The sequence below is a fragment of the Mesorhizobium sp. M0522 genome (assembly GCF_040321085.1).
Lineage (GTDB): Bacteria > Pseudomonadota > Alphaproteobacteria > Rhizobiales > Rhizobiaceae > Mesorhizobium.
This window is the reverse complement of the sequence record NZ_JAMYQW010000003.1, coordinates 57,672-115,342: the sequence shown is the minus strand read 5'-3', so window position 1 is coordinate 115,342 and position 57,671 is coordinate 57,672. Positions and strand designations below refer to the sequence as shown.

The window sequence follows — 57,671 nt, the reverse complement described above, 5'->3', positions numbered from 1 at the left end:
AAAATCGGGCCGCAGGTCGCGACCGCGCTTGCGGTAAGCGGCGTCATCGGCCGGGCCATGCCGCAGGGCGACATTCTCGGTTTCGCGCCGCCGCTCTGCCTGACGCGGCAAGAGGCCGATATCGTCGTGTCGAAGACGGCCGACGCGGTGAAGAGCGTGTTTGCCAACATCTGAAGAGCCGACATGAATGCCATGACCAAAACCCTCCCCGCCACCATGGCCGCCGTGCAGTTGATCGGGCACGGCGGGCCGGAAAAGCTCGTCTACCGCACCGACGTGAAAGTACCCTCGCCCGCCCGAGGCGAAGTGCTGATCAAGGTCACCGCGTGCGGCATGAACAACACCGACGTCTGGGTGCGCCAGGGCGCCTATGGAACGGAGGAGGATGCCGCCGCTGTGTCGACCTGGCGTCGTCAGGGCAATACGCTGAGCTTCCCGCGCATCCAGGGCACCGACACGGTCGGCAACATCGTTGCCGTCGGCGACGGCGTGTCGCCGGCCCGCATCGGCGAGCGGGTGATGGTCGATTTCTCCATCTACAATCGCGACGACGATTCACTCGCCGACATCGACTATATGGGCCACGGTCGAGACGGCGGCTATGCCGAATACCAGGCAGTACCGTCCGAAAACGCCCATGTCGTCGACACCGATCTGAGCGACGTCGAGCTTGCCACTTTCTGCTGCGCCTATCTCACCGGCGAGCAGATGCTGGAACGCGCCGCATTGAAAGCCGGCGAGCGTGTGCTGGTCACCGGCGCCTCGGGCGGCGTCGGCTCGGGCATCGTGCAGCTGGCGCGGGCGCGCGGCGCCATTCCCTATGCGGTTGCCGGCAAGGGCAAGGAACAGGCCGTGCGCGACATCGGCGCCGAGGCGGTGATCACCCGTGGCGTGGCCGACCTGCCGGCAGCCGTGAACGAGGCGACCGGCGGGCGGCCAATCGATGTGGTCGCCGACCTGGTCGGCGGCGCCATCTTCAATGACCTCTTGCGCATCTTGAGGCCCGAAGGCCGCTACACCACGGCCGGCGCGATCGCCGGCCCGGTCGTCCAGCTCGACCTGCGCACCATGTACCTGAAACAGCTCCAACTGCATGGCTCGAGCCAAGGCACGCGGGCGGATTTCCGCCGCATCGTGCGTTACATCGAGGACAAGAAAATCCGGCCGCTGGTCGGCGGCGTCTACCGGCTCTCCGATTTCCACCGTGCCCAGGCGGATTTCATCGGCAAGGATTTCGTCGGCAAGCTGGTGGTCGTTCCGGATGCGGCCGGCGTCGCTAAATAGCGCGATCAGCTCTGCGATCGGACCTGCTTGACGGCAGCCTCGAGCGACCGTTCAAACGCGTCGATCACCTGGTCGACCTGCGGCTCGGTGATGATCAGCGGCGGGCAGAAGGCCAGCGCGTCGCCCATATTGCGCGAGATGACGCCGTTCTGCTGCATGAAGCCGTTGACGAGCCCGCCCAGTTCACCGGTCTTCCCCCACGGCGTCTTGTTTGCCTTGTCGCCGACCAGCTCGACCGCCGCGACCAGGCCGATGCCGCGCACCTCGCCGACAAGCGGGTGCGAAGCGAGCGTGCGCAGCCGCTTCTGCAAATGCGCGCCGACCGCACGCGCATTGCCGACAAGGTCGCGCTCCTCGATCAGCTTCAGGTTCTCGAGCGCGACCGCTGCCGCAACAGGATGGCCGCCGCCGGTGAAACCGTGGCCGAAAGTGCCGATACGGTTGCTTTCGTCGGCGATCGGCTCGAACACTTTTTCGTTGATCAGCAGGGCCGAGATCGGCAGGTAGGACGAAGAGATCTGTTTCGACAACACCATGATGTCGGGCCTGATGCCGAAGGTCTGCGAGCCGAACATCTCACCTGTTCGGCCAAAGCCGCAGATCACCTCGTCGGCGATGAGCAGGATGTCGTATCTCGATAGCACCGCCTGTATCTTCTCCCAGTAGCCGGCCGGCGGAACGATGACGCCGCCGGCGCCCATGATCGGTTCGCCGAAAAAGGCGGCGATGGTTTCCGGTCCTTCGGCGAGGATCAGCTTTTCCAGCTCGTCGGCGAGCCGCGTCGAAAACAGCTCTTCGCTTTCACCCGGCAGCGCCTCGCGCCAATGGTGCGGCGTCGAGGTATGCAGCACATTGGCAATCGGCAGGTCAAAGGAAGTGTGGTTGTTGGGCAGTCCGGTCAGGCTTGCCGAGGCGATGGTGACGCCGTGATAGCCCTTCTTGCGGCTGATGATCTTCTTGCGCGCCGGCTGGCCGAGCGCATTCGACCGGTACCAGATCATCTTCATGGCCGAATCGTTGGCCTCGGAGCCGGAATTGGTGAAATACGCCTTGCTCATCGGCACCGGCGCCATCTGCACCAGTCTCTCGGCGAGATCGATCAGCGGCGAATGCGATTTGGAGCCGAAATCGTGATAGTAAGGCAGCTTCGACATTTGCCGTACTGCCGCATCGACCAGCCGCTTCTCCGAAAAACCGACCGCGACGCTCCAAAGCCCGGCCATCGCCTCGATATAACGGTTGCCGGCGAGGTCCTCGACATAGATGCCGTCGCCCTTCTCGATAATGAGCGGCCCCGATTCCTGATGCTTGCGCGCATTCGTATAGCCATGCATGTGAAAGCTTATGTCGCGGGCTTCGGGAGAATTCGGTCGTGCGTCCATGATGGCTCCTGTGCTGCACGCGGAAACAGTCCTGCCGCCGGTCCGGCTCGGCAGGTCCCCGTGCATTATGCCGTTTGATGCATCTTTCTCGAACGGTATAGTGTCAAGCGCTTTCGACAGGGCCAGCGGATGGATGGACGCATGCAGAACTTCGGCTTGACCTGACCGTGGACCATGTCGACTGCATTGTCGCCGGCGCCGGCGTTGTTGGCCTGGCGATCGCGCGAGAGATGGCGCAGCGCGGCATCGATACGCTGGTCCTGGAAGCCGAGAGCGCTATCGGCACCGGGACAAGTTCGCGCAATTCCGAGGTCATCCATGCCGGCCTCCACTATCCGGTTGGATCGCTGAAAGCCCGGTTCTGCGTGGCCGGCCGGGAAAGACTCTATCGCTATTGCGAGGAGCGGGCGATCCCGCACGCGCGCTGCGGCAAGCTCATCGTTGCCACAAATGCCGAACAGGAGCCGGTGCTCGCCTCAATCCGGGCCAATGCACGCGCTTGCGGCGCCGGCGACCTGTTGCGCTTGAGCGAAGCCGAGGCGCATACGCTGGAGCCCAGCCTTAAGTGCACGGCGGCGCTGCTGTCGCCCGCCACCGGCATCATCGACAGCCATGCCCTGATGCTCGCCCTGTTGGGCGACGCCGAGGAGCACGGGGCGGCACTTAGTCTCAACACGCGCATCGCCTCCGGCCGCATCGAAGCAGGCCGCGTCGTGCTCGAGACGGTGGACGCTGCCGGCGGCGAGCGCTTCGAGATCGCCACTCCGCGTTTCGTCAATGCCGCCGGGCTTGGCGCCGCAGCACTTGCCGGTTCGCTTGAAGGGCTCAATCAGCAATTCGTGCCAAAGCTCCATTATGCCAAGGGCAATTATTTTTCGGTGGCCGGCCGGGCGCCGTTCTCGCGATTGGTCTATCCGGTGCCCGAACCCGGCGGGCTCGGTGTTCATCTGACACTCGACCTTGATGGCGTCGCCCGCTTCGGGCCGGACGTCGAATGGACCGATCAACTCGACTATCGCGTCGACCCGGCTCGTGGCGAGCGCTTCTACAGCGAGATCCGCAAATACTGGCCGGACCTGGCCGATGGCAGCCTGCAACCCGCTTACAGCGGCATCCGGCCAAAACTGTCCGGTCCCGGTGAGGCCAATGCCGACTTCGTCGTCCAGGACGTGGCGGTGCACGGCGTGGATAGCCTGGTCAACCTGTTCGGCATCGAAAGCCCCGGCCTGACCTCCTGCCTGACGATTGCCGACCATGTCGCGCAGTGCCTCGCGCCGAAGTTGTAGCGTGCGGCGCCCCGCGCCGCGATCTGCACTGTATCAAGGCGCATTGCGTGAACTTTCAGACGCAAGTCCCCTATGAGGCACATCGCGCACTTGCAGCCCGCTCCGCGCTCTGATTCCCTGCATTCTGGGGCTGTCCTGATTCGCACTGCCCGGTTCAGAGTTTTCGCAGTGCGCCCGGGACAAGCTTCCAGCGACCACTCGGCGTATCCAGGGAGAACGGCAATGAACACCGCGACGAGGCCGGTAATCTCGGAGATGAGGCCCAAGATCACCGTCGTCGGGGTCGGCGGCGGCGGCGGCAACGCCGTCAACAACATGATCGCCGAAGGCCTGCAGGGCGCGGAATTCATCGTCGCCAACACCGATGCCCAGGCCCTTGCCATGTCGAAGGCAACGAGGCTGATCCAGTTGGGCGCTCATATCACCGAAGGTCTCGGCGCCGGGTCCCTGCCCGAGGTCGGCCGTGCTGCGGCCGTGGAATCCATCGACGAGATCATGGATCACCTTGCTGGAACGCACATGTGCTTCGTGACCGCCGGCATGGGAGGCGGAACCGGCACTGGTGCCGCGCCTGTGATAGCGCAGGCAGCGCGGGCAGCCGGAATACTGACCGTTGCCGTCGTCACCAAGCCATTCGTCTTCGAAGGCAGGCGCCGCATGTACGCTGCCGATGAGGGCATCGAGCGCCTGCGCGAAAGCGCCGATACCGTCATCGTCATTCCCAACCAGAACCTGTTCAGGATCGCCGACGCCAGAACCACGTTCGCCGACGCCTTCGCCATGGCCGACCGGGTCCTCTATGCGGGTGTCGGCTGCATCACCGATCTGATCGTCAAGGAAGGCCTGATCAATCTCGACTTCGCCGATGTGAAGTCGGTGATGCGCGACATGGGCCGCGCCATGATGGGAACCGGCGAAGCCGCCGGAGAAGGCCGCGCCAAGAAGGCAGCGGAAGCGGCAATCGCCAACCCGCTGCTCGACGAAGCTTCGATGATGGGCGCCAAGGGCGTCCTTGTCTCGATATCGGGCGGCATGGACATGACGCTGTTCGAGGTCGACGAAGCCGCTACCCGCATCCGCGAGGAGGTCGACAACGATGCCGACATCATCGTCGGCGCCATCTTCGACAAGGCACTCGCCGGAAAATTCAGGGTGTCGGTCGTGGCGACCGGCTTGCGGCGTGGCCTGGAGATTCCACTGCTTGCCGAACCGGAAGTTCGCATGAACTGAACAGCGTTATCGCGTGCGGTTCGCTCAGCTGATTGCCAGCCTCGCGTCACCACGGCCGCGCGCCGTCGATGACTTCCATAGCGCGTGCAGCAAAACGGCCGGCCAGCGGTGCCACGTCGGCCGCATCGGCCGCAACCGCGCTGCCGGCCAGCACGCGGTCGGCGATGCCGACGAAGATCACGGCAAAGCGGAACATGGCAAACACCAGATGGAACCGCTGGAGCGGCGCCGTCGGCACGGCGTGGGCGAAGTAATAATCGAGGAATTCGCGCTGTGTCGGAATCCCGAGGGCTGCCTGATCAAGGCCGAGGATGCCGCCATATTCGTCCGATGAGGAATGCCAGGGCATCGAGCAGAAGCCGAGATCAGCAAGCGGATGGCCGAGGGTCGATAACTCCCAGTCGAGTATGCCGATCACCTCGGGCCGCTCGGGATGGAAGATGAGATTGCCGAGACGGAAATCGCCATGCGCGATCGAAACGTGGCCGTCATCTGGCGGAAGATGTCGCGGCAGCCATTCGGCGACGGCTTCGAGCGCGGCAATGCGCTCACTCGGCGATTCCCGCAACTGTCTGGTCCAGCGCGCGATCTGTCGCTCAAAATAGTTCCCGGGACGGCCATAGTCGCCGAGCCCAACCTCTTCCGGCCGGACGGCGTGCAGCTTTGCCAGCGCCTCGGCCATGCCGAAATAGATGCCGCGCCGCTCGTCCGGCGTCAGTCCCGGCAACGCGCCATCGTGGAACACCCGGCCGTCGAGCCGCTGCATCAGATAGAACGGCGTGCCGAGCGGCTCGTCGCCGTCGTGATAGAGCACCGGCCGCGGCACCGGCACCTTTGTCGATGCTAGCGCCTCGATCACACGGTACTCGCGATCGACCGCATGAGCGCCGCGCAGGATCGGTCCCGGAGGTTTCTTGCGCAGAACCATGCGGCGGCCGCCATAGTCGACGAAATAGGTCGGGTTGGATTGGCCGCCGACGATCCGCTCAAGCGACATCTGGCCATCGCCAAAATGCGCTCTCAGAAAATCCTCCAGGCGTACTGGATCGAAATCCATCCTCATTGCCGGCTCAGCGGTTCCCGCCGCGACCTGTTTCGTCTTGTCTGCCGGCTTCGACATGCCAGCGCCAGAAGCCCGCACCTTCCTCGTTGAGAAAGCGGTTGAGCACCATCTTGTGGACCTCGTCGGCGCCGTCCACCAGGCGAGCCTGGCGGGCGTAGCGGTAGATCCATTCGAGTACAGTGTCTTTCGAATAGCCGCGGGCGCCGTTGATCTGGATCGCCACGTCGGCGGCGTCATGCAGCATGTTGGCGACCTGGATCTTGGCCATGGAGATCTCCTTGCGGGCAAAGCCGCCGCGATCGAGCTCCCAAGCCGCCTTCATCACCAGCAGCCGCCCGATCTCGATGCGCATGGCAAGATCGCCGAGCATCAGCTGGATACTCTCACGGTCGGCCAAAAGCTGCCCGAAACCGCTACGCTCGGCGGCATAGGCGCGCGCGATCTCGATGCAGCGCTTGGCAAGCCCGAGCCAACGCATGCAATGGGTGAGCCGCGCCGGACCGAGCCGGACCTGGGTAACCCGGAGGCCGCTGCCTTCGCCGGCAAGCACGTCCTCGACCGGGACTTCCAGGCCGTCGAATTCCAACTCGCAATGGCCGCCATGTTCTTCCGGTCCCATGATCTCGATGCGCCGCACGATCCGCCAGCCCGGCTGGTCCTTGTGGAACAGCAAGGCCGAAAGGCCGTGACGCGGATCGTCCGAAGTGCGCGCAATGAGAATGAAGTGGCTCGCCTCTTGCGCGCCGGTGATGAACCATTTGCGGCCTTTGACGACATATCTGTCGCCACGCCGTTCGGCTCTGGTCATGATCATCGACGGGTCGGAGCCGCCGCCCGGATGCGGTTCCGTCATTGCGAAAGCCGAACGCACCTTGCCCTCGACGATCGGCTTCAGCCATCTTTGCTTCTGCTCCGGCGTTCCCAGTCGCTCCAGCACCATCATGTTGCCATCCTCGGGGGCCGCGGAATTGAACACGACCGGACCGAAGATCGAGCGGTTCATCTCTTCATAGCAGACGGCCATATCCACCTTGGAAAGGCCGGCCCCGCCGGTCTCGGGTTTGAGCTGCAGGCACCACAGGCCGGCTGCTTTCGCCTTGCCCCGCAGCGTTTCGAGCAGCGGCAGCGCGACATTGCCATGGCCGTCGTAGGAAGCCTTATCTGCCTCGAGCGGCAGGATTTCGCGCTCGACGAAATCGGCGATCCGGCTGCGGAAGGCCTCGGTTCGGACGGAAATGTCGAAATTCATGGCGCTCACAAGGATGAAACGAGATGCCGCCATCGGCTCCGATGGTCGCGCCGCTAGTGTAACTGCCGTCGTTGAATGCGAGCAACAGCAGTTCGCCGGCCGTTCCTTGCGCACGTTCAAAGCGCCGGTTCGATATGGATCGATGCCGGCGTGCTGCCGATGGCGGTCGAATTCCAGGAGTACTCAGGTTTCGTATGGCTAACGTCCGCGACAATGCTCAGATCAATTCGAGGACAGCGCAGCCATAGCCGTCCAGCGTCAACACTCCGGAGACAGGTCCTTCGCTATCGAGCAGGTTGCTGCCGAAGGGAACGCCGGTTACCGCAACGGGCGTGTCTTTGATGTTTTGCACGAACAACAGCCGGCGTTCGTCATTCTCGCGCATCGTGACCTCGACGCCGTCCGGCAGATCCGGAACCAGAGGCTCCACATTCGCATCCACGAAAGTGCGCGTAGCGAGTTGAGCTGTCAGCTCCGGGGTTAGATAAGTGCCGACATAGAGCACACGGCCCTTGCCGACGGCGCGGGAGGTAATTGCAGGCGTTCCTGCCGCGTAGCGGTTCGACCAAACCCCTACAATTTCGACTTCCGGTTCGACTGCGAGGTTCTCATAGAAATAACCGGCATCGAACTCGTGGTTTCCGACGGTGAAACGACGGATACGGCGGCTGGATTCGGCCGGTCTGTCGGGAGGAATGACGAGCCCGCCGGAGCGCGACATCGTATTGAACAGGCCATTGGCCCCAGGTGCCGCCAGCCGCCCGAAATCCTCGACGCGAACGCCGGTCAACTTCGACAGCGACCGGCCCGGCGCTGTCTCGCGGATGACGTGGTTGTTTTCGTCGCGGGTTCCCGTGCGCGCGCCGATGATGACGGTACCGCCATTTTCGGCAAAGACTTGCAGCCGCTCGGTCCAGCTGTCCTTCCAGATCACCCAATGCGGCACGTAGAACACCTTGAGCTTCGACAGATCGTCTTCCGGGTGGATGAAGCCGCAGGCGATGCCGCGGTCATAGCAATACTGATGCAGCAAGATTGCATCATCCTGCGGACTTGGCAGGCCGATGGGGAAGGTCTTGTGGGCTTCCTGATTGTCGAAGTCCGAGCCGGCGATGCCGACATCCATCCGCACATGGGTGCCCAGGATCTTGTCTTTAAGCGCCGTCATCTCGGTGGCGAACTGCCTGGCTTCGTCATAGCGGCGGCGAGCGACATCATCGTGATCGATGATGCCCATCCAGTATATCTCGGCGCCGAAATGTGCGGGACGCCAGCGGAAGAACATGATCCCATCGGCGCCACGCGCAACCGACGACATCGCCATGCGTCGCATTTCGCCCGGCTCCGGCGTCAGCGTGCAGAAGCCCGGCTGGGCGCCAAAACCCGACTGTTGTTCCGGCACTATGTAGTTGCCGGAAAATCCCCTGCAGATGTCGAGATGCAGCGCCTGGATCTTGGCGTGGTTGCCTAGGCGAAAGAACTCGTCATAGAGGAACGGATAGATGTCGTAGCCGACGAAGTCGAGATCGGTAGAGAATTGGCCGCGAAAGTCGATGTCACGCAATCCGCCGAGATTGTGGAAAATGAACCAACTGGCATTCGCTTTTCTCAGGATCTCGACCTGGTCGTGCTGGAACCGTGCTGTCGAAAAGGCGAGAAAACGGTGGTAGTCCTGGAGGTGACCGGGACCGGGAAAGGACGGTGAGAATTCCAGCGGGAAGACAATTTCGCTGAAATCGCCGTAAGCCGTCGCCCAGAAATCGCCACCCCAGGCGAAGTTCAGCCTGTCTATCGTCTTGTAGGTTTCCTGGAGATAAGCCTGGAATTCCTTCAATGCCGACGGCGAATAGGATTCCGGCATGCTGGTGTTGAGTTCGTTGTCGGTCTGCCAGCCAATGACATTTGCGTTGTCGCGGTAGTGGTCCACCATCGCGTTGGTGATCTTGCGGCTATAGTCGCGAAACACCGGGCTGCTGGTGTCGGCATACTGGCGTGAGCCGTGGCTCATCGACCGGCCATTTCCATCACGCCGCAGGATTTCCGGATGTTTTGCCGTCAGCCAGCGCGGCGGAGTGGCGGTCGGCGTGCACAAGATCGTGTTGACGTCGTGACGCGCCAGGCCCTCGATTGCCCGGTCGAACAGGCTGAAATCGAAGATGCCTTCACGCGGTTCGAAAATGTGCCAGGCGAATTCGCCGAGGCGGGCGACGTTGAAGCCGGCCTCGGCCATGCGCCGGGCGTCGTTGTCCCAGTAACTCTCGTCCACATGTTCGGGGTAGTGCGGCGCGCCGACCAGAAAGCGGTCGGTCTGGATCGTGCGCCAGACCGACAGGGCGCGGCCTTTTGAAGTCTTGTTCACGAAGGATACTCCTGCAGATCAGTCGGTGATGGTGGATTTGCGGGCACTGATTGTCCGCTCATCGACAGAGGAAAAGAGATAGACGTCACGCGGCTCGACCTTGAAGCCGACGGTCGCGTCGGCAGCGACGGCACTCGCATGGCCGATCTGGACGGTGACGTTGCCGCTGCCGCTTTCAGAACTGACGCATTGCAGCGGGCCGGCGTCGGCATAGAGGATGGTCTCGCGGCCGAGATGCTCGACCAGCCGCACCCGTCCTGCAAAACTCGCTGTCCCTTCCGCGGCCAAGCTGATGCTCTCCGGCCGAATCCCCATCGTCACCCTATCGCCGACCTGTACGGATGCCGCTTCCGTCAGTTCGACAGTCAAAGGAGAAAGACCGGCGGTCGACAGCGTGGCGGCGCCGCCGGAGACAGCGGCGACGGTCACTTCGAAGAAATTCATCCGGGGTGCGCCGAGGAAGCCCGCGACGAAGAGATTGGCCGGATTGCGGTAGAGTTCGAGCGGAGCGCCCACCTGCTCGACCGAGCCGCGATTGAGCACGACGATACGGCTCGCCATTGTCATCGCCTCGGTCTGGTCGTGCGTGACATAGACCATGGTGGCGCCGAGCCTGGCGTGCAGATCGGAAAGCTCGACGCGCATCTGCGTGCGCAGCGCTGCGTCAAGGTTGGATAGCGGTTCGTCGAACAGGAACACGTCGGGCGAGCGGGTTATGGCACGGCCGATCGCCACACGCTGACGCTGGCCACCGGAAAGCTGTTTCGGCCGCTTGTCGAGCTGGTCAGTAATGCGAAGGATCTTGGCGGCTCGCAGCACGGCGGCATCGATCTCGGCCTTGGGGCGATGCGCCATGCGCAGGCCGAAACCCATGTTCTCGGCGACAGTCATATGCGGGTAAAGCGCATAGGACTGGAAGACCATGGCAATGCCGCGCTCACCCGGCTCGGTGGTGGTGACATCACGGCCGTTGATCAGAATCTTACCGGTCGAGACGATTTCAAGCCCGGCGATGATCTTCAACAGCGTTGACTTGCCACAGCCGGACGGCCCGACGGTGACAATGAACTCGCCCTGTTCGACGCTGAGATCGATGCCGCGCAGCGCGTGGTAGCTGCCATAATTCTTTTGTATCTGCCGGAGTTCAAGACTGGTCATGGAGCCCTGCTTGCGAAATCAGTTTCGGATCGGGTGGGCGACGCCTTGAAGCCATGGTCGCTCATCCCTTGACCGCTCCCATGGTGAGGCCGGTGATGAAGTGCTTCTGCATTAGGAAGAACATGGCAACCGGCGGCAAAGCCACGACGATGGTGCCAGCCGAGATCAGGTTCCAGGCCGAGACCCATTCGCCGCGCAGATTGGCGAGGCCGGCGGTGACCGGTTTGACGGTATCGCTGATGGTGAGCACGACCACCCAAAAATAATCGTTCCAGATAAAGGTGAAGAGCAGGATGGCCAGCGCCGCGAGAGCCGGCCGCACCAATGGGACCACGACATGTACCAATGTCTGAAACGGCGTCGCGCCCTCGGCCCTGGCGGCCTGAAACAGTTCTCCCGGCAAGGCGGCGATGAAGTTGCGCATGAACAGTGTCGCAAACCCGGTCTGGAAGGCGATGTGGAAGATGATCAGGGCCGCCATCGTGTCGTAGAGGTTGAGCCGCACCATGAGATCGCGCACCGGGATCATCATGATCTGGTGCGGCAGGAAGTTTCCGCCGACGAACAGGGCGAAGACGAGCATGTTGCCGCGAAACCGGTAACGGGCGAGCACGAACCCAGCGAGCGTGCTCAAGATGAGAACGCCCATCACCGAGGGGATGGTGATCGTCAGGCTGTTGAGGAAGTAGCGGGCCATCGGCGTCTGGGTGAAGACCGCCGTGTAGTTGTCGACCAGGCCGAATTGGGTCGGCCAGCCCCACAGATTGCCGCCCATGACATCCTGCGTAGAGCGGAACGAGGTAAGAATGATGGCAAAGAGCGGCGCCAGCCAGACAATCAGGATGCCGACCACCAGCACGACATAGAGGCCACGCTGCCAAATAGCAGTCTCGGGAATCGGGCGGGGAAACATCAGCCGCCTCTTTCATCGGCGCGGATCATCCGCGTCAGGTACCAGGCGATGAAGACCGCCATGATCACGAACAGCACCGAGGCAATGGCCGCGCCATAGCCGAAGCGGTAGGAAAATATGGACTGCTCGAACATCTGATAGGCAAGCACCTCGGACGAACCGAAGGGGCCGCCGCTGGTCATCACCGAGACCATGTCGAAGGAACGCAGTGCGCCGACGACAGTGACGGCGATGGCGATAAAGGTGACCTGCGTCAGCTGCGGCAACACGATGTGGCGCAGCATGTTCCAGCCCCTGGCGCCGTCGACCCGCCCGGCGCCGATCAGGTCCTCGCTGAGATTGTTGAGGCCGGCGAGATAGAGCACCATGCAGAAGGCGATCTGCGGCCACAACGCTGCGATCACGACGGCGAAGGTGACGAAATTTTCATCCGACAGCACTGCCGGGGCGGTCGCGCCGAAGGTGCGGAAGATCAGGGCGAGAAGTCCGAATTCCGGCGTATAGACCCAGGTGAAGACCACGCCGACGGCAACCGAAGCCAGCACCAGCGGAATGAAGAACAGCGATTTGAGCAGGCGCATGCCGCGGATTTTCTGGTTGACGAGCAGCGCGATGGCGAGGCCGAGCGGCGGCGCCAGCATGAACATCACCAACCAGATCAGATTGTTCTTCAGCGAAACATAGAACTGCGGGTCGGCGAACAGTTCGCGGTAGTTGCCGAGGCCGATCCAGACCATCGGGCTGAAGCCGTCCCATTCGTGCAGGCTGATCCATAGGCTCTCGACCGCAGATGCCAGAATGACGACGGAAAACAGCACAGCGGCGGGCAGAATCAGAAGTGTCGGTGTCAGCCACCAGCGATGGCGGCGCCAAAGCTTCGTCATTTTGGGAGACCTCATTCACGGAAAGCATCGGGGAGCAGAGCACGAACCCCGCTCCCCTCCGCTGGGAGGCGCTAGATCTTGAAGATCCGGCGACGGGTTCCCTCGAGACGCTGAAGAATGGCGTCCCGGCGCTCCGGCTTGGCCATGAATTCCTGGAAGCCGACCAGGCCGGCCTGGGCCATGTCGGGATCGGTATCGCGGTCGTAATATTGCGATGTGCCGGCCACCGTCTTCAGGCTTTCCACGGCTGCGTTGACCAGCGGATCCTTGCTGGCCGGAAGGTCGTTGCGCGGCGGAACGTTGCCGCCAGGTTCCAGATAAGGGCCGAAATTTTCCGGCTGGTAGAAGAAGGCGAGGAACTCGCGGGCACCCGCCTTGTTCTTGGCGTTGGCCGGGATGTGGACCGAATTGACCGAGAATTCTTCGTAGCGGTCGAGGGCGCCGTCAATCTTCGGGAAAGGAGCGAATGTCAGCTGCTCGAGATCCTGCTCAGGGAAAGTAGCCTTCACGAAGGCACCGAGGTTCATCATGCCGGCCTTCTTCTGGGCGAGGAAGGCGCCGGCCTCCTGCCAGCCGAACGACGTCTGATCCGGTGTGAAGAAACCCTGCTTGATCAGCTCTTCCCAGTGGTCGAAAACAGGCGTCAGCGCCGGGTCGGTGTAAGCCATCTTGCCGTTCATCAAGGCAAAGTGCTTGTCGAGACCGTTGATCCGCAGGTTCATCTGGTCGAACCATCCGGCCGCCGGCCAGAGTTCCTTGGTGCCGATGCTGACGGGAATAAGGCCGGCAGCCTTGGACTTCTGGCCGTAAGCCAGGAATTCGTCCCAGGTCGCCGGCACCGTCAGTCCGTGCTCGGCAAAGACGTCCTTGCGATAGAACATGCCCCACATCGTGCCGCCAGTCGGCAGGCCATACTGCTTGCCGTCGACAGCGACGGCACCGGTCATGGCACCCAGCACGTCCTTGTACTTTTCCTTCTCGAACAGATCCGAAATGTCGTCGAACAGGCCGCGGGTGACGAAGGCGCGCATGCGGTTTCCGGAGAACCAGAAGCAGACATCCGGCGCCCCGGCGACAAGGTAGTTGCGGATCGCGGTCTTGTGGGCCTCGTGATCCATATTGTTGATCACAACCTTGGTGCCGGACTGCTTCTCGAAGTCGGCCGCAATGCGCCGCAAGATCCGCAGGGCATCGGCATTGTTTTCGTCTGAAATGATGGTGACTTCGCTCGGCTGGCTGAGTGCCGGCATCGGGAAGCCCGCGAGGGCTCCAGCGGAAATGCCCCCAGCTCCCTTCAGGAAATTGCGCCGCGTCGACGGCTTTTCAATCCACTTGAACGTCATTGTTACTCCTCCCGTGTTGTCAATTTCTCTACTGGCACACCGGCCGGCGCGGTTGTTCTTCTCACCGGCACCGCTCACCTCCCGGGCAAGGGAATATGCTTGCCCGCTCCTTCAGAGCGCGGTGATATTGCTAACCGGATTAATTTCGCTGACCCCCGGTTCGGGTGTTGAACAGTCGGGCAAACTTATGCATACGTTTTCTCGAGAGGCAATAATTAATTTACAAAATTAAGAAAGCGGATCCGTGAAGCTCAAGGGTGACCCGAGCACGACTCGGGCGATGAACCGCAGACTGATCCTCAATCTCTTGCGGCAGGAAGGAGCGCGCAGCCGGGCCGACATAGCGTCAGTTACCGGCCTTAGTCCGGCAGCGGTCACCTTCGTCGTGGCCGACCTCATCGAGGATGGCCTGCTGATCGAAGGCAAGACAGTCGTGGGCTCGGCTGGGCGCCGCCCTATCCCGGTGGATATCAACTATGCCAACGGCCTTGCCATAGGTTTCAAGCTGATGGTCGGATCGGTCGAATGCGTGGTCACCGATCTTGCGACCAATCCGCTGGGCTCTCTGCGCGTCAAGCTCTCGGACAGCGATCCCGACCATATCATAGCGACCTTGGCCAAGGCGGTGCCGGAGCTGATTTCGATTGTCGATCGGCCCGCTGCCAAGCTTGCCGGGATCGGCATTTCAATGCCTGGCGTCATAGACAACCAGAAGGCTGTGTGTATCCGCAGCAATCGCTACAACTGGGACAACGTTCCCCTTGGCCCGATGCTGGCCGAACTGGTAGACGTCCCCGTGTGGCTTGAGGACGACACCAATGCCTATGCCATTGCCCAGCAACTCTTCGGCCTCGGACGCCAGCACCGCAATATGGCCGTGCTGGCGATCGGCGTCGGAATCGGCTGCGCGCTCGTCTTCGATGGCAAACTCTATCGCGGCGCGAACGGTGCCGCCGGCAAGTTCGGCCACAGCTCTTATGAGGAGAACGGCCGCCTTTGCGAGTGCGGAAAACGCGGCTGCTTGATGGCCTATTACGCCGAGCCGGCGATCCTGCGCACCTGGCGCGAAGCCACCGGGCACAACGAAACGGATAGCAAAGTCAGCCTTATGGCAGCCTTGGCAGACCGCGAACCGCGAGCCGTCGCCATTCTCGAAGAAGCCGGACATGGCATCGGCCGGCATCTCGCCAATCTTGTCAACATCACCGACCCGGAGGTCATTGTCGTCGGCGGTGAAGCCGTGTCGTTTGGCGATGCGCTGTTTGGCCCAATGCGGCTGACGCTTGGGAAAAATACCTTTCGCGCGGCACCACCAATGCTGCTGGACTGGGAGGACAATTCCTGGGCAAGGGGAGCGGCTGCTCTCGTAACGCAGAAACTCTTTGATTTCGAAACATCTGCCGGCAACGCCGCTCCGCTTTCAAAGCCGGCCCTATGGTCGGCATAGGTGAGTGAAACAGACAGCCCTGCGCCTCAGGCCGCCCGAACGCTGCGCGCTCCACGCGCCCAGGCCGGCAGCCAATCGCCATGCGCAACCAGCAAATCATCGACCAGCGACCATATCTGGTCGAGGTCGAGCTCGGCCGCCGTGTGCGGGTCCATCATCGCCGCGTGATAGATGTGCTCGCGGTTCTCGGTCATCAGCGCTTGGACCGTCAGCTCCTGGACGTTGATATTGGTGCGGATCAGCGCGGTGAGCTGCACCGGCAGGTCGCCAATGAACGTGGGTTGAATGCCGGAGGCGTCGACGAGGCATGGCACCTCGGCCGCGCAATTATACGGCAATGTCGTGATGCAGCCATTGTTGCGGACGTTGCCGTAGATCACCGACGGCTCGCCGGTCCAGACCGAGTTCATGATCGAGGACGCATATTCCTTCGACTGCTCCACTTCGATCTTGTCAGCCGAGCGATAGGCTTCCGCTTGCCCCTTCCAGCGTTCGATCTGCTCGATGCAGCGCTTCGGGTATTCGTCGAGCGGGATACCGAATTTCTCGATCAGATCCTCGCGCCCGTCCTTGATGAAATAGGGCGTGTATTCCGCGAAATGTTCGGAGCTCTCGGTGACGAAGTAACCGAGGCGCTTCAGCATCTCGTAGCGCACCTTGTTCGGGCAGCGCGGATTCCATCCAGGCTTCGGCGCCCGCCCTTCGCTGTAGGCGCGCAGCAGATCCGGATAGAGATTGCGGTAGGAGCCGTCCGGCTGGCGATGCTCGAACTTCAGGTAGAAGGCCATGTGATTGATGCCGGCCGAGCGGTAGCGAATCTCCTCGCAGGGAATGTCGAGATCATGCGCCAGCTCCATTGCCGTGCCTTGCACCGAATGGCAGAGGCCGACCTGCTTGATGTCGGGGTATTTCTCCGCGATCGCCCAGGTGTTGATCGCCATCGGGTTGACATATTGCAGCATGATCGCCTGCGGGCAGACCGCGAGCATGTCCTCGCAGATCTTCCAGAGATGCGGCACGGTTCTCAACCCTCGCATGATACCGCCGACACCGAGCGTATCGGCGATGGTCTGGCGCAGCCCGTATTTCTTCGGAATTTCGAAATCGGTCACCGTGCAGGGCTCGTAGCCGCCGATCTGGAAGGCGACGACGACGAAATCGGCGCCCGCCAGCGCCTTGCGCTGGTCCGAATAGGTTTCGGCTTTGGCCTTTACGCCAAGCGTCGAGATCAGCTTGCCGACGACGATTGCGCTTTCCTCGAGCCGTTGCGGATTGATGTCCATCAGCGCGATCGTCGCGCCGGATAAAGCCGGACGCTGCAATATGTCGCCGACGATGTTCCTCATGAACACCGTCGAGCCAGCTCCGATGAAAGCGACCTTGGGATTTCTTGCCACAACAACCTCCGGCATAAGCAATTAGGCTACCTCGAAAGCGGCTTTGACCAGCCGTTCGGTGTAAGCGGTCTTGGGATGGGACAGGACTTCGTCGACCGGCCCCTCTTCGACGATCTTGCCGTGCTGCATGACGATGACGCGGTGGCACAGCGCCCGCACGACCTTGAGGTCGTGCGAGATGAAGATGTAGCTCAGGCCCCGTTCGCGCTGCAGCTTGCGCAGCAATTCGATGATCTGCGCCTGGACCGAGAGATCCAGCGCCGATGTTGGCTCGTCGAGTACGATGAATTCCGGTTCGAGCGCGACGGCGCGGGCAATCGCAATACGCTGGCGCTGGCCGCCGGAAAACTCGTGCGGGAAGCGCGAGAGGATATCGCCGGGCATGCCGGCGCTGATCAGCGCCTCGCGCACCCGCTCGATCCGATCGTTCCTGGTGGCGCCCATGCGGTTGACGACCAGCCCTTCCTCGATGATCTGGCCGATCGTCATGCGCGGGTTGAGCGACGAGAACGGATCCTGGAAGACGACCTGCATGCGCGACCGCAACGGCCGCATCTGCGCGCGCGAACAGCCATGGATCGGCTGGCCATCGAAATAGATCTCGCCGCTGTCCGTGGTGTTGAGCCTGAGCAACGCCTCGCCGAAGGTGGTCTTGCCCGATCCGGATTCGCCAACGAGACCCAGCGTCTCGTGCCGCCGAAGGGTCAGGCTGAGGCTGTCGACGGCGACGAGTTCGCGCAGGTCCGGCCTCATGAACGTGCCATGCCGCAGCATGAAGGAGACGCGCACATTCCTAGCTTCAAGAATAACGTCGGCGCCTTCCGGCAACGGATTTGCCTGGCCGCGCGGCTCGGAGGCAAGCAGGTGACAGGTGTAGGGATGCTGCGGATTGGCGAACAGCTTCTCCGTCACATTGTGCTCGCGCATCTCCCCATGCTGCATGACGTAGACATAGTCGGAGAACTGCCGCACCACGGTCAGGTCGTGCGTGATCAGGATCACCGCCATGCGCAGTTTCTTCTGCAGGTTTCGGATGAGATTGAGGATCTGCGCCTGAACCGTGACGTCGAGCGCCGTCGTCGGCTCATCGGCGATCAGCACATCGGGATCGTTGGCCAGCGCCATGGCGATCATTACACGCTGGCGCTGACCGCCGGAAAGCTGGTGCGGGTATTGTTTCAGCCGCGCTTGGGGTTCAGGGATTTGCACCTGCTGCAGCAGCTCGAGCGCCCTTGCTTCGGCCTGCCTGCGGCTCATCTTGCGATGCACCCGTATCGCCTCGACGATCTGGCTGCCGATCGTGTAGATCGGGTTGAGCGAACTCATCGGCTCCTGAAAGATCATCGAGATGCGGTCGCCGCGCAGTTTGCGCCGCGCACGCTCGGAAAATTTCAGGATGTTCGCCCCGTTGTATTCGACAGTCGATTTCGGCGACACGACTGCGCGCTTCGACAACAGTCCCATGACGGTGCGCGCCGTCACCGACTTGCCCGATCCCGACTCGCCGACAATGGCGATCGTCTCGCCGCGATAGAGCTGGAACGAGATGTCCTTGACGGCTACGATCATGCCGTGTTCGACCTTGAAATCGACGGCGATGTTGCGGGCATCAATGACCGGGTTTTCCGAACGGCCGTCATGGTCGAGCCGGACAGGCGGTGCGAAGGATTTGACGAGCGCGTGTTGCATCATGTCATGCTCAATAAGGATCGACCGCATCGCGCAGTCCATCCCCAAGCGCGTTGAACGCGAAGACGGTGACAAGCACGAAGCCGACCGGCGAAAGGATCCAGGGATAAGTGCCGATGACCGAATAGGTCGCGGTGTCTTGCAGCATCAGGCCCCAGGAGATCAGCGGCGGCTTCACCGCGAAGCCGAGAAAACCGAGGAAGGATTCGAGCAGGACCACGCTGGGGATTGCCAACGTGACCGCAACGATCACGTGGCTCATCACGTTCGGAAAAATGTGTTGCATGATGATGCGGCCATCTGTGGCGCCGACCGCCATCGCCGCACGAACGTAGTCGATCCGCGCCAGTGCCAGGGTCTTGCCGCGCACTTCGCGCGACATCTGCGCCCAGCCGAGTGCCGACATGACAACAATCACGAAGGCCAGGAAAACATTCGTCGGCGCCGTCACCGGAACCAGCGAGGTCAGCGCCAGATAAAGCGGCAATTGCGGAAACGCGAGCACCAGTTCGACGAAGCGCTGGACCCAGACGTCGAATGTGCCGCCGAAATAGCCCGACACCATGCCGACCGTCGTGCCGATCACGGTGACGATGAAGACCACGGTCAATGCGATCATCAACGAGATGCGCGAACCATAGATCGCACGAGCCAGCACATCGCGACCGAATTTGTCGGTGCCAAGGAAGTGCACCGGCTGGCCGTCGGTCGAGCCGAAGAAGTGCCGGTTCGCGGGAAGCAGGCCGAGCAGTTTGTACTCCGCTCCCTTGACGAAGAAGCCGAGCAGCCGCGGATGGTCGTAGTCCGGCCCGACGACGGGTTGGAAGGTGACCGGGTCGAGGTCTTCCGAATCCGCCAGGGCATAGACGCGTGGCTGGAAGACGAAGTTGCCGTCCTTGTCATGGAAGCTCATCATCTGCGGCGGGGCGAAGCCGACATCGGTCACCTTGGGATCCATCGGTGCGAAGAAGTCGGCAAACACCGCCAGCAGCACCAGAAACGCGACCAGGATGAGCCCGGCCATGCCGGTCCAGGACCGTTTCAGGCGGCGCCAGACGAGTGCGATGTAACTCTCATTGCCGCGCGGCTTGATCTTGGCCGGTTCCTCGGCAATTGGCGGCAGCGAGGGCTCGAAAGCAAGCATCTCAGGACCCTGCATATTGGCGCACGCGCGGATCGAGCATGACGAGCAGCATGTCGGCGATGATGTTGCCGACGATCAGCGTCGCCGACAGCACCATCATGAATGTCGCCGTGACATAGACGTCGCCCACCGCCATCGAGCCAACGATCGCCGGGCCGACGGTCGGCAGGGCAAAGATGATCGCGGTCTCGATCTCGCCGGTCAGCATATAGGGCAGCACCACGCCCTGATACATGACCAGCGGATGCAGCGCATTGGGCACCGCATGGCGCATCACGACCGCACCGCCGCTAAGGCCCTTGGCGCGAGCGGTTTCGACATATTGCGCATTCAGCGTGTCGAGCAGATTGCCGCGCATCACCCGCATGTTGTAGGCGAGCCCGCCGAAGGTGGCGATGGCGACAACCGGCCAGACATGCCGGACGAGATCGACGAACTTCGCCCAGGACCACGGCGCCCCGCCAAATTGCGGCGAGAAGAAGCTGCCGATCTCGGAGACGTTGAATTGGAAGACCAGCAAATAAACGATGATCAGCGCCATCAGGAAGCGCGGCACCGTCATGCCGAGGAAGGAAATCGCTGACAGCGTACTGTCGATCCAGCTGTACTGCCTGGTCGCCGCCCAGATGCCGAAGGTGATACCGAGGACCGATGCCAGCAGATGGCACACCAGCGCCAGGAGCAGCGTGCGCGGCAGGCGCTCGCCCACCACATCGGCCACCGGCTTATTGTAATAGAGGCTGTAGCCGAAATCGCCGCGGGTGATGATGCCGCCGATCCAGTTGAGATACTGGACGGGCAGCGGCTTATCGAGACCGTGTTCTATCCGATAGGCCTTGGCCTGCGCGTCGGCCTCGGCGAATGAGGCCCCGCCCTGATTGATCAACTGCGAGCGGATGTAGTCGGCATAGTCGCCCGGCGGCGCCTGGATGATGGCGAAGGTGACCAGGCTCAGAATGGCGAGGACCGGGATCGCCGACGCTATGCGCGTGAGCAGGAATCGCAACATCGGTCGGTCCGCTTCCTTGTCTAGCCGGTCGCTCTCTTTGAGCGTACGGAGGTTTGCTTTGTCCGGCCGCGCCAACTGGCGCGGCCGGAGTTCTCAGTCAGGGGAGGTAAACCTAGTTCATCGGGCCCTTGTCTCCGGGCTTGCCGGGAAGCTCTTCGGGGAACAGCTCGTATTTGGCCTGCTTGTCGGCAGCGACAAAGACCCGCTCGCGGACAATCGAATCCTCGGCCCAGTTGAACATGAAGATCGGCGTGCCCTGCGGGATGTTGGAGAAGCGTTTGTTGATGATCAGCGCGCCGGGATATTCCGTCAGGCCGACATTGTAGACGTGCTCGGTCGAGATCTTCTGGAACTCTCTCATCAGGCTGGCGCGTTCGTCATTGTCCGCGGACGAGACAAATTTGTTGACGATGTCGACGAGGTCCTTCTCGAAAGGCATCATATCGACCTCGCCGTTTTCCGGCGCACGATGGTCCCAACTGGTTCGTGGACCGACCGGGGCCAGTTGATCGGTATTCTGGACGACGGAAGTCAGCTCCTGATCGTTGCGCCGTACCAGCCAGTCGAAGCGGCCGGAGTATTGCGAGGCATCGCGCTGGGTGCCGTTGAGTCCGTTGAGCACGATCCGAAGCCCTAGCTTTTCCATCTGGGCGACTACACCTTCGGCAAGGCTCTTGTCGGTAGTGTAGTCGTTGTTGACGAGCATCACGATCTCGACATTCTTGCCGCCGGCGGTACCTGCAGGAAAATTGACGAAGCCGTCGCCGTCCGTGTCTTTCAGGCCTGCCTTGGCGAGTTCCGCCTTGGCGCCTTCGAGATCGAAGGGGTAGTAGACCGTCGACTTCCGGTCGTAGGAGCTCGTGCCCGAGGATAAGCCGCCCGGATAGATGGCAGTGAACGGACCCTTGACCAGCGAGTCGCCGAGCGCCTTGCGGTTCAGCGCCATGGTGACGCCCTTGCGGAAATCCTCGTTGCGGTTCAGCTCGCGTATCGCCTGTCCGCGCTCGTCGGGGTTGCCCCAGCCATTGGCTGAGAAATTCATGCGCAGATTATAGCCGATCAGCCGCGCGCCGAACGCAAGCCGTGCCGGTGCGTCCTTTTGCGCCGCGCGCTTCAGCGAGGCAACGAAGTTCTCCGGCTGCTCCAGATTGGAGAAGTCGCCGGCTCCCGCGACGGCCTGAACGTCGCGGTCGGCCCAGGTCGACAATTTGTAGTGCAGTTCATTGAGATACGGCAGTTGGTTGCCCTTCTCGTCGACCTTCCAATAGTACGGATTGCGACGCATGACGATGATGTCGTCGGGGCGGTATGCCACCGGCACCCAGGCACCCATCACCGGCATGTTCATATATTCCGGCGGGAACGCGTTCTTGAACTGCTCGTAGGTGTTCTTCGAATATTTCGGATGCTGCGGCTTGAGGATATGCGACGGGCCCGGACAGAAGGTGCCGTAAGCCATGGCGTAAAGGTATTGTTTCGGAAAGGCGTCCTTGAACGTCCACTCGACGGTGTAGTCGTCGATTTTCTTCAACGTCGTGCCGACGCCGAAGGTCTCCTGCGTCGCGCCGTTCAGCGGCGACACATTGGGGTCGATCACCTCGTCGTCCCAATAGAACATCACATCGTCGGCGTTGAATGGAACGCCGTCCGACCATTTCGCGCCCTCGACCAGATGCATCGTCAGCGTGTGGCCGTCCTTGGACCAGTCCCAACTCCTGGCGAGGTTCGGCAGCGGCTCCGTGTCCTTGGCCTCGACCTGGAAAAGCGGCGCGGTGCGCGTCAGGCATTCGGAAAGGCCGATGTCGATGCCGCCCCAGCCTTGCGTCTGGCCGGCGCCATAATTCCAGCCTTCCGGCCGGCCGCCGATGACATGGCGCATCGTATCGCCGTAAACGCCGATGCCATCCGGCATGTTGCCGGTCTTGAAGACCAGCGGCTCCTTAGGCAAACGGTCCTTGACCGGCGGCAGCTTGCCCGCCTTGACGTATTTCTCGGTGACCCAATCCGGTTCGTGATATTCCGGCAGTGCCTTGAATTCCAGGATGGAGTCGCGCGCGACGTATTTGATCTTTCCCTCGGCGGGGAATTGCGCGGGCACCGGCGGCACGGTCGGCTCGGATTCATACGCGTTCAGCGCCGAGGCCGAGACGCTAAGCGCCAGCCCGGCGAGAATGCCAATGTTTCGAAAATTCCTCATCGTCTCTCCTCCCTGTTTGTTCAGGAGCGCGTTGACGCGCTCCATTTCTCCTCGAACGAATGTACAGACGGGTGCGGAAAATTCTCCCGAAAGCTCGCCGCGATCCACCCGGTGAAATTCACACGGCCTGCTTGAGAGCCGTTTTTTCCGCACGCAATTCCTCGATCGAACGGACGTCGCGCCTTGCCGCACCGGCCCATTCGCCGGTCTTGATCCTGGATTTCGAAAGCCGTTCCTTCGCGGCCGGCACCGCATCGGCATATTGCGGCAGCCAGCGAGCCTGGGCGACGACCATTTCGTCCACCATTTGCCAAACCTCTTCCGGCGTCGAAACCGCGCCGACCAGCGGGTCGTGCAGGACCGCGAGCTTCAGCAGGTCGATATCGCCGGAGATCGCCGCATGAACCGACATGCGCTGGACGTTGATGGAGGAAATGCAAGTGGCGGCGCAGGCCTCCGGCAGCGTGATGCCGGAGGCCATGTTGATACCGAAGCGGTCGACGAAGCCGGGCGACTCGACGATCGCGTCCTGCGGCAGGTTGGTGATGATGCCGTTGTTCTTGACGTTGAAATGGCCGCGATAAACGCGGTTCGTCTCCAGCGCCTCGAGAATGTGGCTGGCATGCTCGTTGGAGCGCTTGGCGGGGTCTATCGGCCTGGCGGCGGATTCCAGAAATTGCGGGAACTCCGTTTCGAACCAGTTGCGTGTTTCGGTCGAATAACGAAGGTAGCCGCCGGTCTCGCCGTGGATCCAGTCGGACATGTCGATCCAGCGGGTGATTTCGTCCGGCCGCTTGCGATACCAGGGCAGGTATTCGGAAAGATGGCCGTTGCTTTCGGTCGAATAGACGCCGAAGCGCTTCAGGACATCGATGCGCAGCTTTTCCTGCTGCGAATAGACCGGATGCGCCTCGAAGGCGGCAACCAGCTCGTCCTTACCGATCTTGCGGCCGTTGAGACGCAGGTCGATGAACCAGGTCTGGTGATTGATGCCGGAGCAGACGTAGTCGAGCTCGGTGCGCGACTTGGCGCCGAGCACTTCGGCGATCTGGTCGGCGCCATGCTGGACGCCGTGGCAGAGGCCGACGGTATCGACCCTGCCATATTCGATCGCCGCCCAGGTGTTCATAGCCATCGGATTGGCGTAGTTCAGGAATTTCGCCCCAGGCTCGGCGACTTCGAGGATATCCTTGCAGAAATCGAGGATTACCGGAATGTTGCGCTGGCCATAGAGGATGCCGCCGGCGCAGATCGTGTCGCCGACGCACTGGTCGATGCCATACTTCAAGGGAATGCGGATATCGTCCGCATAGGCTTCGAGACCGCCGACGCGAACGCAGCTGATAATGTAGCGGGCGCCCTCGAGGGCAGCACGGCGGTCTGTCGTTGCCGTAACCTTGGTCGGCAGCCTGTTGAATTCGACGACCCTGTCGAGGATCGACTTGATCATCTGGAGGTTGCGCTCGCTGAGATCGGTCAATGCGAATTCGACATCCCTGAATTCAGGAACGCACAAAATGTCGGTGAAGAGCTTCTTGGTGAACCCGACGCTTCCCGCACCGATGATAGCGATCTTGAAACTCATCAGCCTCACCTCGACCTGATCGAATGCTAGGGCAAAGGCGGAGAAAAGAGGCCTGGCCCGCCTGCCACGCTATGCAGGCTGGAATCCGGCACTTCCTCCCATCCGCTCTTTGACCGCGGTTTCTTTTGCTTTTCTCGAGGGATTATGCGCCTTATTCGGCACGCGACCAGAGAAGGATTATGCTTTTAGGGGTAATTTTGTGCTGCGGAACTTGATCGACATCGGGCCGGCGGGCAGGACGGTATCGCTGCCGCGCGGGCGCCAGCGCCTACACACCATGCCGACAAGCACCGGCTATGAAGTGCGCGAGAACGAGGTCTACGACTGGGATGGGCGCAAGCGCGGCCTGACGCCGTTTACCGTGCTCCAGCATACGATCAGCGGCACCGGCCGATTGCGCTACGAGAACCGGAACTACCGCCTGCAAAAGGGCGACACTTTGCTGGTTCTCGTGCCGCACAACCACCGTTACTGGCTGGCCAAGGGCGAACGCTGGGAGTTCTTCTGGATATCGATGAACGGCGAGGAGGCACTGCGCATCCACAAGTCGATCCTTGCCGCCGTCGGTCCGGTGCTGCGGCTGCAGCCCTCGACGATCGATCATCTGGCTGATTGCAGTGTGCGCCTGATCACGGGCGCGGTCTCGCCGGGAGCCGCCTCGGCCGTCGCCTATGAAGCAGCCATGGCGCTCTACGACGATGTCTTCGGCTCGCATGCCGTCACCGACGACAAGAGCGCCATGCAGCCGGTCATCGATCACATCAGGGCCAATCTCGACAGGCCGCTCCGCGTTGCCGATCTCGCTGAGATCAGCGGCCTGAGCCGCGCGCATTTCTCGCGCTGCTTCGCCGAGAGCGAGGGACTTCCGCCCGCCGAATTTGTGCTGCAGCAGCGACTGCAGCGCGCGGCGAAGTTGCTGACGAAGACCGATTTCCTGCCGGTCAAGGAAGTCGCCATCATGTGCGGCTTTGAGGATGCCAATTACTTTTCGAAGGTCTTCCGCCGCCTCTACGGCATCAACCCGACGCAATTCCGCACCAACGGAATGTATGCCAGCCTGGGAACCGCCCGATAGATTGGCACCGCGCGTGGCGTCGGAAGCGGGAACGCTTTTGCTTCCCCTTGGTTTAGGACAAGAGAGCCTGCTCGCCGCTGCGGCAACCCGCTCTTGGCGGAGATCAGGTCACAGTGTCAGGGGAGTGATCGATGAACAATCCCGATCCGAATAACCCGAATCCACTGCCGGACAATCCCAATCCGGAGCCGGCCCGGCCGCCTGCCCCGCCGGAGACTCCGCCGGGAGAACCTCCAGGCGTACCCCCGCCCTCGCCGGATCCAATTCCGACGCCGGACCAGGAGCCGATCGGAGTTCCTCCCGGCACGCCTTCCGAAATTCCTTCGGAACCGACCTTTCCCGGGCCGACCGCCTGAAGGGCGGTCGGGTGGAGGATGGCAAGGGTGATTTCGGCGAAGCGCTCGAAACGGGTCTTGCCATGGAACGTTTTGCGCTGGCGCTCATTCACCCTTCCATCATGGAAACCCGCGGCGGGCCCTGCAACCAACGGAGGTTAAAATGAAAGTTAGCAACTGCATGACAAAGGACGTCGAGATCGCCAGTCCGCAGCAAACCCTGCGCGATGCGGCAGAAATGATGGGTCGCCTCGACGCCGGCGCAATGCCGGTGGGCGAGAACGATCGGCTTGTCGGCATGGTAACCGATCGCGACATCGCAATCCGCGGCGTCGCCCAAGGCAAGACACCTGACGCCAAGGTACGGGAAGTGATGAGCACCGAGGTCAGGTATTGCTTCGAAGACGAAGACGCGGAGGATGTTCTGCGTAACATGGCTGACCTGAAAGTGCGCCGCTTGCCGGTGCTAAACCGCGACAAGCGCCTGGTCGGCATCGTTTCGCTGGGCGACCTCGCCACCAACAGCGAGACGGCGACAGCAGGTGAAGCGCTGAGCGGCATCTCGCAACCCGGCGGCGAGCATTCGCAAACGATACACTGACGGCGCACCACCGGCCGGCCTTTGCTACGACCGAACCGCCGGCTGGATAGACGCCGGCCTGCCGGCGAAACTGTTCAGAGCGAACTGGACTGCAAACCGACGAGGAGCAAGCCATGATTACGATGAAGGCCGTCCGTATCCACGATTTTGGTGGACCGGAGGTTCTTTCGCTGGACGCGGTTCCGTTGCCTCAGCCGCATGACGACGAGGTCACGCTCAAGGTCTACGCGGCAAGCGTCAATCCCGTCGACTACAAGGTTCGCGAGGGCTCTTCGGGCGCGGATCTGCCCGTCACGCTCGGCCGCGACGTATCCGGCGTGGTGGAACTGTGCGGCACGCGGGCCCATATGCTGAAGAAGGGCGATCCGCTATATGCCATGCTCGGCAACGACCGCGGCGGCAACGCCGAATATGTCGTCGTCAAGGCAACGGAGGCGGCGGCGAAGCCGCAACGCTTAAGCCACGCCGAAGCCGCCGCCGTGCCACTTGCGGGCCTTACCGCGTGGCAAGGCCTTTTCGATCACGGCGGCCTCAAATCCGGGCAGCGGGTCCTTATCCATGGCGGCGCCGGCGGCGTCGGTCATCTGGCGGTGCAGTTCGCAAAGGCCGCGGGCGCGTTTGTCGCGACGACCGTGTCCGCGCAGGATTTCGATTTCGTCCGCGCGCTTGGCGCCGACCAGGCGGTCGATTACAAGAACCAGCGCTTCGAGGAGCTTGTCGAGGACGTCGACCTCGTCTTCGACCTGGTAGCGGGTGAAACACAGGACCGCTCGTGGGACGTGCTCAAGCCCGGCGGGACGCTCGTCTCAACGCTTTCCGAGCCGTCGGCGGTGAAGGCCCGCCTGCATCGGGCTCGCGGCGTTTCCTATTTGACCAAGCCGAACGCGGCGCAGCTTGCCGAGATCAGCCGCCTCATCGACGCCGGGAAGGTCAGGCCATTCGTGCAGGCAATCTATCCTCTTGAGGAAGTCGCCAGGGCCGAGGAACAGCTCGAGAAGCAGCATACGCGCGGCAAGATTGTGCTTCAGGTAGCTGCCTGAGCACTCGCCGAACAACAGGCCGCAGGCCAGTTTGCGGAGTGCTCGGACACAGGCCGTTTTCTGCTGTCCAGAAGCCCGGCGGCCGAGAGTTTGACACAGGACGGCCCGCCGGGCCTGGCCGGCTTAGGCAGGTGCCGTCTGAAGCAGCATGCGCCGGGTTTGCCGGGATGCACAAATCAAACAAATCAAGGAGATGCAACGGATTGTGAGGCACGTCGCGACGACATCGTCGCACGGCCGCCGTCAGTTAACTGCGAAGCGAAGGACACAGCGTTTACCGACAGGCGGGCTAGGTTCCTACCGGCCGCAAGCCGCAAAAACCGCTTCAAACTGTCGGAAACCGGCGATAGGTTCGAACCATGTCTCAACCCGCCAATCCGATCTCCATTGCCCGTCGCGATCAGATGTTTCCAGTGCTGGCTGAGGCAGAACTGGACCGCATGGGCCGTTTCGGCGAAGCCGTGTCCTATGCTGCAGGCGAACAGATCGTCAAAGCCGGCGAGCTGGCGCCCGGTCTGATCGTGGTCCTGTCCGGCAAGGTGGATATCATCCAGGGCGGCAGCTTCGGCCGGCGCGAAACAATCGTCACGCACGGTGCAGGCAATTTCGTCGGCGAGTTGGCGCAGCTTTCAGCCCGACCCTCACTAGTGGATGTGGAGGCGGTCGAGCCGGTCGAGGCGCTCGTCATCCCCTCGCAAAGGCTGAGGGACCTGATGGTGCAGGAAGCAAACCTCGGCGAGCGCATCATGCGGGCGCTGATCCTGCGCCGTGTCGGCCTGCTCGAGAGCGGCACAGCCGGCCCGATCATTGTCGGACCGGTCGACAGCGGCGACGTTTTGAGGCTGCAAGGTTTTCTGGCTCGCAGCGGTCAGCCGCATCGCGTTCTCGATTCGGCTGCCGATCCCTGCGCCAGGACCCTGATCGAACGCTTCCATGTCGATATCCACCATTTGCCGATCGTGCTCTGTCCGAACGGCAAGCTGCTGCTCAATCCCGGAGAGAACGAGCTTGCCCGCTGCATCGGCCTGGTGAGGCCGATCGACGCCGGCAAGCTGTACGACGTGGCCATTGTCGGCGCCGGACCGGCCGGCCTCGCGGCGGCCGTCTACGCGGCTTCCGAAGGGTTGTCGACGATCGTGCTCGATTGCCGTGCCTTCGGCGGACAGGCGGGTGCCTCCTCGCGCATCGAGAACTACCTCGGTTTTCCGACCGGCATTTCGGGAATGGCGCTGATGGCGCGCGCTTACAACCAGGCGCAGAAATTCGGCGTCGAGATGGTGATACCGGACGAGGCGAAGCTGCTGGGCAGCGCAAGCGACACGTCCGGTGCCCACTACACGCTCGCCGTCGGCGGCGGGGAGACCGTGCGGGCACGGTCGGTGGTGATCGCCAGCGGAGCGCGCTATCGCCGCCTCGACATGGCAAACCTGGCGCAATTCGAGGGAACCTCCGTGCATTACTGGGCTTCGCCGATCGAAGCGCGGCTTTGCGCCGGGCAAGAGGTAGCCCTTGTCGGCGCCGGCAATTCGGCTGGTCAGGCTGCCGTCTACCTGGCGGCGCATGTGAAGAAGGTATGGCTGCTGGCGCGCGGCAGCAGCCTCGATGCGAGCATGTCGCGCTATCTGGTGGAGCGCGTCAGGGCACAGCCGAACATCGAAGTGCTGGCTGAGACGCAGATTGCGGCACTGGAAGGCGACGACGGCAATCTTGGCAAAGTGCGCTGGCGCAACCGCGACACCGAGACAGCACGTCCGATCCGCCACCTCTTCCTGTTCATCGGCGCCGATCCGAACACCGACTGGCTGGCGCAATGCGGCGTGGCGTTGGACGCGAAGGGCTTCGTTCGCACCGGGCCTGACATTGGCCAGGAACGTGGTGCACTGGAGACGAACCGCGGCGGGGTGTTCGCCATCGGCGACGTGCGCTCCGGCTCGATCAAGCGCGTCGCCGCTGCCGTCGGCGAAGGCGCCCAGGTGGTTGCAGCGCTGCATGCATATCTCGCGCGAAACGGCAGTCTCGCCGTGGCGCCACAACTGGTCAGGAGCGTATGATGGCAGACGAATGCAGGCACGCCGGGGACATTCGCGACGTGACACCGAGCGCGCTCGGCTGCGAGGAATGCCTGAAGAGCGGTTCGCAGTGGGTGCATCTGCGGCTCTGCCGCACATGCGGCCATGTCGGCTGCTGCGACGACTCGCCCAACCGTCATGCCACCAAGCATTTTCGGGCAACCGGCCATCCTGTCATCGAAGGCTACGATCCGCCGGAAGGTTGGGGATGGTGCTACATCGACGAAATCTTCCTCGACCTCGGCGACCGCACCACGCCGCAAAACGGTCCGATACCGCGCTTCATTTGAGCTTTTTGCGAGCGGGTCGCTACAGCAATTCCAGGAAAAGTGTGAACGGTTTTCATCCGGAATTGCGTCAAAACAAAAGATGGAGCTGTTCGGCGTTTCCGTGAAACGATGAACCATTCTAAAGCATGTCGCGCAAAAGTGCAGCGGTTTTGCGATAACGACATGTATGAAACAAGAATCTAAAGCGCGTCGCATGAGGCCGATCGAACGCGACGCGCTTTAGTCCAAGGCTGCTTCGGCTTGAGCGGGCGTATCGCGTCCCTCTGGTGGTGCCGATGACCGCTCGCGCATATGCCTGACGGTCTGGAGGACACGATCGGCAAGAAATGCAAGCGCGCCCTGTGCCGTGCGCGTCCCGATGACGGATTCCAGCGTAACCGCCTGCGTTGAGAATTTGTGTTTGAACGACTCTGCGCCACAGAGGAAATCGACCATGCTCAAGCCGTGATCGATCGACCACTGCACGTAATCCATCAACAGGATCACACCCGGCGACGCCCGGCCGAAATCCGGATCGAACGTCGTCACGAAGGCCATCATCATGTCGTGCTGCACGAAGTTGATCGACACCGCGACCATCACGCCATTGCATTCGAGGACGAAGATATGCAGCACGCCGGCGCGGGCCAACGCATCGACGAGCGCGGCGAGTACCGGCACGCCCTCTTCGAACAGGTCTGACTCACGCATGCGCTCGGTCAGCCATTTCCGCTTCAAGGCCGCGAGGCGCTCCAGTACCGGTTGCAGCGGCTCGTCGGGGGCAAGCAGGCGAAATCTCACCTCTCCGGTTTCTTCCAGCGCTTTGATGCCGCGCCGATAGTTCTGGCGCGTCTTTTTCGACTGGTCCGCCAACCATGCCGCTCCGCTTTCCCATTGTCCGGCAACGCGATAGCTGACTTCCGTTCGGTGAAACGGACGAAGCCTGATGCCGCCGGAAGCTCCCGGCGTGAAAATTTTGCGGGCCGCCGCATCCGGCGAGAGACGACTGATCAAGGCAAGATCGAAGCCGCCGGCATCGCAGAGTTGGGTCCATAGCTCCTGCAGCGCCGATAACGAGCATTCCGGAGCAACGAGAATATCCCCATAGTCGGTATAGCTGCCGGCCGCCCATTCGAGAAACCGCAGCCCCCTGCGCCTGCCGATCGCCAGCGGAACGACAGCAACGAGTCTCTCGCCCTTCCAGACCAGGCCGATCCGCAACGCGCGCTGGTCACGGCGTTGTACGGTACTCCACCATGCCGAAATCCAGGCATGGCTTTGAAAGATCAGCCCGTCGGTACGATGCCAAAGCTCCATCCAAGCGGCCTCGACCGCAGCCAGGCGATCCGCCGAACGGACGATTTCCAGGCGCTCCGCGCCTAGGACGTCGATGGAAACAGCGGTATTCATGAAGGAGAACTGTCCTGTGGCTGCGCGACCACATTGGGCCGTCTGTGAAACAGTCGCATGACATGCCTTGCCATCTTCTTGAGCGGCAGGATGTAGAGCCCAAAGAGCGACTGGTAATCGCGCACATCGCGATCGACGAGGCCAAATTTCAGGTCTTCATCCGGCTCCGGGACAAATTGCGTTCCGAACAGACGATCCCAGAACGAAAAAAGCAGGCCGAAATTCTTGTCATAATGACGAGGGTCGATGCTGTGATGCACCTGATGCCAGTGCGGACACAGGATGATGTTGTTCAACGGGCCGAACGAGATCTTGAGATGCGTATGGCGAACAAAGTCCATCATCAGGATGTTGCGGATGACGTAGACGTTGATGCCGAAGATGGCGACCTCTACCGGATCGAGTGCGATCAGGCTCCAGATCCCGAAGCAGATGCCCGGGATGACGCCATCCCACATACGGTTCATCAGATCGTCCAGCGGATGAACCCGGTCCTTGGTGATCCCCACCATCACCTCGGCCGAATGATGTACCTTGTGCAATTCCCACAGGAACGGGAAACGGTGCTGGGCGACGTGGTAGAGGTAGTATGAAATATCATAGGCGACCAGCATGGTTGCGGTGAAGATGACGATCGTCACCGGTCCCGCCGGGCCGCCGAGAAGCGGCGCGTGGATGTTAAGGAGCCAGCCAATTGCCTCGCGTGTGCCATAGCCCACCGCGACGACGAAGGTGACGCCGGCAGGAATAAGCAGGAAAGGCATCATCGCCCGTTTCGTGATCCAGAACAGGGCGTCGGCTCGCGCCGACGGGTGCAGGATGACTTCCTGTGGGAAGGCGAAGTCGAAAAAGTCCCTGAGGGACTTATGTTCGGCAGTTCGCCAGTAGGCGATCACCGCGCTGCCCAGTGCGGTGAGGAGAAGCAGGCCGAGCGTGGTCAGATTGACGTTCGAAAGCTTTTCCACAATCGCTCTGGCAAATTCGGAAAACATTGATGCAGCGGCTCCTGGTCGTAAGAAGGCAGTCTGGGGTCGTAAGAAGGCGATCTGGCGAATAGCAAAGCACAAAATTCCCGCCAAACTCGCTACGCCGCCTGCAACCAGTGGCTGTTGCGGGCGCAGCGGGCAAAGCAGGCTGGATGGTGCGAGACTAGCAGATCAACGGTAACGAAACCGCTAAATGTCCAAACGTAATTAATGTCGAATACGGCCGGAACTCGCCCGGCAACTCTACGTTGGCACCGGTTTTTGCTGTTGCGGCGGGTGAATTGGGGCAAGATGGATATCGATTCCGGCTTCGCCCACTTCACCGTGCCAGGCGAGGCGTTCGGCTTGCTGCCTGGTGCCAAAACGCAGTGAAACCCAACCGCCTTGGCCCGGCATGTCACCGCCGGCGCCGATATCGAGCGCAGCATCAGGAAAGCGGATGGCCAACAGTACCTCGTCGCCGCGCAATACCGTGACCGTCTCTTCGTGCCGATCGGCATGGAGGCCGGCGGCCAGTTGGAAGACGATCTCGGACTGGCGCCTGCCGCCGAGCAGTTGGTCGGTGATGAGGATGCCATCGGCCTGGCGCGCCAAAGTGCGCTGATGCACGACGCCGAAGCGGCTTCTATAGCCGTCATGCCGGGCGCTCAGCCTCCAGTGCGGTCCCGGCTCGCTCTCCACCAGCGCTGCGACTGCCTTGTGCGACCAGTTGAAATTTCCAGCGATGGTGCTTTGGCTCTCGCCCTCGATGTTCAGCGTGTTGTGCGCCGGTGTGGAGCGAAACCAGTCGCGCCATGCGCCTCCCGAACCGTAGAGCCAGGTGCCGGGATCGACCAGCACCGGCTCATCGTCGATGCACAGGGTGAGCGACAGCGCGTCGGCATGGCCGTGCGCCGCTATCGAGAGATAGCCGAGCGGCCCATGGTCGAACGTCAGTTCGACATTGCGGCCATTCATTGCTCCGCGCCAGACGGAGAGCCCGCCTTGCGTGAATGTCTGCAAGCCATCCACCGCGGACGCCGGGCCTGACGGCGCACCAAAGAAAAGCGAACGAAAATCGTCAGGCTCCGGCGCGTTGCCCGGCGTCCCCAGTAAGCCGTTGATGGCGGCCGCGACGGATCGGATATAGTTCGGCTCGTCGCCCAGCTTCAGCACATGGCCCTCATCGTCGTCGCCGAAGCGGGCGGCTTTCTGTGGCAGCCAGCCGACGAAATTGGCGAAGGCGCCCAGACGCGCTTCGACGGCCGAGGGAAACGGCGTTCCCGCCTGGCGTGCCGCGGCGGCGCACAGCAAGATGAGTTCGGCGCTGAAGGCTGCATAGGTCGGCGTTTGCTCGGCACCGGCGCCGTCGGCAAGAATCTGCTTGTGCGCCTCATTTAAGAGGGCGCTGCGGGCAATTTCGGATTCGGCCCCGAGCGCCAGGCCAACCAGATATTCGCCAGCCAACTCTGCGACGAGATGATTGTTGGCGGAGGAATATCGCGACGGAAACCGCGGCAGCCAATAGGCGCTTGCCGCGAGTATCTCACCAGCTTTCCGCAGCGTCGCCGGGTCAAGCCGGTCACCGATAAGGTCCAGGGTGACGATCAGGCTGATGGCTCGCAGCGCTACTTCGATGCCGGAAGCCCAGCAAATGCCTCGGAACGGCGGATTGGCGGAATGCCAACTGCCGATTGCCGCCTCAATGGTACTCCGGGATCGATTGTCCTCGCTGAGGAGCAGGTGTGCAGCCAGTACTGGCAATTGCTGCAGCCGGTTGATCTCCCAGACATATTTTATATCGCCAAGGTCGCCGCCATCGCGAAAATCGATATCGAACGTATGAGCCTCGGCGCCAGGCCAAAGCCTGCCGGTTACCGGATCAAGACGCCAAAGCTCAGCAGGAAACAAAAGATCGGGCTCACGCTTTGGCCATGTCCGCCCGAGTGCCGAAAACCGGCCATGCAGCATCTCTTGCGCGGCCGCCGCTATGGACTGCCGTTGAGCGTCGGCCGCTGCCAGCGCAGCATGGCGAAATCCAGGCAGCACTGGGTGCAACTGCGGCGATGGATAGCGCTCCCACCCATCATCGCGGCGGCGCGACGCGATCCTTCGACGTTGCTCGCCCAGCCGGTGCAACACCTCGGCCGGTCCCATGCTGCGCAATCGGTTGATGTACCAGCCGATTCTCATGCACGCCCCGTCAACGTTTCGGTCCTTGTATACCATGCCGTCGAAAAGCTGCGGGCCGGCAATCTTCTTTCCCGTTCGTTGCGGTTAATATCTCCCGCGAGCATGCGGAGGGAGCGATGCGAAAAGCGGTGTATGTTGTTGCCTGGGTGCTCGTCTTGCTTGTGGCGGCCGAGGCAGAGCCCGTCCCTCTCAAGCGCGGCGTTGGCGTGCATCAGTGGCTCAACTGGTCGCCGGTGGAGAAAGACGGAACCTACGTTTGGCCGCCCTATCGCAGCGAAAAGGAGTGGCTTGCGGAAAGCAGGCCGCTCACTGACCGGCCGGCCGGGGAGGTGTTTGCCCACATCCGATCGATGGGCTTCGACTTCGTCCGGCTGAGCGTCGATCCCGGCCCGCTGCTTGCCAGCGGGGACGCCAAGCGGCAGCAGGCGCTGGACATACTTGCCGCCGCCGTCGAGCGGATCACGTCGACCGGCCTCAAGGTGGTTTTCGACCTGCATGGCGTCACTCAGATTCCCGACTACAGCATGGAGATGATCTATGGCGGCGCCGACAGCGAGGGCGTTGCCCGCTATCGTCAAATGGTTGTGGCGGTCGCCGCCACGCTGGTCAAGATAGGCACCGACAAAGTCGCCCTCGAACCTTACAACGAGCCCGCGTACTACCCTTGCGATGCGAGCGGCAGCGATCACTGGCAGCGGATCATGGCAGGGACCGTCCACGACATTCGAGCGGTCAGCAGCGAACTTACCATCGTTGCAACCGGCGCCTGCGGCGGCAGCATTGCCGGATTGGTCAACCTCAGCCCCAGCTTTGATGACCCAAACCTCTATTACAGCTTCCATATGTATGAGCCGCACAGCTTCACCCACCAGCGGCCCGATGACACGATCAGCTTTGCTTCGGGACTTCCCTGGCCGGCCGACAGTAGTACACCCGAAGTGGTGACCGAAACCCTTAGAGCGCGGATGGAAGCTGCCGGCTTGAGCAGGGTCGAGCAGGTCATGAACATGGCCACCGCGCGCCAAGCAATCGCGAACTATTTCGAGCAGAACTGGGGCCAGAGCCAACTGGAGGCGAGCTTTCGCCAGGCTGTCGACTGGGCTGAAGGCCATGGCATTCCCAGCCGGCGGCTCTTCATGGGCGAATTCGGCGCTATCCTCATGTCCGCGGACGGCCGCATGGGCGCCTTTGAGGCCGACCGTTCGCGCTATCTCAAGGCAGTGCGCCGAGAGGCCGAACGCTTCGCGATCCCATGGTCTGTCTGGGAGTTCTCCAATCCTTATGGGATGAGCCTCATCCCGCCCGATGGTCCCCCGGTTCCCGACCCGGAGATGCTGCAGGCATTGGGCCTGCCATAGGTGCCGTCACTCGCCCTCACCAGCGAACAACCGGTGCAACCCCTGACCGCCAGGCTCGATCGAGGAACGGCCCGTGGCAGCTTTCTCCCGGTTGGGTTGTATTGGCACGAAGTGTTTAACACATTTGTTGTACTGAATTGAGGAATGTGCGCGCCTAGGGGGAACAATGTGTGGAATTGCCGGATGGATCGGTCGAAGGGCTAAAAATCCACAAGAGCGGGCCGCCAGAATGTCAAACGCATTGCGGCATCGCGGTCCCGATGCCGAAGGCGCCGAGATATTGGACCTGAACACCGGCGAGCAACAATTGGCATTGGTCCATCGCCGCCTGGCGATCATTGACTTGGCGCCTGAGTCAAATCAGCCGATGCAGATTGAGGACGGCCGTCTCAAAATAATTTTCAACGGAGAGATATATAACTACATCGAGTTGCGGCAGGAACTGATCGGCCTTGGCCATCATTTTCGAACGCGCTCCGATACCGAGGTGCTGCTCCGAGCCTACGATCAGTGGCACTTGTCCATGTTCGACCGGCTGAGCGGCATGTTCGCCTTTGCACTCTGGGATGCTCAGAGGCAGGAATTGATCCTCGGCCGGGATCCCTTCGGGGAAAAGCCGCTTTACCTCATGCAAAGCGAAAGCTTGCTGCTGTTTGCCTCGGAGATCAACGCATTGTTGTCGGCGCAGCAAGATGCGCAGCAACTCGATCTGGATGCGGTGGACGAGTATCTGAACTGGCGTTATGTGCCGGGACCACGCACGCTTTTTAAACAGATCCGCAAGCTCAATCCCGGAAGCTATGCTGTCTGGTCGCAAGGGGTGGTCAAGGAAACGCGCTACTATACGCCTCCGGATCAGGCGGCCCTGGCCGAGCGGATCGACGGAAAAACCGCCAAGAAGCGATTTCTGGAACTGCTCGACCATTCCGTCGAGATCAGGATGCGCAGCGATGCACCTTTTGGGGCCTTTCTCTCCGGAGGACTCGACTCCTCGGCTATCGTCGCCCTGATGGCCAGGCATAGCGCCACGCCCATTCGCACGTTTTCCGTCGGGTTCGACGACGCAGCCTATAGCGAACTTGCATTCGCCCGGCGCGTTGCCGATCATTTCAAGACCGATCATTGCGAACTTGTCATCCAGCCAGGCGATCTGATGGATCAGCTGCCCGCGATGGTTCGCCAACGCGGGGGACCTGTTTCGCAAAGCAGCGATATTCCAATTTACCTGATGTCGGAGCGCGCCGCCCAGGACGTCAAGATGGTGCTCACCGGAGAAGGAGCCGACGAGATTCTCGGCGGCTATCCCAAGCATCGCGCGGAATCACTGGCCGGGATCTACCAGTCGCTTGTTCCAGCCTCGCTGCACGATAACGTCCTTTCCCCTTTGGTACGCGCCATGCCGGGCGCGTCGGCCAAGGTCGATACGTTTGCCCGCACCGCGGGCGAAAGGGACTTTGCCGCCCGGATGGTCTCCTGGTTTGGAGCCGTTTCGGCGCAGCAGCGCGCCTGCCTGATCGGCGCGTCCGCAAATCGCCGTTATGAGCGCAACGACTTTCCGTTCTCGTCAAGCGCTGCGGCTTCCCATCTTCGCCGCGTGCTGTTTTTCGATCAGACATCGTGGCTGCCTGACAATCTCCTGGAACGAGGCGACCACATGATGATGGCCGGTTCAATCGAAGGAAGAATGCCGTTCCTCGATCGAGACCTGGTTTCATTCGTCAGCAAATTGCCCGATCGCTACAGGCTGGGTTGGTTGCACAGCAAGCAGATCCTGCGCGACAGCATGGCCAATATCCTCCCGGAGGAAATTCTCAGCCGCCGCAAGGTCGGGTTCAAGGTACCGGTCGCCGAATGGTTTCGCGGATCGATGAGGAACTACGTGCATGACCATCTTTGCTCGCCTCACTCCGTCATTCGCAGCTATCTGAGTCCGAAACAGCTAGATCAAATCGTCTCGGAACACACCACGCGTGCTGCAGACCACGAAAAGCTGATATGGGCGCTGTTGAATTTGGAGATATTCCACCGCGAATTCAGGCTCGACGCGCCGCCGCGATCGTCGGCCTCAGCGCTTGACCGGTTGACGGCTTGACACGGCCGACCGCCAGACATCGCAGATTGCGCCAACAAACGGGGCGAGCTCAAGCCGTTCCCGATGCACGGCCATGGCACCGGCACCAAGCTTTGCCCGCAGTGCCGGGTTCTCCACGAGGCGGCTCAGCGCCTCGGTCAACGCTGTAACATCGCCTGGCGGCACCAGCAGCCCGGATTGCCCGTCGGTGATTATGTCTTCGACGGCGCCAACCGGGGTCGCCACCACCGCCAAACCGGCTGCCATGCCTTCGATCACCGACATCGGCAGATTTTCGGCGAAGGATGGAAGAACCAGAATATCGGCCGAAGAAATCAGCGATGCGACATCGTCCGGTCCCACCCAACCCGGAAAGGCGATCCGGTCTGCAATCCGCAGCGCGGCTGACTTTGCCCGTGCCGCCTCGACTTCGCCATCGCCGGCAATCGTGGCGCGCCAATTCTTGACAGGGCTCATGCGGTGCAGTGCCTCGAGCAATTGCGGTACGCCCTTGCGGTCGCCGATGCGGCCCAGGAACAGGATATGCACATGGTCGCCGCCGCCGACATGCGCCAGCGACGGGACTTCGGTCGCATTGGGCACGATCACGATATTGCCGGCTGCGCCCGGCGCCCGGCTGGCGACGAAATCGCGCCAAAGTCTGCCCAAAACGATCACCCGATCGGCATGCTCGAACAGAGCTTTGATACGGCGGCTTATGAAACCGCGGTCGGCTTTCCAGAATGTCTGATACTGCGCCCCGTGCAAATGCAGGACATAGGGTATCGACAGCAGCCGTGCGCAGGCGGCGATCACCATCTTGCGGTAGGTGCTGCCGGAAACTGAGATGTTGATATGAATGACATCGGCGCGTCCAGCCAGACGCGCTTTAAGCATCCGTAAGCAAAAACCGAGCATATAGAAGATCGAAAGTCCGACATGCCCCGGGCCACGACTGGCAAGAAAGCGCACATCGATGTCGGTGATTTCTTGCCGTTCGAACTCCTGCTTCAGCGCCCCCATGATGCGGTCGATGCCGCCCTGCCCCGAAACGCCCGAGGGCGTCGCGACCAGGACATGTATTTTTCGATCGGATATGAGGCGCTGCAACATGATGGTACTCTAAATAACACAGACCGGGTAACTGCAAAGCAAACGTTCCCGATAAGGTTTACGACAAATCTTTTAGTTCAAACTGAATCTGTTCACCCTTCGGCATCATCGGGCTGGATTTTCCGCCAGTCGGCGGCTAGTCGAAGGTGAGTTTTCCAGGGACACGCCCTTGCTGCTCCGTTCCACGCTCATTTATGCTCCGGCGATCCTGCTGACGCGAATTTCGGCGCTGCTCCTGCTGGTCGTCGTGACGCGTTTGATCGACCAGACCGAGTATGGCCTGCTCACCCTGGTGGTGACCGTCGGGGAAATGACCGACATTGCCGTCACCAACTGGCTGCGCATCGCCTTGCTCAGGCTTGGCGGCAAGGGCGAAGTCAGCCGCGGCAGCCTGATGCTGGCCGGGCAGGTGTTGCTTGCCACCACGGCACTGGCGCTGGTCATATCGGTAGGCGCGTCGGCGGTGATCGTGCCTGAACGCTGGGTCGAGTTCGCGATCGCAGTCTGCGGCTATCTGGTCGCCGGGTCCATCAGCCGCTTCGCGTTGACGGTGCTGCAGATGCAGCAGCGCCATTCGGTCTATTCGATGCTAGAAGCCCTGCGTGCCCTGCTGCAACTCGCGTTACCGATCGGCGCTATCCTCGTCTTTCAGGATAGCTTTCTGACGGTGTCGCTCGGCTCGAGCCTCGGCGCCTTGATTGCCGGCATCGTGGCGGGCATCATGGCATCGCGACGGCTCGTTGCCGGTCCGCCGCGCTTCACCCACAGGGACTTCTTTGCGCTCGGTGTGCCGCTGATCATCATGGCGCTGGTAGGCTTCGGGCTCAACAGCGCGGAGCGTCTGTTCCTCAAGATCTATTACGATGCCAGCGCTGTGGCGATCTTCGCCGCAGCCTATGCGCTGGCCCGCCAGCCGATCGACATGGTCGCCAACGCCATCAACATGGGCGCCTTTCCCGAGGTGGTCAGCCGGTTCGACGAGGATGGGCCCGCGGCGTCGGGCCGGCTGCTGTCGCAACTGATGGCGCTGATGATGCGGCTTTGCCTGCCTATTGCAGCGATGCTGGTCGCGCTCAGCAGCGATATCACCGAGCTCATGCTGCCCTCGCAATATCACGGCCGCTTCGGCCTGCTGTTTCCGATCATTGCCTTCAGCGTGCTGTGCGCCAACCTCACCAGCTTCGTCTATGGCGTCGTAGTGCACGCGCACAAGCGGCCGTGGCTGCTGATCATCGCCAATCTCTTCGGCTCGGTGGCAACAATCGCATTGTCCCTGCTGTTGATCCCCCCGATGGCGGAGATCGGCGCCGCTTTGGCGCTGGCGGGCGGCTCGGTGGTGGGCTCCATAACCTGCATCATCATCAGCGAGCGGCTCACACCGGTGCCGGTGCCATGGCGCGACATCGGTGTCTCGGTGGTCATCTCGCTCAGCACGGGGGTGGCCGCCAAGCTTGCCAGCATGGTGCCCGGCGACGTGCCGGCAATCTTCTCGCTTGTCGCCGGCGGCACTGCCGGTGCTGCGGTTTTCTTCGGGCTGACCTCGTTGTTCCACCCTGTGGCAGCGACGCAATTCGTCGCCCAGCTGCGAGCGCGGCTACGGATCGCGTAAAGCGAAGTCCAGGGTCAACGCCTGTTTTGTGGGGGAACGCGAAACTATAAACCGGCGTTTCGGCGCCAGCGACGCTCCCAGAACTCTCGGCACAGCAGCCCTGCATAGGCAGTGTTGGTATCGTAGTAGCGGCGCCACAAGCGTCGCGGCTCCTGGACGACGCGGAACAGCCACTCCAGGCCGGCCGCTTGTATCAGCTTCGGCGCACGGGCAACCTTGCCCCCATAGACGTCGAAACTGCCGCCCACGCCCATCACGAAGCTTGAGGCGAGTTCATCGCGGTAGCGTTTGAGAAAGCGTTCCTTGCGCGGTGTCGGCATGGCCACCAGCAGGCAGTCGGCGCCCGAGGCGTTGATCGCCGCGACGATCCCGGCCTCGTCCTCCGGCTTGAAATAGCCGTTGCGCATTCCCGCTATGACGAGGCTCGGATGGTCCTTGGCAAGTCTCACTACAACCGCGTCGAGAACGTGCTGTTCGGCCCCCAGCAGATACGGCCTGAATCCACGCTTCGCGCAGAGGCTCAGCAGATTGATCATGATGTCGACGCCCGCCACCCGCTCGGGCAGCGCGACGCCGCACAGACGTGCACCCCAAAGCACGCCGATGCCGTCGACATTGACCACGTCCGCCCCAGCCACGTCCTCGCGCAGCTCGGCATTCTGGCGCATGGTCACCAGCTTGGCGACGTTCACGACCACATGATGCAGCGGCCGCCCCAGGGTCATCGCCTCGTCGGCGATGGCCAGTGTCTCGGCCATGGTCAGCGCATGGATCGGTGCGCCAAGGAACTCCCGGCGCCGTGATGCCAACAGGGAATGCTGCGCCCATGCCGGGGCGTGCGCGTTCATGCGGCCTGCTCCCTTGCAAGCGTCACTTGTGCGACCTCTGGTTTCTTGCCTTCGATGCGGGCGTCGGGCTTGCGTGCCTTGCGCCACGTCCACAGACCCCTCGTATCGACGAGCTTCTTGTCCTTGAGCGCTTCGGGGTCGACCAGATTGAACTGCCGATGGTCGACCAGGAGGACGACGATATCGGACTTGTCGATGGCCGAAAGTGCGTCGGTGAACACGATGCCCCTGCCCTCGAGCTCATGCGGCAGCGCATTTGTGTTGGGTTCAGCCGCAATGATCTTCACATTGGGAATATCGGACAGAAGTTTCACCACCTCGACGGCCGGGCTCTCGCGCAAATCGTCGATGTTGGCTTTGAAGCTGAGGCCAAGACAGGCGATCGTCTGTTTGCGGGAGGGGTCGAGCAAGGCCTCAATATCCCTGACCACCGACATGGGCCGTTCGGAATTGATCCGGCGTGCCGAAGCCATAAGCCGCGTGCTGTTGGGTGCGGCGTCGATGATAAAATATGGATCGACCGCAATGCAGTGACCGCCAACGCCCGGGCTCGGCTGGAGGATGTTCACGCGAGGGTGTCGATTGGCGAGATCGATCACTTCCCATACATTGAGCGACAGATCCTGACACACGGCGGCAAGCTCGTTGGCAAAGGCGATGTTGACGTCGCGGAACGCGTTCTCCGTCAGTTTCACCAGCTCAGCACTTTCGGCCGTTGTCATGAACAGGTCGCCGGTGACGAAGGTCGAATAGAGTGCCGCGGTCCGCTCCGACGATTTGCGGGACAATCCGCCGATCGAGCGATCGTTGTTGATCAGCTCGGTCAGCACCTTTCCCGGCAGCACACGCTCGGGCGAATAGGCGACCAGCACATCGGCGTCTTCGCCATGCTGGACAGGAAATTTGAGATCAGGCCGCAACTCGGCAAGCAGCCCGGTCATGATACGCGTGGTTCCAACCGGCGATGTCGATTCCAATACCACAAGGTCTCCCCGCTTCAGCACGGGGGCGATGCTTCGTGCCGCCGCGAGCACGTAGGTCACGTCCGGCTTATGATCGTGGGTCATCGGGGTCGGCACGGCGATGATATAGGCGTCCGCCGGCTGCGGCGTGCTGTAGGCCATGAGCTTGCCGTTCGCCACGACCTTCTGGATCAGACCGTCAAGGTCCGGCTCGACGATGTGGATTTCGCCGCGGTTGACCTTCTCGACCACCGCTCGGTTGACATCGACGCCAATGACGTTGAGCCCGCGGCTGGCGAAAATGGCGCAGGTCGGCAGGCCGATATAGCCCATGCCGATTACGGAAACGGTTTTGATTTCAGCCATGATGCAGCAGTTCCTCAACAATCCGGTTACTGGCCCGGCCATCGCCATATGGGTTGTGTCGTTCCGCCATGCCGCAATAGGCAGCCTGATCGTCGAGCAGGCGATTGGCGTTGAACAGGATTTTCTCGACGTCGGTGCCGACAAGACGGGCGGTGCCGGCCACGATCCCCTCGGGTCGCTCGGTATTTTCGCGCATTACCAGCACCGGCTTGCCGAGTGAAGGCGCTTCTTCCTGCACGCCACCGCTATCGGTAAGCACCAGATAGCTCTGCTTCTGCAGGTACAGGAACGGCAGATAGTCCTGCGGCTCGACCAGGTGGATGTTCGGCACGCCTTCCAGCTCTGCGTTGACCACTGAGCGCACATTGGGGTTTGGATGGACAGGGTAGACGATCTGCACATCTCCGCGCGCCGCCAATCCCTTCAATGCCGTACAGATGCGCTGGATGCCGCCGTCGAAATTCTCGCGGCGATGACCGGTGACGAGGATCATCTTCTTGGAAGGGTCGAGGAAAGGGAAGCGGGCAGCGAGCTTCGCGTTCATCAGCCTGTCAGCATCGATCGCGCTTGAAAAATGCAACAGCGTGTCGATCACCGTGTTGCCGGTCACGAAGATGGTGCTTTCGGCCTTTCCTTCGGCGATGAGATTGTCGCGCGCTTGAACGGTCGGCGCAAAATGCCAGGTAGCGATGTCGCCGGCAATCTTGCGGTTCAGTTCTTCAGGAAACGGCGAGTTGATGTTGTGGCTGCGCAATCCTGCTTCGACATGAGCGACGGGGACACGCTTGTAGAAGGCAGCCAGCGCCGCGGCCATTGCCGTGGTGGTGTCGCCCTGTACCATGACGATATCGGGCTGCGACTTTTCCAGCACCTCGGCCATGCCCAGGAGCACGCGCGAGGTCACGTCGAACAGCGACTGGCCGGGTTGCATGATGTTGAGATCGTGATGCACCGGCAGGCCGGTCAGCTCGACAACCTGGTCGACCATTTCACGATGCTGGGCGGTGATGCATATTTCGGTGATGAAGCCTGGATGAGCAAGGGCGGCACGCGCCACTGGAAAGCATTTGAGTGCCTCCGGCCTAGTGCCGAACACGATCAGCAGTTTCTGCCTGGATGGCAGTTTTGGACGTGAAAGGACGTTCATCGCTGATCCTGGTCGCCTGCAGCCTTCGGGACATGCCGACTATTGCCCGCAAGAGCCATAATAGCGCCGGAAAGCGCCTTCGTGATCTCAATTCTTAATATATGATTAACAACCAAGGCCGCGTTCTCCCGGTTTAACTCTTGTGAAAGGTTGGGCTGACAAGTAGTCTATGACAGTAGTCTTGAAAAAGAATATATTGGATTGACTAATATTTTAATCATCGGCCACGCCGACACATCCCGGCGCTGGGAAAATGAGCTTCTGGCGCGGTTGAGTGCAGCTGGACATGCGGTTTCGAGTTGCCGCGCGCCGACGCCTGAACCCAATGCGCGCACGATGGATAACGTGCTGGCGCTCGAGGGCCGGCGCTTCGGCCCCTCACTGGCAAGCCGTTCCCGGCCGTTGCCGTCCGGCGACACCGGCCCAGTCGATCTTATGGTCGATCTCACCGCTACCGCCGCACGACGGGGCACGCCTGTCCTGACGCTCGAATTTTGCGGCCAAAGCAGCTTTGCCGCGGGCATGACCGAGATGCTGGCGAGCGGGCGGCTGCCCGAACTCACCGCTCGGCTCGACGGCGTTGCCGTCGCCAGAGCGCGGCCGATGATCAGCGACCGGTTGTGGCTGTCTCGAACCAGCAACGACCTGCTCGCCGGCGCCATCTCCCTGATTGCCCAATGTGTCGCCCGCTTTTCCGCGGGCAAACTTGCGCCGATTGCCGAGAGCCCGGCGCCGCCCCTGCAGAAAGGCGGATTTATCGGGCACTATCTGCCCTTTTTCGGCAGGGGGTTGGTCGACCGCGCCGTGCAAAAACTGCGACGTGGTCGGCGCCCCTTCTATTGGCAGGTTGCTTATCGGCTGATCGACGGTCCAGGCGTCGCCGAAACCGGACAGCTGGATGGTAAGCCGTTCACCGTGCTTGCCGATGACGGGCAGCGCTTCTACGCCGATCCGTTCGTTCTCGAGCGCGACGGCCGTCATTTTCTGTTTGTCGAGGAGTTTCCCTACTCCACCGGCCGCGGGGTGATTTCTGTCGCTGAACTTGGCACCGACGGCACTTTCGGTGTGCCGAAAGTGGTGCTGGAGGAAGCGCATCACCTGTCATATCCGCAGGTGTTTGCTCACTCCGGCGAGATTTTCATGATCCCTGAAAGCGCTACGGCGCGAGAACTGGTGCTCTACCGTGCCGAGCAGTTTCCGGATCGCTGGGTACGCGATACGGTGCTGATGACGGACAGGGATTTCAACGACGCCACGCTGCTCGAATCCGACGGTCGCTTCTGGCTGTTGGGGACTGAGCGGTTCGGTCACGGCAGCGCGTCCGACACGATGGCCGTCTATTCCGCCCCGGCGCTGCGTGGGCCGTGGGCTGCGCACGCGCTCAATCCCGTCGCAGTCGACCACTCCGCCACTCGGCCGGGCGGCGCCTTTATCCGCCAGGGCGACGCTTTGCTGCTGCCGGTGCAAAACGGGTCTAGAGCCTATGGCGGCGGCCTGGGATTGATGCGGCTGGATCGGCTTGATGATTTCGACGTCCGTTTTGAACTGCCCCGCTCAATCGATCCCGGGCCGGCATGGGCTCGGTCCGGCATTCACACGCTCAATCGCGCGGGCGGTGTCGAGGTCGTGGACAGCGCCGGCTGACCGGATCCGAGGTCCGTGCTTAACGAGATCCAGCCGGGTTTGGGCTGGATGCAGCAGCCGAAGGCATGCTCTCGAGCGAGCCTCCATGGGGCTGCTTCCTGTAGGCAAGCAGCAACACCACGATGATCGTCATGTCCGGCGTTTTTGACGAAAGCGCGTTGTTTGACAGCGCGGCAAGCAAGAACGTTATGGTGCCGATCCGTGCCGGCAGCGGCGCCCCGCGCAGCAGCCGGAAGACGAACCAGAATATCAGCGCTGTAAACAGCAGGGCTATGGGCAGGCCGAAGAGCAAGATAATTACCACCGGCGCGCTTTCGATGTAGGGCAGATGCAGCTTCTGCCGGACGATCGCCAGCAGGTCGTCAACGTTCATGCCGAACAGGATGTCGTTCCAGCTGACCAGTCCGAACACCTGATAAATGGTCACCCGGGCCATGAAGTTTTCGTCGAAGATGGTGTTGCTGAACCGATTCAGCAGACCGCCCGCAAACAGTACCGCTACGAGCACCGCGCCACCCGTCACGGTGAACATCAGCACGACAAATTTGGCCTGCCGCTCATATTTGAGCGACAGGCCCGGCCAAGGCACGAACAGCAGCAGAATGAGGATTTCGCCGGTGGCGAGCATCAGCGCGGCGCGAGCGCCCGATGCAGCGCAACCGATGAACAACAGGAAGATCGCCATCACCCGCGCCCATATGCGCCAGTGCGTCAGCGGCACGAATCCGATGGTTGTGGCGCAGAGCGCGCCCAGTGCCAGCGGATGGGCCGACAGGCCAGTTGGCCTGAATTGCAGTTCGTTCAACCCATAGGGCAACAGCCGATGTTGAGTCACCGCCTCGATGGTGCCGATGACAGCGCTCAGGATCGCCATTCCAAGCACGACGTCCCCCAGCGCCCGCCGCACCTCTGCATTCAATGCCAGCATCAACAGGCCTGTGGCGCCGGCCACCAGATAGGTATCGATGATGAACCCGGAGGAGCCCGCACGGCCGGTAACGAACAGATAGGGCACCAGCGCGAACATCAGCACCGAATAGCGGATCAACGCCTTGAATATTCCAATTTCGTCGCCGTGCAGCAGAAACGGCCGGCTGAAAAGAACGATAGGAAGCAGCAGGATGATCGCATAGGTGCCGAAATGCAGCTTCTCGTAGAACGAGCCTCCCTGGGCCGTATAGTCGACGACCATGTTCATCACCTGCGGTGATACCGTAAAGCGAAGCAGGAGCGCGAACGCTGCGCATAGGAAAAACAGCAGCGACAGCGCGTTCTGACGGCGCGCTCGGCTGGACGATAATCGTTCCGAAGCGGCAGCGGGATAGCTCATGGCCCATCCAAATGGCGATATTCGAACGGCATTCTGGGCAACGAAATCCCTTCAACGTCCGCCGGACGGACAGCGTGAGCGGTAAAATGGGCCAACTTGGAAAATAAGATGTTAACGATGTTTCTGTAGAGCAGGCCAAGCGTAATGATTTAACAAGGGTTGTCACCATGTCTGCCGGTTCCGGCACACCCCCCATCTCCGCGACGGCTTCCAATAACAGTGCATTCGAGCGTATCGCCAATGCACGGCGCAGGGCATTGCTGCAACAGCATGGCCCAGTCGCGGCGCTAAGCTCCGCGCCGGTGACGCCGCAACCTCCAGAGCCTGTCGCAACGGTGACCCTGGACAAGATCGGCGATTTCCTCGAGCTCGATTTTCGACGCCTGTTCGTCTGGCTGCGGGCCGGCCTCGCCCTGGCCTTCATGCTGGCGGTAATCGGCGGCATTGTCGGCGGCGCCTATGCATTGCTGAGCAAGCAGCGTTACACCGTCACGACCGAGGTCCTCATCAACCCATCCAATTTGCAGGTTGTGGAAAACGACCTCTACTCGCAACCGGGCCAGATCGATAGCCAACTGCTCAGCACGCGCAGCAAGCAGCGCATCCTGACCTCGGGCAACGTGCTTTCCCGTGTGGTGGACGAACTGAATCTGACTCACGATCCGGAGTTTTTCGATCCGGACCGGAGCACATCCTCGTCCGGCGCTGTGGCGAAGCCCGACCCGAGGCTCATCGCCTTGAAGAACCTGGCGGACCGGGTAGACGCCATCGCGGATCCGACCTCGTTTGTCACAACCCTCTCGGTATCTGCGGAAACCACCGCCAAGGCGATCCTGATCTCGCAGGCCATAGTCAAAAACTTCCAGGAAGAACTGGCTAAGGCGGAAGCTGCCGGCGCCAGCCGTGCCGCGGCTGCCCTTGACAGCCGGCTTGGCCAACTCAAGAGCGACGTGCAGGCAGCCGAAGAGAAGGTCGAGAGCTACAGGCGCAGCCACAACCTGTCGTCCAGCAATGGCCAGCTCGTCAGTTCGCAGACGCTGACGCAGCTCAATGGCGAAATCGTCGATGCGCAATCGCGTGTCATCGCCGCGCAGGCAAGCTACGACGCCCTGGTTGCCTCCGGTATCAACGGGGCCAATCCCGACCCCACGGTTTCGGAAGCGCTCGCGGCGCTGCGCGACAGGTCAAACAGCCTGCGGCAGCAGATCGACTCACAGTCGATGACCTTCGGTCCGCGCCACCCGACGATTGTCAGGCTCAGGACGGAACTCGAGACCGTCAACTCGCAACTCCGGGCCGAGTTCTCCCGCACCATCGGCACGGCAAAGGCCAGCCTGGACAAGGCCAGGGCCTCGTTGGCTTCTCTCAACGCCAGGATGAACGATCTGAAGAGCAATGTATTCACCGACAGCGAATCCGAAGTCGCCCTGCGTGAACTTGAACGCGATGCCGCCTCGAAGAGAGCGGTCTATGAGAGCTTCCTGTCACGTGCGCGCCAAATCAGCGAGCGCGAGCAGATCGACACCACAAACGTACAGGTGATTTCGACCGCGGTGCCCCCGCCCGCGCGCTCATGGCCTCCGCGCACTGCCCTGGTGGCAGGCGCAGGAGCGTTCGCAGGCTTTGCCCTGGGCATGCTTCTGGCCATCGGCATGGGCATCATCCGCGACATGCGCCGGCCGCCGAACCGATCAGGCCTTGCCGCCAGCCGAGCCTGAAGCAAGGCATGGCGAAGCGCATCGTTTTCCACATCGCCAGCCTGAGGGGCGGCGGCGCCGAACGTGTTTTCGTCCTGATGGCAAATGAACTGGCGTCGCGTGGCCACGAGGTCACGCTTTTTACCTGGAACGCGGAAGGCCCTAACGCCGCGCTGCGTTCCGCTGCCGTTCATCTGGTCGACTTCGGCCTTCTCTTGCGCGGCGAGGGTTACGCCAAGTCGGCGACGCTGAAAGGCATCGCGCGAAGCGCAAATTTGTTCCGCCGCCTTGATCCTGATGCGGTCTATAGCGCCCCGGAATTCGCCAATCTGGTGATGGCGCTGTCACTCATGTTGGCCAGAAGCCGGGCAAAATTCTTTCCAAGCTTCCATGCCGCCGCATCGCTGCCTGCCAGCGGCCTCGGCGCGAGGCTGGCGATCTGGCTTTCCGCGCTGGTTGCAGCGCGCGCAACCAAAGCCATCGCCGTTTCAGCGGGTGTCGGCCGTGACATCATCGCCCGCGGCTTCCCCGAATCGAAGGTTGTCGTCATCAACAACCCGCTGCCGCCGGCTGAAGCACCGCAGGGGAATTCCTATGCCTGGCAGGCAGCGTTGGCGGCGATGGGCGATGGCCCGGTCATCGCCACCGCCGGACGCCTGGTGCCGGTCAAGGACCACCGGACTTTGCTGCGGGCCTTCGCTGCCCTGCGCGCCGGCCGCCCTGCCCGGCTTGTCATCTTCGGCGAAGGTCCGCTGGCTGCCGAATTGCACGCCTGTGCCGAGCAGATCGGCATTGGCCAGGACGTACTCTTTGCCGGCTACGTCAACGATCCCGCAGCCTGTTACGCCGCAGCCGATCTGTTCGTCCTTACATCCACGAGCGAAGGCTTTGGCAACGTCTTGGTCGAGGCCATGGCCGCCGGTGTCCCCGTAATCTCCACCGATGCTCCGCATGGCCCGCGCGAAATACTCGCTGACGGCCGTTTCGGCACCTTGGTGCCGGTCGGTGACGCCGCGGCCCTGGCGAAGGCGATGGCCGAGATGCTGGACCACCCCACCCCTGCTGCCGTGCTGAAAAACAGGGCGGCGGATTTCACAGTCGACAAGATTGGCGATCAATACGAAGCGTTGCTCTAGTCGTTACGCACTGCCAGCAGATCGCGGTTGGATGCGGTCGACGTGGTCGGGCTTTGATTGCGATAATCTCTTCACGGGCTGGGGCGCAACGAATTTATCGTGAGGCATTCCCTCGTTCCTTGAGTTGTTGGGCGAGGAAATCCTTGACCGAATCGAGAACCGCATCCCGTTCATGAGATACGCCTGGCAGCAAATCGAAGCGCACGCGCGCCCCCGCCTCCTCGAACGATCGACACAATGCCATGAGGCGTTCCGGCCGTGTTCGCCCCGCATCGTTGGCGCCCGGCATCCAATGGGTGCTGCCTTGGACATGAGTGATCTCCCAAGTCTCCAGGTCAGCGTCGCCGACGATCATCTGGAAAGGCACTTTTGCCAGCGCTGCGGCATCGAAGGTGATGCCGAACTTCTCCGGCAGATCGCGAATGCCCACCCACCAGTCACGCGTCGGATCGAGCAAGGTCACCGAGCCTGGCGCGCCGATTGAGGCCGCCCAGAGCCTGTCGGGATGCAGGATAGCAAAACGATGCGTGAAATGCCCGCCGCCGGAAAATCCGAACATGGCAAACCGGCTCCAATCCTGACTGTATTTGGCGCTGACCTCCTCAACCATGGCGAGCAGCACCTGATCGTAGCGTATGTTGCCCTCGAGCAAATATTTGTATCCGCTGCGGGCATCATCCCCGAGAACGCCGATTGGAAACAGCGGACACAAAACGGCGCAGCCGTTCCAGCGTCCGAACTCGGAAAACGCATCGCGGAATCCAAGAAAAGAGGTGCGGCCGGTGCCATGGACAGCAACCATCAGATCGACTTTGGCCCCTTCCCCAACCGCGGGAGGCACATACAGGCAATAGTGAAAGCGCGGGTCTGATTTGGAAGCAAAGATGGCGGTCGCGCCAAGGTCATAGGTAGCGCGACCGCGATCCGCGACAGGCCCCTTGGCAACGCTTGTCAAATCGATAACTCCTTAATAGGCCCGGCATTCCGGCAACAATATACCGGTCGGCCGACCTCGTGAACTGGAGGCGCCTCCAGGCAGCCGCGAGGAGGACCTCGTCGTGCATCGGAAGCAGGGCGCCGGCGGGGCGATCAGGGGCAAAAAGAATGCCTCCGCCAACGCCTCGGGAAGCCGCCATTAACTTTTCGTTAACCATGCCGGGCTAGCCTTAACCAATCAGTAAGGACTCGCCTCTGTGACCTGCGTCGCTCCCATCCAAAACAAGTCCATACGCTTTCGAGCGCGCTCGTTTGTAGCCTTCACCCTCACCCCTGAGGCCCCGCTAGGGGAATGGCTGCAAAGCCTCGATCACTGGACCGAAAACTCTCCCGGCTTCTTTGCCGGCCGCCCGGTCGTGCTCGATCTGAATATACTCAAGCCCGAGGTGGGCGAGATGCGGGATCTGGTCTTACAACTCGCGGAGCGCGGGATTCGCATCTACGCGATCGAGGCCGATGGCAATGTAGCTCTCGATGCCGATCTGCCGCCGCTCCTCGTTGGCGCCAAGGAGGCCACCGCCGACGCGCTTTACGTGCAGCCGCACCCGAAGGCCGCAGCTGAGGCCAAGACGGAAGAGCCGCAGGCGCCGAACTCATTGATGATCAAGGCACCGATCCGCTCCGGCCAGTCGATCTTTCATCCCGATGGCGATGTGGTCATTGTCGGCTCCGTCAGTTCCGGTTCCGAGATCATCGCCGGAGGATCGATCCACGTCTACGGCACGCTGCGTGGACGTGCGTTCGCCGGCGCCACGGGAAATTCCGCGGCTCGCATCTTTTGCCGGAAAAACGAAGCCGAACTTCTGGCGGTGGACGGCTGGTACCGCACTGCCGAGGAGATGGACGCCTCCTCGCGAGGAAGGCCGGTACAGGCCTTTCTCGAGGACGGCGCACTTTGCGTCGCACCGCTCAACTAACAACATTGGAGGCACAAATATGGGCAAGGTAGTGGTTGTCACATCCGGCAAAGGGGGTGTCGGCAAGACGACCTCGACGGCCGCTCTCGGCGCCGCGGTCGCGAAAACCGGCAAGCGGGTGGCTCTCGTCGATTTCGACGTCGGCCTGCGCAACCTCGATCTGATCATGGGTGCCGAGCGGCGCGTTGTTTTCGATATCGTCAACGTCATTCAGGGAACCGCCAAGCTTTCGCAGGCGCTGATCCGTGACAAGCGACTCGAAACGCTGTTCCTGCTGCCGGCCTCGCAAACGCGCGACAAGGATGCTCTCACCGAGGAAGGCGTCGCCGACGTCATCGACAAGCTGCGCTCCGTTTTCGACTACGTCTTCTGCGACAGCCCGGCCGGCATAGAGCGGGGCGCGCAACTTGCCATGCGCTTTGCCGACGAGGCGGTAATCGTCACCAACCCGGAAGTGAGCTCGGTCCGCGATTCCGATCGCATCATCGGCCTGCTCGACTCCAGAACGATGAAAGCCGAGCAAGGTGAATCGATTGTCAAACACGTCCTCGTCACACGCTACGATGCTGCGCGCGCTGCCCGCGGCGAGATGCTGAGCATCGATGACGTGCTCGAGATCCTGTCGACGCCCTTGCTGGGAATAATTCCCGAGAGCCAGGACGTGCTGCGCGCATCCAATGTGGGCGCGCCGGTTACGCTCAGCGAAAACACCAACCCCGCCGCACGCGCCTATATCGACGCGGCAAGAAGACTCGAGGGCGAGGACCTGCCGGTCATTCTGCCTTTCGAGCGGAGGGGCCTCCTCGACCGGCTGTTGGGAAGGAGGGCAGCATGAACCTGCTCGATATCTTCAAGCGCCGCGGCAGCGCGCCGGTGGCGCGCGAACGCTTGCAACTGCTGTTGGCTTACGAGCGTCGAAGCCGCAACCAGCCCGATCTCGTCTCGGTGTTGCGCGAGGAGATCATGGCGGTGATCGCCCGGCATGTTCAGGTCGACCAGGATTTCCTGCAGGTGAGCATGGATCACGGCGAAACGACGTCGAGATTGGAGATCGACATCCAGATCCCCAACAAGGTCGCAATGCCCATGGCCGCGGCGTTCTAACGGAATCCTCCGGCCAGGGCTTGCGTCGGCTGCTGCCGAGGTTGCGGCGCCGTGGTTGGCGTGTTTGACCCGGTCGCCACCGGCAAGTTCTCGCAATTCGAGGACAATAACCACTCCCTCACCAAAACCCCGCGGCCGTTTCCAGTCGCGGGGGGCCTTGGGAGGGCCTTTCGAAACCCGTGATCAAATGTTGGCGAGCAATTCGTTGACGCGGCTTTCCATGTCGGCAAGGGCGGTGTCGACGTCCTTCTGGCCACTGATTGCTGCACTCATCTCTTCGCCGATAATGTCCTGGATCGCAAACTGACGCTGTACGGCGGACGGCAGCGGCTTGCCGAGATCAGCGACCGCAGAGATCGTGTTGCGATGCGGCAGGGCCTTGAAGGCGTCCGAGGTGATGACGGCCTTATAGGCCGGCAGGTGACCGGTGCGTGACCATTCGAAGTCGTTGTCGGCGAAGAACTTCAGGAATTTACCGATGGCCGCGATCTGTTCAGGCGTGCGTTCTTTCTGCGAAACGGCCCAGGTGTGGCCGTCGGCATATTGCGCGTGGGCGCCGCCAAACAGCTGCGGATACGGATAGACCGCATAGCCGCCCTTGTTGAGCGCCGTACCCTTGGTCTCGGACTGGGCGTTGTAATCGCCGACCACCCAGGTGCCGTTAAGGTGGACGCCACCCTCGCCGGCAAGGAAGGCGTTGATCGAGCCGCCATAATCGAGATCCTTGGTGGTGTAGCCCTTCTCGAAGATCGCCTTGTACATCTCGACGACCTTCTTGGCTTCCGGCGTATTCAACTTCACATGCTTCGGATCGGCGAAGAAATCGGAATCCTGCTGGAAAAGATAGGTGTAGAGGTTGCGTGTGTAGAGTGCAGTCTCATTGGCCAGGTTCTGGACGAAATAAGGCTTGCCCGTCTTCTGCTTGAACTGTTCGGCCTGGGCGAGCAGTTCCTCGGGCGACTTTGGAAAAATCGGCGTGCCGTCGGCATTGACCAGGCCGGCTTGTTTGAAAAGATCCATGTTGACGTGATAGAGCATCGTCCAGCTGTCGATCGGCAGGCCGTAGATCTTGCCGTCTTTGGTGGCGCCATTGCGCGCCGCGTCGGTGAAGGCGTCGGGTGTCACGCCGACCGACTTCAAGAGATCGTCGAGCGGCATCAACAGGCCCTTCGACTGATAATCCGACAGTACGGATTCATGGATCGTGACGATGTCCGGAGCGTCGCCTGAAGCGAACTGCGCGGTCAGCTGATCATAGCCGGGCCATTCCACGGTGGTGACGTTGACATGGACATCGGGATTGTCGGCGTTGAACTTGTTGATCAGCGAGGTGATGATGCCGCATTCGCCAACGGCCTTGGTGGCATCGGTGTTGGTGCCGAAATCGGCATCGCAGGCGCCGAAAAAGCGCTGCACGCTCAGTTCCGTGGCCGCGAAGCTTGGAGCTGCGAGCAGCATTGTGCCCGCAGAAACTGCGGCAAACAGTATTTTCTTCAGTTTCATATCAGTTCCTCCTACTGAGTTTCCGCCGCTCCACCCTGGATTGGCTTTCGTGCTTCAATTGCTGCGCATTCCCCCGGCCGTCAGGCAATCTTCGTTATCTCACCGCAGCGCCGGAGACCGCCGTGACGATGTATTTCTGGAAGAACAGGTAGACGATCAGGATCGGTGCACCGGCGAACACCGCCTGCGCCATCAGGAAGCCGATGCCTTCGGACTGGGCGAAGTTGGTCTGGGTCGAGGCCATGCCGACCGTCAGCGTGAACATGTCCTTCTTCGTCGCCGAAATCAGCGGCCAGAAGTAGTCGTTCCAGGCGCCGAGAAAGGTGAAGATGCCGAGCGTCGCCTGCGCAGGCAGCGTGAGCGGCAGAAGCACCTTCCAGAAAATTCTGAGCCGGCTGGCGTTATCGAGCATGGCGGCTTCGTCCAGCTCCTTCGGGATGGCCTTGAAATACTGGGTCATCAGGAAGACACCGAACGGAGCCGAAAGGCCCGGCAGAATGAGCCCTTGATAGGTGTTGTGGAACTTCAGCATGCTGAAGATCTGGTGACGGGCGACAAGCACGGCCTGTTCCGGGACCGCCAGACCGAACAGCACGATCACGAACAGCACGTCTCGGCCGGGGAAATTCAGCCGTGCAAAGCCGTAGCCGGCGAGCGACGACAGGATCAACGTGCCGAGCGTCAATCCGCCCGAGACGATGATGCTGTTGCGCACCCAGATGAACACCGACGAGGTGCCGACGGTGTTGATGTAGTTCTTCAGCGTATAGGGCGCGTGAAACACCGAATTCGGATCGGCCATCAGCTCCGTATTGTCCTTGAATGACAGGCCGATGACCCACAGAACCGGCGCGATCATGACGATCGAAAGCAGGATGACCAGGGCCAATAACAAATGGTCGCCGAATGCCCGGCCCTTGATGGAAGCTGCTGGGGCGCTCATGCCTGGTCTCCCCTGCTGCGTGTCACCAAGTACTGGGCCATGGCCGCGACCAGGATGAGGATGAACAGGATTTCCGATGCAGCGGCGCCCAGGCCGAGATCCCAGCGACGGAATGCGGTATCGTAGATATAGAGCACGATCGGCTTGGTCAGATTGTTCGGACCGCCGCGCGTCATTAGCCAGGCCTGGCCGAACAGCTGGAATTGCAGCACGATCTGGATGATGATCACCAGGATGAAGGTCCGCTTGATCGACGGCAGCGTGATCGAGCGTAGCGTCTGCCAGCGATTGGCATTGTCCAGCGCTGCCGCCTCGTAAATATCCTGTGGAATCTGCTGGAGCGCCGAGAGAAAGAGCATCATCGGCAGGCCGATGCACCACCAGATGGTGGCAATGGCGATGCCGACCATCGCCAGGCTGGGATCGGAAATGAAGGCCGGAGCCGTTGCGCCGAACCATCCGTAGATCGTCGACAACAGGCCGACATTCGGAATGAAGACGATGCGCCAGATCAGCGTGACGATGGTGACCGATAGCACCGACGAGGAAAAGAACAGCGTCCGCAAAACCGCGGCAGTGCGCGTGCGGCGGTTGAGGCAAAGCGCCAGGAAAAGGCCGATCAGCGCCAGCGTCGGCACCGTCAGAAGCACGAAATAGAAGGTGTTCCAGATCGATTGCAGGAAGACCTTGTCGTGATACAGCCTGGCGTAATTGCCGAGACCGACAAAATTTCCGGACGAAAACGTGTCGGCCTTGTGGAAACTCAGCCACATCCCCCAGAGCAGCGGGAAGAGCAGCAGCGTGGTGAAGAAGAACAAGAATGGCGCAACGAAAATGACGTTTCGCCATTGCGGCGCATAGATGTCGGCGGTAGGGGCTCTGACGCCGACAGCAAGCGTCGCGGTCGGGGACATCGCCAGCCGGTCAGCCATCTCAGGCCTCCCTCGCATGCCATGCGCGGCCGGTCTCGTTGAACAGATGCGATTTCTGGCCGTCAAAGGCGAGCCCGATTCTGTCGCCGACGGCGACGCGGCTGTTGCCGGCATCCGAGCCGACGATCTGCTGGCCATCGCCCAGCCGCGCGTAGATCAGGGTGCGTTCGCCGAGCCGCTCGAGCACATCGACCACGCCGCCGGCATTGCCCTGTCCGGCGGCAACGATGCGCACGTCTTCAGAACGGATGCCGAAAGTGTACTTGCCATCGGTCAGATGGCTGGAGGCGATCTCGGTCTGCACCGAGACGCCGTCCGCAAACCTGGCCGTGGCGTTCTTGCCGGATCTGTCAAGCGTCGCATCGACGAAGTTCATCGCCGGCGCGCCGACGAAACCCGCGACGAATTTGGTCGCCGGGCGCTCGTAGATCTCCATCGGGGTACCGATCTGGTCGATCTTGCGATTGTTCATGACGACGATGCGGTCGGCCAGCGTCATTGCCTCGACCTGATCATGGGTGACGAAGATCATCGTCGATTGCAGCCGCTGGTGAAGCTGGGCAAGCTCGATGCGGGTACGGGTGCGCAACGCGGCATCGAGATTGGAGAGCGGCTCGTCGAACAGAAAGGCCTTCGGCTCCTTGACGATCGCACGGCCGATGGCGACGCGCTGGCGCTGGCCGCCGGAGAGCTGGCCCGGCTTGCGATCGAGCAGATGCGGCATTTCCAGGATGCGGGCGGCTTCGTTGATGCGCGCCTCGATGACCTTGCCTGGTACGCCGATATTCGCAAGGCCGAAGGCCATGTTGTCGCGCACCGTCATATGCGGATAAAGCGCATAGGACTGGAACACCATGGCAATGCCGCGCTTGCCCGGTGGCAGATGATCGATGCGCTCGTTGTTGATGGCAATCTCGCCGCTATCGACAGCTTCGAGCCCGGCAATCATTCGAAGAAGCGTCGATTTTCCGCAGCCGGACGGGCCCAGGAACACGATGAATTCGCGTGCCCTTATGGAGAGCGACAGATGATCCAGCACCGTCATGGCACCGAACTGCTTGCTTACGTTCCTGATCTCGATATCGGCCGTCACGTCGACGCTCCTCCTCAGCGTTTGCGCTTTCTCGATGATCCGCCTGAACTCAGAGCCTCAGGCGTATGACCTGGTAGGAATAGGCCGGCAGTGACAGGCTCAGCTTGCCGCCGGCGAGCGAGGCGCCCTCACCCTTCCTGGGGCCGACATTGCCAGGGTTTTCGGCCGAATTGACGGCTTTCAGATCGGCGTGTGCCATCACCTGGTGATTGACGATCTCCGCCGCGCCGAAGCCGGTGAGGTCGACCACTGTTTCGATTGCCTCGCTCGAATGGCGGTTGACGGCGAAGAAGGTGACGTGGCCGGTTTGCCTGTCGTGCACGCCG

General features: G+C 61.6%; 46 protein-coding genes and 1 pseudogene (2 of these 47 cut by a window edge). 19 read left to right on the top strand and 28 right to left on the bottom strand.

The features are described 5' to 3' along the window. Positions 1–174 carry the 3' end of an aspartate aminotransferase family protein gene (locus NKI58_RS05400; protein ID WP_352784260.1) on the top strand. It extends 1,206 nt beyond the left edge of the window, so the window shows 174 of its 1,380 coding nt (coding positions 1,207–1,380); its start codon lies off the left edge, out of view; its stop codon occupies positions 172–174. Positions 175–183: 9 nt separating this feature from the next. Next, positions 184–1,284, top strand: coding sequence for an alcohol dehydrogenase family protein (locus NKI58_RS05395; protein WP_352784258.1), 1,101 nt, complete (start codon positions 184–186; stop codon positions 1,282–1,284). Positions 1,285–1,289: 5 nt separating this feature from the next. On the opposite strand, the gene NKI58_RS05390 is transcribed toward NKI58_RS05395, so the two are convergent. Then, complete coding sequence (locus tag NKI58_RS05390; protein WP_352784256.1) at positions 1,290–2,666, bottom strand: aspartate aminotransferase family protein; 1,377 nt, start codon at positions 2,664–2,666, stop codon at positions 1,290–1,292. A 167-nt stretch (positions 2,667–2,833) separates the two neighbouring features. Between NKI58_RS05390 and NKI58_RS05385 the strand changes: the two genes are divergently transcribed. Together NKI58_RS05385 and ftsZ are read left to right on the top strand one after the other, a co-directional pair. Further along, on the top strand, positions 2,834–3,952 hold the full coding sequence (locus tag NKI58_RS05385; protein WP_352622238.1) for an NAD(P)/FAD-dependent oxidoreductase: 1,119 nt from the start codon (positions 2,834–2,836) through the stop codon (positions 3,950–3,952). A 222-nt stretch (positions 3,953–4,174) separates the two neighbouring features. Next, positions 4,175–5,182 (top strand): cell division protein FtsZ, encoded by a 1,008-nt coding sequence (gene ftsZ, locus NKI58_RS05380; protein WP_023677189.1) that lies wholly within the window; start codon positions 4,175–4,177, stop codon positions 5,180–5,182. 46 nt (positions 5,183–5,228) lie between these two features. Here the strand turns inward: ftsZ and NKI58_RS05375 are convergent, their stop codons facing one another. The 7 genes from NKI58_RS05375 to NKI58_RS05345 form a co-directional block, all read right to left on the bottom strand. Continuing rightward, positions 5,229–6,245 carry a phosphotransferase family protein gene (locus NKI58_RS05375; protein ID WP_352784669.1) on the bottom strand — a complete coding sequence of 339 codons (1,017 nt, stop codon included), beginning with the start codon at positions 6,243–6,245 and terminating at the stop codon, positions 5,229–5,231. A gap of 7 nt (positions 6,246–6,252) precedes the next feature. Next, positions 6,253–7,494, bottom strand: coding sequence for an acyl-CoA dehydrogenase family protein (locus NKI58_RS05370; protein ID WP_352699496.1), 1,242 nt, complete (start codon positions 7,492–7,494; stop codon positions 6,253–6,255). Positions 7,495–7,711: 217 nt separating this feature from the next. Then, positions 7,712–9,853 (bottom strand): beta-galactosidase, encoded by a 2,142-nt coding sequence (locus NKI58_RS05365; protein WP_352784252.1) that lies wholly within the window; start codon positions 9,851–9,853, stop codon positions 7,712–7,714. A gap of 18 nt (positions 9,854–9,871) precedes the next feature. Next, positions 9,872–11,011, bottom strand: coding sequence for an ABC transporter ATP-binding protein (locus tag NKI58_RS05360; RefSeq protein ID WP_352755655.1), 1,140 nt, complete (start codon positions 11,009–11,011; stop codon positions 9,872–9,874). Positions 11,012–11,072: 61 nt separating this feature from the next. Then, the gene (locus NKI58_RS05355; RefSeq protein WP_352853080.1) at positions 11,073–11,924 is read right to left on the bottom strand and encodes a carbohydrate ABC transporter permease; all 852 of its coding nucleotides are present in this window, start codon (positions 11,922–11,924) and stop codon (positions 11,073–11,075) included. After that, positions 11,924–12,808: a carbohydrate ABC transporter permease gene (locus NKI58_RS05350; protein ID WP_023677182.1), complete on the bottom strand. Its 885-nt coding sequence runs from the start codon at positions 12,806–12,808 to the stop codon at positions 11,924–11,926. Before NKI58_RS05350 ends, NKI58_RS05355 begins: the two co-directional genes overlap by 1 nt. 71 nt (positions 12,809–12,879) lie before the next feature. Then, positions 12,880–14,151 (bottom strand): ABC transporter substrate-binding protein, encoded by a 1,272-nt coding sequence (locus NKI58_RS05345; RefSeq protein WP_352826558.1) that lies wholly within the window; start codon positions 14,149–14,151, stop codon positions 12,880–12,882. A 244-nt stretch (positions 14,152–14,395) separates the two neighbouring features. Between NKI58_RS05345 and NKI58_RS05340 the strand changes: the two genes are divergently transcribed. After that, entirely contained in the window at positions 14,396–15,598 is a 1,203-nt protein-coding gene (locus tag NKI58_RS05340) for an ROK family transcriptional regulator (protein ID WP_352569054.1), read from the top strand. A 26-nt stretch (positions 15,599–15,624) separates the two neighbouring features. Here the strand turns inward: NKI58_RS05340 and NKI58_RS05335 are convergent, their stop codons facing one another. From NKI58_RS05335 to NKI58_RS05310, 6 genes are all read right to left on the bottom strand, one after another. Beyond that, the gene (locus NKI58_RS05335; RefSeq protein ID WP_352569053.1) at positions 15,625–16,995 is read right to left on the bottom strand and encodes an alpha-glucosidase/alpha-galactosidase; all 1,371 of its coding nucleotides are present in this window, start codon (positions 16,993–16,995) and stop codon (positions 15,625–15,627) included. A 21-nt stretch (positions 16,996–17,016) separates the two neighbouring features. Continuing rightward, positions 17,017–18,684: an ABC transporter ATP-binding protein gene (locus NKI58_RS05330; protein ID WP_352569193.1), complete on the bottom strand. Its 1,668-nt coding sequence runs from the start codon at positions 18,682–18,684 to the stop codon at positions 17,017–17,019. A gap of 10 nt (positions 18,685–18,694) precedes the next feature. Next, positions 18,695–19,828, bottom strand: a complete 1,134-nt coding sequence (locus NKI58_RS05325; RefSeq protein WP_352576427.1) for an ABC transporter permease — start codon at positions 19,826–19,828, stop codon at positions 18,695–18,697. 1 nt (position 19,829) lies between these two features. Beyond that, positions 19,830–20,837 (bottom strand): ABC transporter permease, encoded by a 1,008-nt coding sequence (locus NKI58_RS05320; RefSeq protein ID WP_031211897.1) that lies wholly within the window; start codon positions 20,835–20,837, stop codon positions 19,830–19,832. A 112-nt stretch (positions 20,838–20,949) separates the two neighbouring features. Continuing rightward, on the bottom strand, positions 20,950–23,034 hold the full coding sequence (locus tag NKI58_RS05315) for an ABC transporter substrate-binding protein (protein WP_352853078.1): 2,085 nt from the start codon (positions 23,032–23,034) through the stop codon (positions 20,950–20,952). Between the two features lie 118 nt (positions 23,035–23,152). Beyond that, positions 23,153–24,619: an alpha-glucosidase/alpha-galactosidase gene (locus NKI58_RS05310; RefSeq protein ID WP_352826556.1), complete on the bottom strand. Its 1,467-nt coding sequence runs from the start codon at positions 24,617–24,619 to the stop codon at positions 23,153–23,155. Positions 24,620–24,690: 71 nt separating this feature from the next. On the opposite strand from NKI58_RS05310, the pseudogene NKI58_RS05305 reads away from it, so the two are divergent. The 5 genes and pseudogenes from NKI58_RS05305 to NKI58_RS05285 all read left to right on the top strand — a co-directional run bounded on the left by NKI58_RS05305 (position 24,691) and on the right by NKI58_RS05285 (position 30,029). Beyond that, positions 24,691–25,694: pseudogene (locus NKI58_RS05305) on the top strand (AraC family ligand binding domain-containing protein). A 498-nt stretch (positions 25,695–26,192) separates the two neighbouring features. Next, on the top strand, positions 26,193–26,630 hold the full coding sequence (locus tag NKI58_RS05300; protein ID WP_031211895.1) for a CBS domain-containing protein: 438 nt from the start codon (positions 26,193–26,195) through the stop codon (positions 26,628–26,630). Positions 26,631–26,743: 113 nt separating this feature from the next. Beyond that, a complete protein-coding gene (locus NKI58_RS05295; RefSeq protein WP_245274720.1) occupies positions 26,744–27,670 on the top strand; it encodes an NADP-dependent oxidoreductase in 927 nt (308 codons plus the stop codon). A gap of 359 nt (positions 27,671–28,029) precedes the next feature. Further along, the gene (locus NKI58_RS05290) at positions 28,030–29,721 is read left to right on the top strand and encodes an FAD-dependent oxidoreductase (RefSeq protein ID WP_031211893.1); all 1,692 of its coding nucleotides are present in this window, start codon (positions 28,030–28,032) and stop codon (positions 29,719–29,721) included. Continuing rightward, positions 29,718–30,029, top strand: coding sequence for a UBP-type zinc finger domain-containing protein (locus tag NKI58_RS05285; RefSeq protein WP_036238601.1), 312 nt, complete (start codon positions 29,718–29,720; stop codon positions 30,027–30,029). Before NKI58_RS05290 ends, NKI58_RS05285 begins: the two co-directional genes overlap by 4 nt. 219 nt (positions 30,030–30,248) lie before the next feature. Here NKI58_RS05285 and NKI58_RS05280 read toward each other — a convergent pair whose 3' ends face one another. The 3 genes from NKI58_RS05280 to NKI58_RS05270 form a co-directional block, all read right to left on the bottom strand. Next, positions 30,249–31,418 carry a GNAT family N-acetyltransferase gene (locus NKI58_RS05280; protein ID WP_352784237.1) on the bottom strand — a complete coding sequence of 390 codons (1,170 nt, stop codon included), beginning with the start codon at positions 31,416–31,418 and terminating at the stop codon, positions 30,249–30,251. Continuing rightward, entirely contained in the window at positions 31,415–32,410 is a 996-nt protein-coding gene (locus tag NKI58_RS05275) for a sterol desaturase family protein (RefSeq protein WP_352746130.1), read from the bottom strand. The genes NKI58_RS05280 and NKI58_RS05275 overlap by 4 nt, the downstream gene beginning before the upstream one ends. A gap of 237 nt (positions 32,411–32,647) precedes the next feature. After that, positions 32,648–34,576, bottom strand: coding sequence for a heparinase II/III family protein (locus NKI58_RS05270; protein ID WP_352784234.1), 1,929 nt, complete (start codon positions 34,574–34,576; stop codon positions 32,648–32,650). A 116-nt stretch (positions 34,577–34,692) separates the two neighbouring features. Between NKI58_RS05270 and NKI58_RS05265 the strand changes: the two genes are divergently transcribed. Together NKI58_RS05265 and asnB are read left to right on the top strand one after the other, a co-directional pair. Then, positions 34,693–35,934 (top strand): glycoside hydrolase family 5 protein, encoded by a 1,242-nt coding sequence (locus NKI58_RS05265; RefSeq protein ID WP_352569044.1) that lies wholly within the window; start codon positions 34,693–34,695, stop codon positions 35,932–35,934. 166 nt (positions 35,935–36,100) lie between these two features. Then, a complete protein-coding gene (asnB, locus tag NKI58_RS05260; RefSeq protein ID WP_051406144.1) occupies positions 36,101–38,026 on the top strand; it encodes an asparagine synthase (glutamine-hydrolyzing) in 1,926 nt (641 codons plus the stop codon). Here asnB and NKI58_RS05255 read toward each other — a convergent pair. Further along, on the bottom strand, positions 38,000–39,118 hold the full coding sequence (locus tag NKI58_RS05255; RefSeq protein ID WP_023677163.1) for a glycosyltransferase family 4 protein: 1,119 nt from the start codon (positions 39,116–39,118) through the stop codon (positions 38,000–38,002). The two genes, asnB and NKI58_RS05255, sit on opposite strands and share 27 nt — an antisense overlap. A gap of 169 nt (positions 39,119–39,287) precedes the next feature. On the opposite strand from NKI58_RS05255, the gene NKI58_RS05250 reads away from it, so the two are divergent. Then, on the top strand, positions 39,288–40,727 hold the full coding sequence (locus NKI58_RS05250; protein WP_352576415.1) for a lipopolysaccharide biosynthesis protein: 1,440 nt from the start codon (positions 39,288–39,290) through the stop codon (positions 40,725–40,727). Positions 40,728–40,771: 44 nt separating this feature from the next. Here NKI58_RS05250 and NKI58_RS05245 read toward each other — a convergent pair whose 3' ends face one another. From NKI58_RS05245 to wecB, 3 genes are read right to left on the bottom strand one after another with little or no spacing between them, the layout of a single operon-like run. Then, entirely contained in the window at positions 40,772–41,575 is an 804-nt protein-coding gene (locus tag NKI58_RS05245) for a WecB/TagA/CpsF family glycosyltransferase (RefSeq protein WP_031211886.1), read from the bottom strand. Further along, positions 41,572–42,903, bottom strand: coding sequence for a UDP-N-acetyl-D-mannosamine dehydrogenase (wecC, locus tag NKI58_RS05240; protein WP_023677160.1), 1,332 nt, complete (start codon positions 42,901–42,903; stop codon positions 41,572–41,574). Before wecC ends, NKI58_RS05245 begins: the two co-directional genes overlap by 4 nt. Continuing rightward, entirely contained in the window at positions 42,896–44,050 is a 1,155-nt protein-coding gene (wecB, locus tag NKI58_RS05235) for a non-hydrolyzing UDP-N-acetylglucosamine 2-epimerase (RefSeq protein ID WP_023677159.1), read from the bottom strand. The genes wecC and wecB overlap by 8 nt, the downstream gene beginning before the upstream one ends. 201 nt (positions 44,051–44,251) lie before the next feature. On the opposite strand from wecB, the gene NKI58_RS05230 reads away from it, so the two are divergent. Beyond that, positions 44,252–45,694, top strand: a complete 1,443-nt coding sequence (locus NKI58_RS05230) for a glucosamine inositolphosphorylceramide transferase family protein (protein ID WP_245274719.1) — start codon at positions 44,252–44,254, stop codon at positions 45,692–45,694. A 19-nt stretch (positions 45,695–45,713) separates the two neighbouring features. Here the strand turns inward: NKI58_RS05230 and NKI58_RS05225 are convergent, their stop codons facing one another. Beyond that, positions 45,714–47,024: a VpsF family polysaccharide biosynthesis protein gene (locus NKI58_RS05225; protein WP_352784226.1), complete on the bottom strand. Its 1,311-nt coding sequence runs from the start codon at positions 47,022–47,024 to the stop codon at positions 45,714–45,716. Positions 47,025–47,191: 167 nt separating this feature from the next. On the opposite strand from NKI58_RS05225, the gene NKI58_RS05220 reads away from it, so the two are divergent. Beyond that, a complete protein-coding gene (locus NKI58_RS05220; RefSeq protein WP_352756639.1) occupies positions 47,192–48,742 on the top strand; it encodes a GumC family protein in 1,551 nt (516 codons plus the stop codon). An 8-nt stretch (positions 48,743–48,750) separates the two neighbouring features. Beyond that, positions 48,751–49,857 (top strand): glycosyltransferase, encoded by a 1,107-nt coding sequence (locus tag NKI58_RS05215; protein ID WP_023677155.1) that lies wholly within the window; start codon positions 48,751–48,753, stop codon positions 49,855–49,857. 94 nt (positions 49,858–49,951) lie between these two features. On the opposite strand, the gene NKI58_RS05210 is transcribed toward NKI58_RS05215, so the two are convergent. Then, positions 49,952–50,812, bottom strand: a complete 861-nt coding sequence (locus tag NKI58_RS05210; protein WP_023677154.1) for a hydrolase — start codon at positions 50,810–50,812, stop codon at positions 49,952–49,954. Between the two features lie 238 nt (positions 50,813–51,050). On the opposite strand from NKI58_RS05210, the gene minC reads away from it, so the two are divergent. The 3 genes from minC to minE are packed head-to-tail and all read left to right on the top strand — an operon-like array spanning position 51,051 to position 52,874. Then, positions 51,051–51,770: a septum site-determining protein MinC gene (gene minC, locus NKI58_RS05205; RefSeq protein ID WP_023677153.1), complete on the top strand. Its 720-nt coding sequence runs from the start codon at positions 51,051–51,053 to the stop codon at positions 51,768–51,770. Positions 51,771–51,789: 19 nt separating this feature from the next. After that, positions 51,790–52,605, top strand: coding sequence for a septum site-determining protein MinD (minD, locus tag NKI58_RS05200; RefSeq protein ID WP_023677152.1), 816 nt, complete (start codon positions 51,790–51,792; stop codon positions 52,603–52,605). Further along, positions 52,602–52,874 (top strand): cell division topological specificity factor MinE, encoded by a 273-nt coding sequence (minE, locus tag NKI58_RS05195; RefSeq protein WP_023677151.1) that lies wholly within the window; start codon positions 52,602–52,604, stop codon positions 52,872–52,874. The genes minD and minE overlap by 4 nt, the downstream gene beginning before the upstream one ends. 183 nt (positions 52,875–53,057) lie before the next feature. Here the strand turns inward: minE and NKI58_RS05190 are convergent, their stop codons facing one another. The 5 genes from NKI58_RS05190 to arfA all read right to left on the bottom strand — a co-directional run. Then, positions 53,058–54,377, bottom strand: a complete 1,320-nt coding sequence (locus NKI58_RS05190; RefSeq protein WP_352784221.1) for an ABC transporter substrate-binding protein — start codon at positions 54,375–54,377, stop codon at positions 53,058–53,060. 94 nt (positions 54,378–54,471) lie between these two features. Next, the gene (locus NKI58_RS05185; RefSeq protein WP_352853077.1) at positions 54,472–55,320 is read right to left on the bottom strand and encodes a carbohydrate ABC transporter permease; all 849 of its coding nucleotides are present in this window, start codon (positions 55,318–55,320) and stop codon (positions 54,472–54,474) included. After that, positions 55,317–56,234 (bottom strand): carbohydrate ABC transporter permease, encoded by a 918-nt coding sequence (locus NKI58_RS05180; RefSeq protein WP_051406145.1) that lies wholly within the window; start codon positions 56,232–56,234, stop codon positions 55,317–55,319. The genes NKI58_RS05185 and NKI58_RS05180 overlap by 4 nt, the downstream gene beginning before the upstream one ends. 19 nt (positions 56,235–56,253) lie before the next feature. After that, positions 56,254–57,345 carry an ABC transporter ATP-binding protein gene (locus NKI58_RS05175; protein ID WP_352784215.1) on the bottom strand — a complete coding sequence of 364 codons (1,092 nt, stop codon included), beginning with the start codon at positions 57,343–57,345 and terminating at the stop codon, positions 56,254–56,256. Between the two features lie 49 nt (positions 57,346–57,394). Next, a protein-coding gene (gene arfA, locus NKI58_RS05170) for an arabinosylfuranosidase ArfA (protein ID WP_352784213.1) crosses the window boundary here: on the bottom strand, positions 57,395–57,671 show its 3' end. The gene runs 1,235 nt beyond the window's last position; only the last 277 of its 1,512 coding nucleotides appear in the window; the start codon falls outside the window, past its right edge — the gene reads right to left on this strand; its stop codon occupies positions 57,395–57,397.

What these genes read in the sequence shown, in the direction of transcription:
- NKI58_RS05330 (WP_352569193.1), bottom strand. Translation starts at nt 18,684, where the DNA reads ATGCAACACGCGCTCGTCAAATCCTTCGCACCGCCTGTCCGGCTCGAC.
- NKI58_RS05320 (WP_031211897.1), bottom strand. Translation starts at nt 20,837, where the DNA reads ATGTTGCGATTCCTGCTCACGCGCATAGCGTCGGCGATCCCGGTCCTC.
- asnB (WP_051406144.1), top strand. Translation starts at nt 36,101, where the DNA reads ATGTGTGGAATTGCCGGATGGATCGGTCGAAGGGCTAAAAATCCACAA.
- NKI58_RS05375 (WP_352784669.1), bottom strand. Translation starts at nt 6,245, where the DNA reads ATGAGGATGGATTTCGATCCAGTACGCCTGGAGGATTTTCTGAGAGCG.
- NKI58_RS05345 (WP_352826558.1), bottom strand. Translation starts at nt 14,151, where the DNA reads ATGACGTTCAAGTGGATTGAAAAGCCGTCGACGCGGCGCAATTTCCTG.
- minD (WP_023677152.1), top strand. Translation starts at nt 51,790, where the DNA reads ATGGGCAAGGTAGTGGTTGTCACATCCGGCAAAGGGGGTGTCGGCAAG.
- NKI58_RS05370 (WP_352699496.1), bottom strand. Translation starts at nt 7,494, where the DNA reads ATGAATTTCGACATTTCCGTCCGAACCGAGGCCTTCCGCAGCCGGATC.
- NKI58_RS05315 (WP_352853078.1), bottom strand. Translation starts at nt 23,034, where the DNA reads ATGAGGAATTTTCGAAACATTGGCATTCTCGCCGGGCTGGCGCTTAGC.
- minE (WP_023677151.1), top strand. Translation starts at nt 52,602, where the DNA reads ATGAACCTGCTCGATATCTTCAAGCGCCGCGGCAGCGCGCCGGTGGCG.
- NKI58_RS05180 (WP_051406145.1), bottom strand. Translation starts at nt 56,234, where the DNA reads ATGTCCCCGACCGCGACGCTTGCTGTCGGCGTCAGAGCCCCTACCGCC.
- NKI58_RS05350 (WP_023677182.1), bottom strand. Translation starts at nt 12,808, where the DNA reads ATGACGAAGCTTTGGCGCCGCCATCGCTGGTGGCTGACACCGACACTT.
- NKI58_RS05270 (WP_352784234.1), bottom strand. Translation starts at nt 34,576, where the DNA reads ATGAGAATCGGCTGGTACATCAACCGATTGCGCAGCATGGGACCGGCC.
- NKI58_RS05215 (WP_023677155.1), top strand. Translation starts at nt 48,751, where the DNA reads ATGGCGAAGCGCATCGTTTTCCACATCGCCAGCCTGAGGGGCGGCGGC.
- NKI58_RS05395 (WP_352784258.1), top strand. Translation starts at nt 184, where the DNA reads ATGAATGCCATGACCAAAACCCTCCCCGCCACCATGGCCGCCGTGCAG.
- NKI58_RS05295 (WP_245274720.1), top strand. Translation starts at nt 26,744, where the DNA reads ATGATTACGATGAAGGCCGTCCGTATCCACGATTTTGGTGGACCGGAG.
- NKI58_RS05280 (WP_352784237.1), bottom strand. Translation starts at nt 31,418, where the DNA reads ATGAATACCGCTGTTTCCATCGACGTCCTAGGCGCGGAGCGCCTGGAA.
- NKI58_RS05275 (WP_352746130.1), bottom strand. Translation starts at nt 32,410, where the DNA reads ATGTTTTCCGAATTTGCCAGAGCGATTGTGGAAAAGCTTTCGAACGTC.
- NKI58_RS05190 (WP_352784221.1), bottom strand. Translation starts at nt 54,377, where the DNA reads ATGAAACTGAAGAAAATACTGTTTGCCGCAGTTTCTGCGGGCACAATG.
- NKI58_RS05325 (WP_352576427.1), bottom strand. Translation starts at nt 19,828, where the DNA reads ATGCTTGCTTTCGAGCCCTCGCTGCCGCCAATTGCCGAGGAACCGGCC.
- NKI58_RS05290 (WP_031211893.1), top strand. Translation starts at nt 28,030, where the DNA reads ATGTCTCAACCCGCCAATCCGATCTCCATTGCCCGTCGCGATCAGATG.
- wecC (WP_023677160.1), bottom strand. Translation starts at nt 42,903, where the DNA reads ATGGCTGAAATCAAAACCGTTTCCGTAATCGGCATGGGCTATATCGGC.
- NKI58_RS05245 (WP_031211886.1), bottom strand. Translation starts at nt 41,575, where the DNA reads ATGAACGCGCACGCCCCGGCATGGGCGCAGCATTCCCTGTTGGCATCA.
- NKI58_RS05225 (WP_352784226.1), bottom strand. Translation starts at nt 47,024, where the DNA reads ATGAGCTATCCCGCTGCCGCTTCGGAACGATTATCGTCCAGCCGAGCG.
- NKI58_RS05360 (WP_352755655.1), bottom strand. Translation starts at nt 11,011, where the DNA reads ATGACCAGTCTTGAACTCCGGCAGATACAAAAGAATTATGGCAGCTAC.
- wecB (WP_023677159.1), bottom strand. Translation starts at nt 44,050, where the DNA reads ATGAACGTCCTTTCACGTCCAAAACTGCCATCCAGGCAGAAACTGCTG.
- NKI58_RS05255 (WP_023677163.1), bottom strand. Translation starts at nt 39,118, where the DNA reads ATGTTGCAGCGCCTCATATCCGATCGAAAAATACATGTCCTGGTCGCG.
- NKI58_RS05220 (WP_352756639.1), top strand. Translation starts at nt 47,192, where the DNA reads ATGTCTGCCGGTTCCGGCACACCCCCCATCTCCGCGACGGCTTCCAAT.
- NKI58_RS05185 (WP_352853077.1), bottom strand. Translation starts at nt 55,320, where the DNA reads ATGAGCGCCCCAGCAGCTTCCATCAAGGGCCGGGCATTCGGCGACCAT.
- NKI58_RS05265 (WP_352569044.1), top strand. Translation starts at nt 34,693, where the DNA reads ATGCGAAAAGCGGTGTATGTTGTTGCCTGGGTGCTCGTCTTGCTTGTG.
- NKI58_RS05285 (WP_036238601.1), top strand. Translation starts at nt 29,718, where the DNA reads ATGATGGCAGACGAATGCAGGCACGCCGGGGACATTCGCGACGTGACA.
- NKI58_RS05390 (WP_352784256.1), bottom strand. Translation starts at nt 2,666, where the DNA reads ATGGACGCACGACCGAATTCTCCCGAAGCCCGCGACATAAGCTTTCAC.
- NKI58_RS05310 (WP_352826556.1), bottom strand. Translation starts at nt 24,619, where the DNA reads ATGAGTTTCAAGATCGCTATCATCGGTGCGGGAAGCGTCGGGTTCACC.
- NKI58_RS05300 (WP_031211895.1), top strand. Translation starts at nt 26,193, where the DNA reads ATGAAAGTTAGCAACTGCATGACAAAGGACGTCGAGATCGCCAGTCCG.
- NKI58_RS05355 (WP_352853080.1), bottom strand. Translation starts at nt 11,924, where the DNA reads ATGTTTCCCCGCCCGATTCCCGAGACTGCTATTTGGCAGCGTGGCCTC.
- ftsZ (WP_023677189.1), top strand. Translation starts at nt 4,175, where the DNA reads ATGAACACCGCGACGAGGCCGGTAATCTCGGAGATGAGGCCCAAGATC.